45 protein-coding genes and 1 pseudogene (2 of these 46 running past the window's edge) are annotated in these 57,671 nt (G+C 66.7%); 18 read left to right on the forward strand and 28 right to left on the reverse strand.

The genetic code is table 11. From position 1 onward, the window contains the following. From AC3WJI_RS02825 to dapA, 5 genes are all read right to left on the reverse strand, one after another. Positions 1 to 239, reverse strand: the 5' portion of a protein-coding gene (locus AC3WJI_RS02825; RefSeq protein WP_492755722.1) for a M13 family metallopeptidase. The gene continues 1,855 nt to the left of window position 1, outside the view; only the first 239 of its 2,094 coding nucleotides appear in the window; it begins with the start codon at positions 237 to 239; its stop codon lies beyond the left edge, outside the window. Positions 240 to 282: 43 nt separating this feature from the next. Further along, on the reverse strand, positions 283 to 855 hold the full coding sequence (locus AC3WJI_RS02830; RefSeq protein WP_492755723.1) for a DUF2062 domain-containing protein: 573 nt from the start codon (positions 853 to 855) through the stop codon (positions 283 to 285). Beyond that, positions 848 to 1,330, reverse strand: coding sequence for an SsrA-binding protein SmpB (gene smpB / locus AC3WJI_RS02835; protein WP_492755724.1), 483 nt, complete (start codon positions 1,328 to 1,330; stop codon positions 848 to 850). Before smpB ends, AC3WJI_RS02830 begins: the two co-directional genes overlap by 8 nt. Positions 1,331 to 1,452: 122 nt before the next feature. After that, positions 1,453 to 3,780 carry a TonB-dependent receptor gene (locus tag AC3WJI_RS02840; protein ID WP_492755725.1) on the reverse strand — a complete coding sequence of 776 codons (2,328 nt, stop codon included), beginning with the start codon at positions 3,778 to 3,780 and terminating at the stop codon, positions 1,453 to 1,455. A 190-nt stretch (positions 3,781 to 3,970) separates the two neighbouring features. After that, entirely contained in the window at positions 3,971 to 4,852 is an 882-nt protein-coding gene (gene dapA / locus AC3WJI_RS02845; protein ID WP_492755726.1) for a 4-hydroxy-tetrahydrodipicolinate synthase, read from the reverse strand. Between the two features lie 71 nt (positions 4,853 to 4,923). Between dapA and AC3WJI_RS02850 the strand changes: the two genes are divergently transcribed. From AC3WJI_RS02850 to AC3WJI_RS02875, 6 genes are all read left to right on the forward strand, one after another. Further along, positions 4,924 to 6,930 (forward strand): lytic transglycosylase domain-containing protein, encoded by a 2,007-nt coding sequence (locus AC3WJI_RS02850; RefSeq protein WP_492755727.1) that lies wholly within the window; start codon positions 4,924 to 4,926, stop codon positions 6,928 to 6,930. 135 nt (positions 6,931 to 7,065) lie between these two features. Then, positions 7,066 to 7,545 (forward strand): transcription elongation factor GreB, encoded by a 480-nt coding sequence (gene greB / locus AC3WJI_RS02855; RefSeq protein ID WP_492755728.1) that lies wholly within the window; start codon positions 7,066 to 7,068, stop codon positions 7,543 to 7,545. 141 nt (positions 7,546 to 7,686) lie between these two features. Then, positions 7,687 to 7,947 carry an acylphosphatase gene (locus AC3WJI_RS02860; protein WP_492755778.1) on the forward strand — a complete coding sequence of 87 codons (261 nt, stop codon included), beginning with the start codon at positions 7,687 to 7,689 and terminating at the stop codon, positions 7,945 to 7,947. 51 nt (positions 7,948 to 7,998) lie between these two features. Further along, positions 7,999 to 8,232 (forward strand): hypothetical protein, encoded by a 234-nt coding sequence (locus tag AC3WJI_RS02865; RefSeq protein ID WP_492755729.1) that lies wholly within the window; start codon positions 7,999 to 8,001, stop codon positions 8,230 to 8,232. A gap of 106 nt (positions 8,233 to 8,338) precedes the next feature. Further along, the gene (locus AC3WJI_RS02870; RefSeq protein WP_492755730.1) at positions 8,339 to 8,725 is read left to right on the forward strand and encodes a DoxX family protein; all 387 of its coding nucleotides are present in this window, start codon (positions 8,339 to 8,341) and stop codon (positions 8,723 to 8,725) included. Between the two features lie 51 nt (positions 8,726 to 8,776). After that, positions 8,777 to 9,352 (forward strand): Uma2 family endonuclease, encoded by a 576-nt coding sequence (locus AC3WJI_RS02875; protein ID WP_492755731.1) that lies wholly within the window; start codon positions 8,777 to 8,779, stop codon positions 9,350 to 9,352. Here the strand turns inward: AC3WJI_RS02875 and AC3WJI_RS02880 are convergent. Next, positions 9,349 to 9,792: a ribose-phosphate pyrophosphokinase gene (locus AC3WJI_RS02880; RefSeq protein WP_492755732.1), complete on the reverse strand. Its 444-nt coding sequence runs from the start codon at positions 9,790 to 9,792 to the stop codon at positions 9,349 to 9,351. The two genes, AC3WJI_RS02875 and AC3WJI_RS02880, sit on opposite strands and share 4 nt — an antisense overlap. A gap of 25 nt (positions 9,793 to 9,817) precedes the next feature. Then, positions 9,818 to 11,497: an energy-dependent translational throttle protein EttA gene (gene ettA, locus AC3WJI_RS02885; protein ID WP_492755733.1), complete on the reverse strand. Its 1,680-nt coding sequence runs from the start codon at positions 11,495 to 11,497 to the stop codon at positions 9,818 to 9,820. 148 nt (positions 11,498 to 11,645) lie between these two features. Here ettA and AC3WJI_RS02890 point away from each other — a divergent pair, with 148 nt between their 5' ends. The 3 genes from AC3WJI_RS02890 (at position 11,646) to AC3WJI_RS02900 (ending at position 14,886) form a co-directional block, all read left to right on the forward strand. After that, positions 11,646 to 13,019 carry a M20/M25/M40 family metallo-hydrolase gene (locus tag AC3WJI_RS02890; protein ID WP_492755734.1) on the forward strand — a complete coding sequence of 458 codons (1,374 nt, stop codon included), beginning with the start codon at positions 11,646 to 11,648 and terminating at the stop codon, positions 13,017 to 13,019. 169 nt (positions 13,020 to 13,188) lie between these two features. Next, the gene (locus tag AC3WJI_RS02895; protein ID WP_492755735.1) at positions 13,189 to 13,428 is read left to right on the forward strand and encodes a hypothetical protein; all 240 of its coding nucleotides are present in this window, start codon (positions 13,189 to 13,191) and stop codon (positions 13,426 to 13,428) included. 126 nt (positions 13,429 to 13,554) lie between these two features. Then, complete coding sequence (locus AC3WJI_RS02900) at positions 13,555 to 14,886, forward strand: dicarboxylate/amino acid:cation symporter (RefSeq protein WP_492755736.1); 1,332 nt, start codon at positions 13,555 to 13,557, stop codon at positions 14,884 to 14,886. Here AC3WJI_RS02900 and AC3WJI_RS02905 read toward each other — a convergent pair. After that, the gene (locus AC3WJI_RS02905) at positions 14,880 to 15,488 is read right to left on the reverse strand and encodes an NAD(P)-dependent oxidoreductase (RefSeq protein ID WP_492755737.1); all 609 of its coding nucleotides are present in this window, start codon (positions 15,486 to 15,488) and stop codon (positions 14,880 to 14,882) included. The genes AC3WJI_RS02900 and AC3WJI_RS02905 overlap by 7 nt on opposite strands. A gap of 54 nt (positions 15,489 to 15,542) precedes the next feature. Here AC3WJI_RS02905 and AC3WJI_RS02910 point away from each other — a divergent pair, with 54 nt between their 5' ends. Next, the gene (locus AC3WJI_RS02910) at positions 15,543 to 15,959 is read left to right on the forward strand and encodes a winged helix-turn-helix transcriptional regulator (protein WP_492755738.1); all 417 of its coding nucleotides are present in this window, start codon (positions 15,543 to 15,545) and stop codon (positions 15,957 to 15,959) included. A gap of 4 nt (positions 15,960 to 15,963) precedes the next feature. Here the strand turns inward: AC3WJI_RS02910 and AC3WJI_RS02915 are convergent, their stop codons facing one another. The 4 genes from AC3WJI_RS02915 to AC3WJI_RS02930 form a co-directional block, all read right to left on the reverse strand. Next, complete coding sequence (locus AC3WJI_RS02915) at positions 15,964 to 17,781, reverse strand: DUF885 domain-containing protein (protein WP_492755739.1); 1,818 nt, start codon at positions 17,779 to 17,781, stop codon at positions 15,964 to 15,966. Positions 17,782 to 17,937: 156 nt separating this feature from the next. Beyond that, on the reverse strand, positions 17,938 to 21,294 hold the full coding sequence (locus AC3WJI_RS02920; RefSeq protein ID WP_492755740.1) for an amidohydrolase family protein: 3,357 nt from the start codon (positions 21,292 to 21,294) through the stop codon (positions 17,938 to 17,940). Between the two features lie 172 nt (positions 21,295 to 21,466). After that, positions 21,467 to 22,480 (reverse strand): copper resistance protein B, encoded by a 1,014-nt coding sequence (locus AC3WJI_RS02925; protein ID WP_492755741.1) that lies wholly within the window; start codon positions 22,478 to 22,480, stop codon positions 21,467 to 21,469. Continuing rightward, positions 22,477 to 24,186: a copper resistance system multicopper oxidase gene (locus AC3WJI_RS02930; RefSeq protein ID WP_492755742.1), complete on the reverse strand. Its 1,710-nt coding sequence runs from the start codon at positions 24,184 to 24,186 to the stop codon at positions 22,477 to 22,479. The genes AC3WJI_RS02925 and AC3WJI_RS02930 overlap by 4 nt, the downstream gene beginning before the upstream one ends. Before the next feature lie 146 nt (positions 24,187 to 24,332). Here AC3WJI_RS02930 and cueR point away from each other — a divergent pair. After that, positions 24,333 to 24,710: pseudogene (cueR, locus tag AC3WJI_RS02935) on the forward strand (Cu(I)-responsive transcriptional regulator); the annotation flags it as partial. A gap of 67 nt (positions 24,711 to 24,777) precedes the next feature. On the opposite strand, the gene AC3WJI_RS02940 reads toward cueR, so the two are convergent. Continuing rightward, on the reverse strand, positions 24,778 to 27,657 hold the full coding sequence (locus tag AC3WJI_RS02940; RefSeq protein ID WP_492755743.1) for a TonB-dependent receptor domain-containing protein: 2,880 nt from the start codon (positions 27,655 to 27,657) through the stop codon (positions 24,778 to 24,780). Positions 27,658 to 27,992: 335 nt separating this feature from the next. Here AC3WJI_RS02940 and AC3WJI_RS02945 point away from each other — a divergent pair, with 335 nt between their 5' ends. Then, complete coding sequence (locus AC3WJI_RS02945) at positions 27,993 to 30,800, forward strand: TonB-dependent receptor (RefSeq protein ID WP_492755744.1); 2,808 nt, start codon at positions 27,993 to 27,995, stop codon at positions 30,798 to 30,800. Positions 30,801 to 30,868: 68 nt separating this feature from the next. On the opposite strand, the gene AC3WJI_RS02950 is transcribed toward AC3WJI_RS02945, so the two are convergent. From AC3WJI_RS02950 to AC3WJI_RS02970, 5 genes are all read right to left on the reverse strand, one after another. Continuing rightward, positions 30,869 to 32,380 carry a glycoside hydrolase family 27 protein gene (locus tag AC3WJI_RS02950; RefSeq protein ID WP_492755745.1) on the reverse strand — a complete coding sequence of 504 codons (1,512 nt, stop codon included), beginning with the start codon at positions 32,378 to 32,380 and terminating at the stop codon, positions 30,869 to 30,871. A 48-nt stretch (positions 32,381 to 32,428) separates the two neighbouring features. Next, entirely contained in the window at positions 32,429 to 33,844 is a 1,416-nt protein-coding gene (locus AC3WJI_RS02955) for an amino acid permease (RefSeq protein WP_492755746.1), read from the reverse strand. Positions 33,845 to 33,869: 25 nt separating this feature from the next. Next, positions 33,870 to 34,520: a GntR family transcriptional regulator gene (locus AC3WJI_RS02960; RefSeq protein ID WP_492755747.1), complete on the reverse strand. Its 651-nt coding sequence runs from the start codon at positions 34,518 to 34,520 to the stop codon at positions 33,870 to 33,872. A gap of 61 nt (positions 34,521 to 34,581) precedes the next feature. Next, a complete protein-coding gene (locus AC3WJI_RS02965) occupies positions 34,582 to 35,580 on the reverse strand; it encodes a 4-hydroxyproline epimerase (RefSeq protein WP_492755748.1) in 999 nt (332 codons plus the stop codon). A gap of 8 nt (positions 35,581 to 35,588) precedes the next feature. Further along, entirely contained in the window at positions 35,589 to 36,503 is a 915-nt protein-coding gene (locus AC3WJI_RS02970) for a dihydrodipicolinate synthase family protein (RefSeq protein WP_492755749.1), read from the reverse strand. A 71-nt stretch (positions 36,504 to 36,574) separates the two neighbouring features. On the opposite strand from AC3WJI_RS02970, the gene AC3WJI_RS02975 reads away from it, so the two are divergent. Genes AC3WJI_RS02975 through AC3WJI_RS02985 form a run of 3 tightly spaced genes read left to right on the forward strand, consistent with a single transcriptional unit; the run spans position 36,575 to position 39,851 of the window. Beyond that, positions 36,575 to 37,804: an NAD(P)/FAD-dependent oxidoreductase gene (locus AC3WJI_RS02975; RefSeq protein WP_492755750.1), complete on the forward strand. Its 1,230-nt coding sequence runs from the start codon at positions 36,575 to 36,577 to the stop codon at positions 37,802 to 37,804. After that, positions 37,801 to 38,979, forward strand: a complete 1,179-nt coding sequence (locus tag AC3WJI_RS02980) for a M24 family metallopeptidase (protein ID WP_492755751.1) — start codon at positions 37,801 to 37,803, stop codon at positions 38,977 to 38,979. Before AC3WJI_RS02975 ends, AC3WJI_RS02980 begins: the two co-directional genes overlap by 4 nt. Further along, positions 38,976 to 39,851, forward strand: a complete 876-nt coding sequence (locus tag AC3WJI_RS02985; protein ID WP_492755752.1) for a glycoside hydrolase — start codon at positions 38,976 to 38,978, stop codon at positions 39,849 to 39,851. Before AC3WJI_RS02980 ends, AC3WJI_RS02985 begins: the two co-directional genes overlap by 4 nt. Positions 39,852 to 39,890: 39 nt before the next feature. Here the strand turns inward: AC3WJI_RS02985 and AC3WJI_RS02990 are convergent, their stop codons facing one another. The 5 genes from AC3WJI_RS02990 to AC3WJI_RS03010 form a co-directional block, all read right to left on the reverse strand. Next, positions 39,891 to 41,438, reverse strand: a complete 1,548-nt coding sequence (locus tag AC3WJI_RS02990) for a family 43 glycosylhydrolase (RefSeq protein WP_492755753.1) — start codon at positions 41,436 to 41,438, stop codon at positions 39,891 to 39,893. Between the two features lie 2 nt (positions 41,439 to 41,440). After that, complete coding sequence (locus tag AC3WJI_RS02995) at positions 41,441 to 43,192, reverse strand: DUF885 domain-containing protein (protein ID WP_492755754.1); 1,752 nt, start codon at positions 43,190 to 43,192, stop codon at positions 41,441 to 41,443. Positions 43,193 to 43,194: 2 nt separating this feature from the next. Then, positions 43,195 to 44,190 (reverse strand): Ldh family oxidoreductase, encoded by a 996-nt coding sequence (locus AC3WJI_RS03000; RefSeq protein ID WP_492755779.1) that lies wholly within the window; start codon positions 44,188 to 44,190, stop codon positions 43,195 to 43,197. A gap of 23 nt (positions 44,191 to 44,213) precedes the next feature. Beyond that, positions 44,214 to 46,598: a beta-L-arabinofuranosidase domain-containing protein gene (locus AC3WJI_RS03005; protein WP_492755755.1), complete on the reverse strand. Its 2,385-nt coding sequence runs from the start codon at positions 46,596 to 46,598 to the stop codon at positions 44,214 to 44,216. Between the two features lie 112 nt (positions 46,599 to 46,710). After that, positions 46,711 to 47,457: a FadR/GntR family transcriptional regulator gene (locus AC3WJI_RS03010; protein WP_492755756.1), complete on the reverse strand. Its 747-nt coding sequence runs from the start codon at positions 47,455 to 47,457 to the stop codon at positions 46,711 to 46,713. 148 nt (positions 47,458 to 47,605) lie between these two features. Here AC3WJI_RS03010 and AC3WJI_RS03015 point away from each other — a divergent pair, with 148 nt between their 5' ends. The 3 genes from AC3WJI_RS03015 to AC3WJI_RS03025 are packed head-to-tail and all read left to right on the forward strand — an operon-like array spanning position 47,606 to position 53,474. Beyond that, positions 47,606 to 50,341 (forward strand): DUF5695 domain-containing protein, encoded by a 2,736-nt coding sequence (locus tag AC3WJI_RS03015; RefSeq protein ID WP_492755757.1) that lies wholly within the window; start codon positions 47,606 to 47,608, stop codon positions 50,339 to 50,341. Beyond that, positions 50,341 to 52,134: an Svx/AvrXca family virulence/avirulence protein gene (locus tag AC3WJI_RS03020; protein ID WP_492755758.1), complete on the forward strand. Its 1,794-nt coding sequence runs from the start codon at positions 50,341 to 50,343 to the stop codon at positions 52,132 to 52,134. The genes AC3WJI_RS03015 and AC3WJI_RS03020 overlap by 1 nt, the downstream gene beginning before the upstream one ends. After that, positions 52,131 to 53,474 carry a peptide MFS transporter gene (locus tag AC3WJI_RS03025; protein WP_492755759.1) on the forward strand — a complete coding sequence of 448 codons (1,344 nt, stop codon included), beginning with the start codon at positions 52,131 to 52,133 and terminating at the stop codon, positions 53,472 to 53,474. Before AC3WJI_RS03020 ends, AC3WJI_RS03025 begins: the two co-directional genes overlap by 4 nt. Here the strand turns inward: AC3WJI_RS03025 and AC3WJI_RS03030 are convergent. The 5 genes from AC3WJI_RS03030 to AC3WJI_RS03050 form a co-directional block, all read right to left on the reverse strand. Beyond that, positions 53,458 to 54,273 carry a formate/nitrite transporter family protein gene (locus AC3WJI_RS03030; protein ID WP_492755760.1) on the reverse strand — a complete coding sequence of 272 codons (816 nt, stop codon included), beginning with the start codon at positions 54,271 to 54,273 and terminating at the stop codon, positions 53,458 to 53,460. The genes AC3WJI_RS03025 and AC3WJI_RS03030 overlap by 17 nt on opposite strands. 63 nt (positions 54,274 to 54,336) lie before the next feature. Next, positions 54,337 to 54,549 carry a hypothetical protein gene (locus AC3WJI_RS03035; RefSeq protein ID WP_492755761.1) on the reverse strand — a complete coding sequence of 71 codons (213 nt, stop codon included), beginning with the start codon at positions 54,547 to 54,549 and terminating at the stop codon, positions 54,337 to 54,339. A gap of 72 nt (positions 54,550 to 54,621) precedes the next feature. Further along, positions 54,622 to 56,298: a GMC family oxidoreductase gene (locus tag AC3WJI_RS03040; protein ID WP_492755762.1), complete on the reverse strand. Its 1,677-nt coding sequence runs from the start codon at positions 56,296 to 56,298 to the stop codon at positions 54,622 to 54,624. A gap of 24 nt (positions 56,299 to 56,322) precedes the next feature. Further along, a complete protein-coding gene (locus tag AC3WJI_RS03045; RefSeq protein WP_492755763.1) occupies positions 56,323 to 57,162 on the reverse strand; it encodes a sugar phosphate isomerase/epimerase family protein in 840 nt (279 codons plus the stop codon). Further along, positions 57,159 to 57,671 carry the 3' portion of a gluconate 2-dehydrogenase subunit 3 family protein gene (locus AC3WJI_RS03050; protein WP_492755780.1) on the reverse strand. The gene runs 18 nt beyond the window's last position, so 513 of the gene's 531 nt are visible here — the last part of the coding sequence; its start codon lies off the right edge, out of view; the stop codon is at positions 57,159 to 57,161. The genes AC3WJI_RS03045 and AC3WJI_RS03050 overlap by 4 nt, the downstream gene beginning before the upstream one ends.

Here is a 57,671-nt window from a genome sequence, read left to right on the forward strand (position 1 = left end):
GCGAAGCCATAGAAATCGTCGCCGGGCGCGATCGACTTGTCCATCCCGGCCTCGTCGAAGCCGTAATTGCCGAGCTGCGGACGCGCCGCTGTCGCCGGAGCGACCGGGCCGACGGCGGCCTGCGAGACGGTCGCGGTCTGCGCGGCAGCTGCCTCAGGCGGCAGGGTTTCGCCGCGCGTGCAACCGGCGAGCAAGGCGGGCGCTGCGAGGAAGGTAGTGGCGAGAAGCGGAAGACGCATGGGGCGACCCTTCGAAAGAGAAAGGCGCTGTCTTAAGCGCCTATTATGCCACGTCAATCTGCCGCTCAGCGCGCTCGGTTGAGCGCTTGCGCCACTTGCGCGAGATCCAAAGCCGCCACGCCAATGCTGTGACGACATAGCCGAGGATACCGCCGATCACCGCGCAGATCGCCATGCCAACCGCGGTCGGCAGGCCGACGTCCGCCGCGAGCCAGTGCAGCCAGCCACTATCGGCCACTGCGGTCTTCGCCTCGACGGGCGAAGTCCCTGTCAGACCCAGCACCCAGCCGCCGATCTTGTAATAGAGGATCAGCAGGAACGGCGTGGTCAGCGGATTGGTGAAGAAGGTGGTCAGCGCCGCCGCGGGGACGTTGGCGCGCAGCGGCAGCGCGAGCACCGCCGAGGCCGGAATCTGCCCCATCGGGATCAGGATGCCGGTGAACATGCCGAGCGCGACTCCGCGCGGCACCGAGCGCCGCGTCATCCGCCACAGCGACGAATGGAGGATGCGGTGCGCGATCGGGCGCAGCCAGCGGTTCGATTCGAAGCTCTCGCGGGTCGGCAGGTTGCGATCCACCCAGGCGCGGAACCGTCCGCCCACGCCGCGCTCAGCCACGGTCGCGGAGGATCCGGCCCTGCTCACGCTTCCAGTCGCGTTCCTTGATCGACTCGCGCTTGTCATGCGTCTTCTTGCCCTTCGCCAGCGCCAGCTCGACCTTCGCGCGCCCGCGTCCGTTGAAATAGATCGAGAGCGGGACAAGCGTCATGCCCTCACGCGCCACCGCGCCGTGGAGCTTGTTTATTTCACGCTCGTGAAGGAGCAATTTACGCGGCCGCTTGGGCTCGTGATTGTAGCGGTTGCCGTGGCTGAATTCGGGGATGTTGGCGTTGACCAGCCACACCCCGTCGTCCTTCACTTCGGCATAGGATTCGGCGATCGAGCCCTCGCCGAAGCGCAGCGACTTCACTTCGGTGCCGGTGAGCGCCAGCCCGGCCTCGTAGACCGTCTCGATGAAATATTCGAAGCGCGCGCGCCGGTTCTCGGCGACGGTCTTCACTTTCTCGAAGGTAGCAGGACGTGGGCGAGCCATAAGAGGGGCGCATGTAGGGGGGCGAGGCTGCGAAGGGAAGCGCCCTGTGCCGCCAGAAACGCAAGAAGCCCGGCAGCAAGCTGCCGGGCCTCCTGTTTTCGATCAGGCGATCGGTTTGCGGATCAGCGCATCCGTGCGCTGAACGAGATGCCGACGACGCGCGGGTCGTTGAACACCGCCGCCATATAGTTCTCGATCACGCCCTTGAGGTTCTTCTCATTGGTGATGTTGCGTGCGAACGCCGCAATCTCCCAATCGCCGCCATTACCTTCGTAGCCGATCTTCAGACCGCCTTCGAAATTGCCGTTCGAAGTGAACTCCTTGGTGTCATACAGCACGAAGCTGGTGAAACCCTGGAGATTCCAGTCGGTCGAAACGAAGAACTTGCCGTCGTTCTGGACCGGGATGTCGTAGCGCGCGGCGACATTGAGATTGTACTCGGGCGCGTTCGGCAGGCGGTTGCCATCGATCCGGGCGAAGGTGCCGCGGCCGGCGATCACCACGGTCGGATCCTTGACGGTGCAGACCACCACGCCACCAAGCACGCAGACCTGCGCGAGCGCAGCCTGATCGTCGATCTCGGTGTGGAGCCAGCTGCCGCCGAGCGAAAGCGCGAAATTCTCGACCGGGTGCAGGTCGAGCTCGGCCTCGACGCCGTACGCCTTGGCCTTGTCGGCGTTGAGCAACACGCCGTTGCCGTTCACGTCATTGGCGTTCAGCTGGATGTCGTCGACGGTGTAGTAGAAGCCGCTCAGGTTGAAGCGGACGCGGTTGTCGAGCAACGCACCCTTCACGCCGGCTTCCCACGACAGGATCGTCTCCGAGTCCGCCGTGGTGAAGTCCGAGTTGAACACCGCCGAGCGGCCCTGGATCGTCGGCCCGCGGAAGCCGCTGGCCACGCGCGCATAGACGCTCACATCCTGGCTGAGCTTGTAGAGCGCGCTGACATCCCAGCTCGCCTTGGTGTCTTCGAGCGTGACGTCGCGGCGGAACGCTGGGTTGTAGGTGACCACGCCGGTGGGGCTGTCCGCGGTCTTGAGCAGACGCGTGCGCTTGCTGTCGTTGGTCACACGCGCACCGCCGCTCAACGTGAAGCCGTCGGTCAGCTCATAGCTGACCTGGCCGAAGCCCGCCCAGCTGGTGTTGGTGTTGCGCAGCCGCACCCAATTGTTGGGATTGTTGTTGTTGCCGTTGTTCGGATCGGCCGGGTTGTACGGCGTCGTGAGGAAGAAGCGGCGCTGGTAGAAATCGGTGATGTCACGCGAGTCGAAATAATAGCCGCCGAACTGCCAGTTGAACCGGCCGGTGCCCGGGCTGGCGATGCGCAGCTCTTGGCTGAACTGGTCGAGATCACGAACGTTGCCCTGCGATTCGCCGTAGAAGGCGGTGCCGGCGAACAGGGGTGCAGCGCCGCCATCCGTGTCGCCGCGGCTATAGCCCTTGGTCGTCTCCCATGCCGAGATCGAGGTGAGCACCGCGCCGCCCAGATCGTAGCTGGCGCGCAGCGACGTGCCGTAGGTGTCGTACGCCTGCGGGTTGTTCATCGCCTCGTCATAGGCAACGCGGTCGCGCGGCTCGTTCTCGACGCTGTTCGATCCCTTGATCAGCGCGCCGCGGTGAAACAGGGTCGACGTGCCCTTGTACCAGCGGCCATGTCCCGAAAGGTCGAAAGTCAGCCGGTCGGTCGGAGTGAAGCGGAGCTGGAGACGGAGGTTGCGGTCATCGAACCCGCCCATCGTGTTGAAGCCGCCGCGGGTGCCGTCGAAGCTAGGGCCGGTGTAGACGTTGTCGACCCAATCGTCGCGGTGCTGGTAGAGGCCCGAGACGCGGAACGAGAGGACGTCGCTGATAATCGGGCCGCCGAAGCCGGCGTCGATGTTGCTGCTGCCCAGTTCGCCGACCGAAAGCGCGGCGCGGCCCTGGAAGGTGTCGCTCGGGCGGATCGTGTCGAACTTGACGATGCCGGCGGTGGTGTTGCGGCCGAACAGCGAGCCCTGCGGCCCGCGCAGCACTTCGACATGGTCGAGGTCATAGACGGGGTTCGACTTGAGGACGACATGCTCGAGCACGACGTCGTCCTGGATGATCGACACCGGCTGCGAGGCGCCGAGGTAGAAGTCGATATTGCCGAGGCCGCGGATGTAATAGCGCGGGAAGATGCGGCCGGTCGTGGTCTCGGCGTAGAGACCGGGGACGCGGCCGGCGAGCGCGAGCGTGTCGTCGCCTGCAGCCTGGAAGTCGCGGAGCGAATCGCCCTGCACCACCGCGACCGAGACCGGCACGTCGACCAGACGCTCCTCGCGGCGCTGCGCGGTGACGACGATGTCGCCGGCGTCAGCCTCCGGAGCGGTGGCGGTGGCAGTGTCCTGCGCAAAGGCAGTGCCGGCATAGAGCAAGGCGGCGATGGCCGCGCTCGAACGAAGGGCGCGGCGGGTAAAAGCGGATTTCATCGGTTCCCCAATCTTTTCTTGGTTCGCGAGACGCACGCAGCCGTCACCCGGCGCTGATGCACCGGATGGCCTGCGGTTTCACGAAAGGGCTATGTTCCCTGAGCGCGCCGCTAGGCCCCGATTGTGATCGGATTGTGACAGATTCCCACCGTTCGCCGCACTGCAAGATGCAGCTTTTGCAAGTGGTGGATCAGATCAGGCCGGCATGCGCCAAGGCGGCATCGACAGCGGCCCGGCTCGCCTCGGAGGCTTCGGTCATCGGCAGGCGGAGCTCGCCGGGGAAACCCGCACGCACCTTGCCGAGCGCGTATTTGACCGGACCCGGCGACGCATCGGTGAACATCGCGATGTGTAGCGGATAGAGACGGTCGTGGAGCTCGAGCGCGCGGGCAGTGTCGCCCGCAGCCCAGGCAGCCTGGAAATCGGCGCAGAGCCGGGGCGCGACGTTGGCGGTGACCGAGATGCACCCCGTCCCGCCCATCGCGTTGAATGCCAATGCGGTCTCGTCATTGCCGGAGAGCTGGACGAAACCGGCACCGCAGCCGGCGCGCTGTTCGGAGACGCGGCCAAGCTGGCCGGTGGCGTCCTTGACCCCCAGGAAACGGTCCGGGAACGCCGTAGCGATCCGCGCCATCGTTACGGGCTGGATGTCGGTAACGGTGCGGCCGGGGACGTTGTAGAGGATGATCGGCAGGTCGGTCGCCTGCGCCACCGCCTCGAAATGTCGGAAGATGCCTTCCTGGCTGGGGCGGTTGTAATAAGGCGGGACCATCAGCGCGGCGTCGGCGCCCGACGCCTTCGCGGCGTGGACGTTGGCGATCGCCACCTGGGTGTCATTCGAACCAGCGCCGGCGAGGACGGGCACCCTGCCCTTCGCCTGATCGGCGCAGATGCGGACGATCTCGAAATGCTCGTCCTTGGTCAACGTCGCGGCCTCGCCGGTGGTGCCGCAGGGCACCAGCCCCAGCGAACCTTCAGCAATCTGCCATTCAACAAGCTCGCGGTAATCTTTCTCCGCAAAGCTGCCGTCACGAAATGGCGTTACGAGAGCGGGAATCGAGCCGGAGAACATGGCGTGAAAATCTTCCTGAAATCCCGCAATCGGGACTGGCAGATAGGCGGCGAGTCCGTATGATGTCCAGCATGCTCGGTTCGGTTATCAAGAGCGCTGTATTGCTCGCTGGGGTGTCGGGGGTCGCGGCTTCGTCGCAGCTTTCGCAGGATCAATTCGGGGCGATGGCGCGGGCGCTGCAGAGCGCGGTCTCGCCGATCCAGCCGGCTTATGGCCAGGGCGACCCGGTGTCATATGCGCTGGTCGAGTGGAAACGGCTGCAGCAGTCCGACAATTGGCCGTTCTCCGATTATGCCAATTTCATGCTCGCGCATCCCGGCTGGCCGGGCGAGACCAGCCGCCGCGCCGCCGCCGAGACGGTGCTCGACAGCGGCACCTATGCGCCGGGGCTGGTGACGGCCTTCTTCACGCGCTTTCCGCCGCTGACCCCCGCCGGGCATTTGCGCTTTGCCGAGGCGCTGGCGGCATCGGGGCGGCGCGGCGATGCCGACGCAGAGGCGCGCAAGGCGTGGCGCGCGGGGACGCTGCGCGCGGCCGACGAGAGCAAGTTGATGGCGTCGTTCCTGTCGGCGCTGGCGCCGGCGGATCATGATGCGCGGATGGACATGCTGCTGTGGAAGGGCGCGGTCAGCACCGCGCAGCGCCAGCTCGCCTTCGTCTCGCCGGCCAAGCGCCCGATCTTCGAGGCGCGGATCGCGTTCCGTACCAAGGCCGCCGACGCGGCGCTCAAGGGCGTGACGGCAATGGACCTCGGCCGCAGCGATCCCGGCTATATCGCCGACCGCGCACGCTGGCTGCGCGACACCGGGCAGAGCCCGGCGATGCGCTCCTATCTCGCCCAGCGGCCGCGGCTCACCGCCTATCCGGGCGATGCCGAGGCATGGTACGAAGTGCTGCTGATGGCCGCGCGCGGCGCCTCGGCCGACGGGCAGCACAGCCTCGCCTACCAGATCGCCAGCCAGGTCGACGATGCCTTCCCGTCGACCACGGTGATCGCCGACCTGCCGCTTGGCGAGCGCGACGATTATACCAGCCTGACCTGGCTCGCGGGGACGACCGCCTATTACAACCTCGCCCGCCCGCGCGACGCGGTGGGGATGTTCGAGCGCTATTCGCGCGGATCAAAGACGCCGACGACGCAGTCGAAGGGGCTGTACTGGGCCGGTCGTGCCGCCGAGACCGCGGGCGACCAAATTGCCGCCGAGGGCTATTTCGCGCGTGCCGCGGGCTTTGCCGACCTTTATTACGGCCAGCTCGCCGCCGAACATCTCGGCCGGCCGCTCAAGGGACCGCCGCCGCTCGACACGCGTCTGGCCGATGCGGCGGCGCGCGACGGCTTCTATCGCCGCGAAACGGTGCGCGCGGCGCAGTTGCTGGGCACGATGGGCGACCGCGTCTCGCAGGGGATGTTCATCCGTCAGATCGCGCGGGATGCGACCACCGACAACGACCATGTCCTCGCCGCCGAGCTCAGCCGGACGATCGGGCGGCCCGATCTGGGCGTGATGGTCGGGCGCAGCGCGCTCGAGAATGGCCTGTCCGATTATACCGCGGCGGGCTTCCCCTCGGTGAAGGTGCCCGAATCGCAGCGCGATTATTGGACGATCGTCCACGCGATCGCCCGCCAGGAGAGCCAGTTCGACCGCGCCGCCGTGAGCCATGCTGGTGCACGCGGGCTGATGCAGCTCATGCCGGGTACCGCCGCCGAGACCGCGGGCAAATTGGGGCTGAGCTATGATCGGGAATCGCTGACCACCGACACCGATTACAACATCAAGCTCGGCTCGAGCTATTTCCAGCGCGTGTTCGGGCTCTATGGCAGCTATCCGCTGGCGGTGGCGGCGTACAATGCCGGGCCGGGCAATGTGAACAAGTGGATCCGCGCCTATGGCGATCCGCGGCTGCCGGGCGGCGACATGGTCAAATGGGTCGAGCAGATCCCGATCTTCGAGACCAAGAACTATGTCCAGCGCGTGCTGGAGAACGCCGTGGTCTATGATTTGCTCAACCCGCAATATGCCCGGTCGCGCGGGCCGGCGAACATGAGCTGGTATCTGGGGAAGAACCGGCCGGGTTGAGATCTCTTGAGCTCCGCTCCCGCTTGCGGGAGGGGTCAGGGGAGGGCTCAGGACAATGCGCGAGCGATCAGCGCCCTCACCCGTCGCACCCTCCCCTAGCCCCTCCCGCAAGCGGGAGGGGAATGTTAGGGACGCATGATGGACCGTCCCAACTACATTACCCCTGCCGGCTATGCCGCGCTCCGCACCGAATATGACTCCCTGTTCGCGACCGAGCGGCCGGCCCTGGTCGAGACGATTGCCTGGGCGGCGGGGAATGGCGACCGTTCGGAGAATGGCGACTATATCTACGGCCGCAAGCGGCTGCGCGAGATCGACCGGCGGCTGGGCTGGCTGTCGAAGCGGATGAGGGCGGCAAAGGTCGTCGATCCGGCGAAGCAGGAGGAGCGCGGCAAGGTGTTCTTCGGCGCGACCGTTACGATCGCCGACGAGGATGACAATCACCGCACGCTCACTCTGGTCGGCGACGACGAGGCCGACGCCGGCAAGGGGCTGGTCGGCTGGAACGCCCCGCTCGCCCGGGCACTGCGCGGGGCCGCGATCGGCGACCTGCGCCGCGTCACCTTGCCCGGCGGCGAGCGGGAATATGAAGTGATTGCCGTAACCTACCCCTGATCCGCGGCCCTGAATCGTGCCGAGGATGCGGCGAACCGAATCGCCGCGCGGCTTCGCTTTTGCTGCGCTGTGCTAGACTGCCGGCGGGGAGCCCGCATTCGGGTCCGGGTCGAGTATGAGTCTATGATAACACAGCGGATTATGGTGTCGGGCCGCGTCCAGGGCGTCGGCTATCGCGATTGGGTGGTGCGCACGGCGCAGCGGACCGGGCTCACCGGCTGGGTGCGCAATATCAAGGACGGGCGGGTCGAGATCCTGGTTTCGGGCGACGACGAGACGGTCGCCAAGCTGATCGAGGGCTGCCATCAGGGCACCCCGCTCGCGCGCGTCGACCATGTGGAGGCCTATGCCGCCGAGGGCGAGAAGCAGACCAAGGGTTTCACCAAACGCTTCACCGCCTGACGCGGAACAGCCGCCTTCCCCCGGCATTGTCCGGGGCAGAGGAGACGGCAGATGGAAAATCCCCGCACCGAGACTGCGCGCGCTGATGACGATCGCGAGCTCATCGAAGATAACCCGGGAAGCGGCGAGCCGACGAGCAGCGGCGGCAATTTGGCGCGCGACGTCGCGAGCCAAGCCGAGGAAGCGCTGATCACTGACCCGGAGGACCGCGCCCGAGTCCGCAAGGACGACGACATCGCGCACGGTACCGAAGTGCGGCCCGACCGCGCTCGCGCGGCCGATTAAGCGCGAAACACACGGTTTCCGCCGCGCCGGTTGATTCGGGGGCGCGGGCATGGAAGGTTCCACTTGTGAAACGGCGCAGAGGATGCGCCTCGAACAGGAGGAACCTATGCCCATCCCCACCAGCTGGTCCGGCCCGTTGTTGAGCGTGCTGCGCATCGCAGCCGCGCTCACGTTCCTGCATCACGGCACGTCCAAATTCTTCGGGCTGCCGCCCTTCCCGATGCCGGCACCGCTTCCACCGATCCTGCTTGCCGCCGGGGCGATCGAATTGGTCGGCGGTGCGCTGCTGCTGATCGGACTGTTCACCCGACCGGTGGCATTCATCGCCTCGGGCATGTGCGCGGTCGGATATTTCATGATGCACGCGCCCAAGGGCTTCTTCCCCTCGGCCAATGGCGGCGAGGCGATCCTGCTCTACGCCTTCATCTTCCTGTACCTTGCGGCTGCAGGCGCGGGTCCGTGGAGCGTAGACGCCGCGCGCAATCGCGGCTGAGGTCAAAGGGGGGCTGGTGCATGCAAACAGCAACTGTGGTAGGTTCAAATCATGACCGAGCACCGCCCCCTCGACACCACGCCGCTGCCGGTGAAGCTGCGCGTCGAGGATTATCTGCTGCTCGACGAGTCAGGTGCGTTCGAAGGATATGCCAAGACCGAGCTTATCGACGGGAGCATCGTTGGAGTGAACGCACAGCATCGGCCGCACGGCATCCTCAAGATGGAGTTGTACGACCGGTTACGCGATATACTCAAAGCGCTTGAATCGCCGCTGCGTCCGGTGATCGAGTTCGGCTTGCAACTATCGGGAGCCGACCTCGCCGAGCCTGACTTGATGCTCACGACCGAGCCCAGCGGCGAGGGCTTCGTGCCATTGCCGTCGGTAGCGTTGCTGATCGAAGTTTCGGACACAAGCCTCGCCTTCGACCTTGGCGCCAAGACCGCGCTCTACGCTCGTCACTGTATTCCCGAATATTGGGTTGCCGATGTGAACGCGCGCGTGATCGTTCAGATGTGGCGGCCCGTGGCCGATGCCTATGCCGAGCGGCGCGAGATTGCGTTTGGAGAGCGGATCGTCGCGGCGACTGTCGCCGGGCTGACGATCGAGACCGCGGAAATCGGCTAGCCGCGCTCGCGCGCCTGCCAATAATCGAATGCCAGTGCCTGTAGCCGGGCGACCAACGCGGCCGCATCCGGGCCGCTCCATTCGCCGTCATAGCCATAGGCCTCGCGCGCGCCGACCCACCAGCCTTGTCCCGGCAGCCGGTCGGTTTCGCGGACCACCAGAACCGCGAGGTTGGGCTCGCCCGTCGCCGCGCCGGCGGTGTCTATCGCGTCGAGCGTCTTGCACACCGCGCGCATCTTGGGGCGCGTGAAGCGGTGGCCCAGGCCGCCGAGCAGTTCGGAATAGCTGACCGCACGCCGCTCGCGCGCGGCTGCGACCAGCAGTGCGCGCACGCGTGTCACGTCGGCGAGCGATCCGGCGCTTGTTTCGGCAGGCACCAGTCCTTCGTCGACGAGCCAGCGGCCCAGCGTGTCGCCGAAGCCGGGCGCCTTGCGCGCCATCAGAGCGCAGGCACCCGGAGCATCTTCAGCGAGTCAGCTTCTTGTACGACAAAGCGGTCGGGCGGTCGGCGGCGTCGCCCAGGCGGCGGCGCTTGTCTTCCTCATAGGCCTCGAAATTGCCTTCGAACCATTCGACATGGCTGTTGCCCTCGAAGGCGAGGATGTGCGTGGCAAGACGATCGAGGAAGAAGCGATCGTGGCTGATCACCACGGCGCAGCCCGCGAAATTCTCGATCGCTTCCTCCAGCGCGCCCAGGGTCTCGACGTCGAGATCGTTGGTCGGCTCGTCGAGCAGCAGGACGTTGCCGCCGCGCTTGAGCATCTTGGCGATGTTGACGCGGTTGCGCTCGCCGCCCGAGAGCTTGCCGACATTCTTCTGCTGGTCGGCGCCCTTGAAGTTGAACGCGCCGACATAGGCGCGCGTCGAGGCGTCGTGGCCGTTGACCTTCATGTAATCGAGCCCGTCGGAGATTTCCTCCCAGACGTTCTTCTTGTCGTCGAGATGGTCGCGGCTCTGGTCGACATAACCCAGGCGCACGGTCGAGCCCATTTCGATCGTGCCGCTGTCGGGCGTTTCCTGGCCGGTGATCATCTTGAACAGGGTCGACTTGCCGGCGCCATTCGGGCCGATCACTCCGACGATGCCGCCGGCGGGCAAGTTGAACGACAGGTTCTCGAAGAGGAGCTTGTCGCCATAGGCCTTGGAGATGTTCTCGACCTCGATGACCTTGCCGCCGAGACGCTCGGGCACCTGGATGACGATCTGCGCGCCGGTCGGGCGGCGATCCTTCTGCTGCTCGACGAGCTGTTCGAACTTGGCGATACGCGCCTTGGACTTGGTCTGGCGCGCCTTGGCGCCCTGACGGATCCATTCGAGTTCGTTCTTGATCGCGGTCTGGCGGCTCGATTCCTCGCGGTCTTCCTGCTCGAGGCGCTTGGCCTTCTTCTCGAGATAGGTCGAGTAATTGCCCTCGTACGGGAAATACTTGCCGCGATCGATTTCGAGGATCCACCCGACGACGTTGTCGAGGAAGTAGCGATCGTGGGTGATCATCAGGACCGCGCCCGCATATTCCTTGAGATGATGCTCGAGCCACTGGACGCTCTCCGCATCGAGATGGTTGGTCGGCTCGTCGAGCAGCAGGATCGAGGGCTTCTGGATCAGCAGGCGGGTGAGCGCGATACGGCGCTTCTCACCGCCCGAGAGGTTCTCGACCGGCCAGTCCGACGGCGGGCAGCGCAGCGCTTCCATCGCGACTTCGAGCTGGTTGTCGAGCGTCCAGCCGTCGACCGCGTCGATCTTGGCCTGGAGATCGCCCATCTCCTCCATCAGCGCGTCGAAATCGGTGTCGTCCTTGGGATCGCCCATCTCCGCCGAGATCGCGTTGAAGCGATCGACCAGATCGGCAGTGGCGCGGGCGCCCTCCTTGACGTTTTCGAGCACGTTCTTGGTCGGATCGAGCTGGGGCTCCTGCTCGAGATAGCCGACGGTGATGTTCTCGCCGGGCCATGCCTCGCCGGTGAAGTCCTTGTCGACGCCGGCCATGATCTTCATCAGCGTCGACTTGCCGGCACCGTTGGGGCCGACGATGCCGATCTTGGCGCCCTGATAGAATTGCAGGTTGATGTTCGACAGCACCGGCTTGGGCGCGCCGGGGAAGGTCTTGGTCATGTCCTTCATGACGAAGGCGTATTGGGCGGCCACGATAGGGTCTCCGATGGAAGTCTGGGATGCGGGAAAGGTTGGCGGCGATGTAGCGATCGGAGCGCCAATTGGCAACGCAGCCGAAATTCGAACAAAGCAGAAACGACGAGGCCTTGGCAAACGTTACGGGCCTAGCTAGCACGCAAGCATGACCAAGCGCCTCCTGCTTGCGGCCGCCGCCGCGCTCGCCCTTCCCCTTCCCGCCATTGCCCAGACCCATGACGTCGTCGCGTTGCGCGATGCGGCGCTGAAGGACGATGTAGCCTGGGACATTACCGAGGGGCTGACCACCGAGGTCGGTCAGCGGCTCGCCGCGACCGAGGCCGAGGCGCGCGCCCGCGCCTGGGCAGTGAAGAAGCTGACCGCGCTCGGCTTCCACAACGTGCATATCGAGACCTACAAGATGCCGGTCTGGGTGCGCGGCGCGGAGACCGCCGAGGTCGTGGGCGCGGCGGCGCAGAAGCTGACGATCGCCGCGCTCGGCAATTCGGGATCGACCGGGCCGCGCGGGGTCGAGGCGGAAGTCGTCTATTTCCCGACACTCGCCGATCTCGAAGCCGCGCCGGCCGCGGCGGTGAAGGGCAAGATCGTGTTCATCAGCCACGCGATGACGCCGACCCAGGACGGCTCGCAATATGGCGTGTTCGGCGGCGCGCGGCGCCAGGGCCCGGCGATTGCCGCGAGCAAGGGCGCCGCGGCGGTGCTGATCCGCTCGATCGGCACTGACCACCATCGCAACCCGCACACCGGCGTCACCAGCTGGCCCGAGGGGACCAAGCCGATTGCCGCGGCGGCGCTGTCGCTGCCCGACGCCGAGCAGCTCGAGCGGCTGCTCAAGCGCGGGCCGGTGCGGCTCAAGCTGCTCGTCACGCCGCAATTCAAGGGCGAGGCCGAATCGGGCAATGTCATTGCCGACGTACCGGGCAGCGACCCGCAGGCGGGTATCGTCTTGGTCGGCGGCCATCTCGACAGCTGGGATCTCGGCACCGGCGCGATCGATGACGCCTCGGGCGTCGCGATCACCACCGCCGCCGCCAAGCGGATCCTGGACGCGGGCCAGCCGCGCCGAACGATCCGCGTCGTGTGGTTCGGCGCCGAGGAAGTCGGTGGCTTCGGCGGCGAGGCCTATGCCAAGGCGCATGCTGTCGAGCGCCACGTTTTCGCGTCCGAGTCCGATTTCGGCGCCGATCGCGTGTGGAAGTTCGAGACCAACCTGCCCGCTTCAGCTACGCCGATCGCCGACCGGCTGGCCTCCGCGCTCGCCCCGCTCGGCATCTCGCGCGGGAAAGGCAGCGCCGGCGGCGGCACCGATGTCGGCCCCGTGCTGCGCACCGGCGCCGCGGGCATCGATCTCGACCAATCGGGACTACGCTATTTCGACTATCACCACACGCCCGACGACACGCTCGACAAGGTCGATCCCGAGCAGCTTCGCCAGAATGTGGCAGCATGGACTGCCCTACTCGCCATCGTGGCGAACGCACCCGAGGATATCGGCAAGGTAACGCCCGCCGCGCACTGACCGTCGCATCGGCAAGGCGCTTCGGCGTCCGAATTGGGGCAAAAAAATGGCAGAAATTTTGCGTTTTGTCGCATTTGCGATTGACGCAGGCGCAACGACCGCTATTTCAGCGGTTCGCGTCGGGCATTGGGCCGGGTGCGAAACGTTTAATGTTCCACAGGAGCACCCCATGAAGAAGATCCTCATTGTTGCTGCGACCGCCGGCCTGATGTCGCTCGCGGCTTGCAACGGCGGCACCACCAACACCACTGCCGAGAACGTCGCGGAGAGCCACGAGGCGAACGCTGCGATCTACGAGGAAGCAGCCGACAACACCACGAACGCAGTCGCCGAGAACGTTCTCGAGAACGCTGCCGACGTCGAAGAGAACAAGGCCGACGCCGCGCACGACAACGCGACCGCGCATTGATCTCTTTTCCGGTCCGCACGGCCGGAACGGAATTCAGGAAGGGCGTCCCTGCGGGGGCGCCCTTTTTGCTTGCAACGCGTTGATCCCGACCGGCATCGAACCGGCGCGGCGGCGGAAAGGACGAGGATGGGACCGGTCGTAGGCGCGGACGGGCAGAAGCGGCCGTTCTGGCGGCTGCTCTATTTCTGGGTGCTGATCGGAATCCTCGCCGGCGTCGCTGTCGGCGCGATCTGGCCGGCGTTCGGCGCGGGTCTCCAGCCGCTCGGCGAAGCCTTCATCAACCTCGTCAAGATGATCATCCCGCCGGTCATCTTCCTTACCGTGGTCACCGGAATCGCCGGATCGCACCAGCTCGCCGCGCTCGGCCGCGTGGTAATCAAGGCCTTCGCCTATTTCCTGTTCTTCTCGACCCTGGCGCTGATCGTCGGGCTGATCGTCGCGCACGTTGTCCAGCCCGGCGCCGGCATGCATGTCGATCCGCGGACGCTCAACGCCGCCGCGGTCCACGGCTTCGAGGAGAAGGCGCACGAGACGACGGTTACCGGGTTCCTGCTCTCGGTGATCCCGACCACCCTGGTCTCGGCATTCACCAGCGGCTCGATCCTCCAGATCCTGTTCGTCGCGGTGCTGTTCGGCGTGTCGCTGACGCTGGTCGGCGACGCGGCCCGGCCGGTGACCGACATGCTCGAGCGAGTCGCGCTGGTGATCTTCCGGCTGGTGACGATCGTGATGTGGGCGGCGCCGGTCGGCGCGTTCGGCGCGATGGCATTCACGATCGGAAAATATGGGCTCGGCAGCCTGCTGAGCCTCGGTGCGCTGGTCGGCACCTTCTACCTGACTTCGCTGATCTTCGTGCTGGGCGTGCTCGGCGTGGTCAGCGCGCTCACCGGCTTTTCGATCCTCAAGCTGATCCGCTATCTCAAGGCCGAGTTGCTACTCGTGCTCGGCACTTCGTCGTCGGAAGCCGCCCTCCCCGCCCTGATCCAGAAGATGCAGCGCGCCGGGTGCGACAAGGAAGTCGTCGGTGTGGTGGTGCCCACCGGCTATTCGTTCAACCTCGACGGCACCAACATCTACATGACCCTCGCCGCCTTGTTCATCGCGCAGGCGACCGGCGTGCAGCTGACGCTGGGCGAGCAGATCGCCTTGCTCGGCGTGGCGATGCTGAGCTCGAAGGGCGCGGCGGGCGTAACCGGATCCGGGTTCATCACGTTGGCGGCGACGCTGGCGATCGTGCCCAAGGTGCCGATCGCCGGCATGGCGCTGATCCTCGGCGTCGACCGCTTCATGAGCGAGTGCCGCAGCCTGACCAATTTCATGGGCAATGCCGTCGCGACGATCGTGGTGGCCCGCTGGGAGGGCGCGCTGGATCGCGAGCAGCTGGCGAGCGCGCTGAACGGCGTGCCCGAGGCGGCAGCTCCCGACCCAACGCCGGAAGCTGCCGACCGCGCTCAATAAGCTGCGGTGAAGCGCTCCCGGCTGTGGCTGTGCTGTTCGAGCGCATCGACCATCGCGATCGCATAATCGGCGAAGCTGATCCGGCTCTCGCCGGCCCCGTCACTGATCAGCTGGTCGCCGCCGAGGCGGAACTCGCCAGTGCGCGGTCCTTCGAAGATCAGCGCGGCGGGGGAGAAGTAAGTCCAGTCGATGTCGCGTTCACCGCGCAGCGCGTCGAGGAAGGCGATGCCGCCTGCAGCCATGTCCTTCCACTCGGCCGGAAAGTCGGGAGAGTCGAAGAGCCGCTTGCCCGGCGCCACTTCGAGGCTTGCCGCGCCACCGGTGACCAACAGCCTGCCGACCCCGGCATGCTTGAGGGCAGAGAGCAGAGTGTCGGCGGCGATGTCAAAATGGAGCGCGCTGATCACGGCATCGCTGCCGCGGATCTGGTCCGCCAGAGCGTGGCTGTCCGAGGCGTCGCCGGCGATCGCGGTCACGCCTTCCGTTGCCGCAATGCGCCCAGGGTTGCGCGCAATGGCCAGCACATGATGCCCGCGCGCGGCGAGCTCCTTGGTGATTTCCGAACCGGCGCGCCCGCTCGCTCCCAGAACCGCAACTCTCATGATCGATCTCCACTTGGTTTCCAACGGTGACCAAGTCGGTTATGGCGACCGACCATGCAAGACGGCACTTCGATCTCACTTGGTCACCTGGAGGGTACCACCTTCGCGCGCGGCAACGCCTATGCGCGCGACTGTCCGACCCGGAAGCTCCTCGACCGGATCGGCGACAAATGGAGCGTGCTGATCCTGTTGCTGCTCGGCGACGGGGCGATGCGCTTCAGCTTGCTCAAGCGGCGGATCGACGGGGTGTCGCAGAAGATGTTGAGCCAGACGCTGCGATCGCTCGAGCGCGACGGGTTGGTGGGGCGCGAAGTGGTCGCGACAGTGCCGATCACGGTGACCTATCGCATCACCCCGCTCGGCCGCGAGCTGCTCGGCGCGATGCGGCTGATGATCGACTGGGCCGAGACCCGCATGCCCGCGGTCGAGGCGGCGCAGCGGCGCTTCGATGATCGGCTTACAGACGCATAGCCTCTCAGGCCTTCAGGAAGCGCTGGTCGACCACACGTTCGAGCACGGTGAGCGGCATCGCGCCTTCGAGCAGAACGTCGTGGAAGGCGCGCGGATCGAACTTCGCGCCCTGCGCCGCCTTCACCTTGTCCCGCAGGCGCACCCACATGGTGTGGCCGATCTTGTAGCTGCACGCCTGGCCCGGCCAGACGGTGTAGCGGTCGATCTCCCCCTGGCTGCGGCCGCGCGCGATGCCGGTGGTCGCGATGAAATAGTCCGTCGCCTTCTCGCGCGACCAGCGCTTGTGGTGGAGCCCCGAGTCCACCACGAGCCGCGTCGCGCGAAACAGCAGCGACTGGAGATAGCCGACCTGGCCGAGCGGATCGCCCTGGTACATCCCCATCTCGTCGGCGAGCTGCTCCGAATAGAGCGCCCAGCCCTCGGTATAGGCGTTGAAGTCGGCGCGGCGGCGGATCAGCGGGATGTTGGGCGACTCGAGCGCGAGCGTCACTTGGAGGTGGTGGCCCGGGACCGCCTCGTGATGGGTCAACGTCGCGAGGCCGAACTTCGGCCGGTCGAACGTGTCGCGCAGGTTGATGAAGTAGATCGCCGGCCGCGAACCGTCGAGCGAGGCGTTCTGGTAATAGCCGCCCGGCGCGCCGGCGCGGATCGCCGCGGGCACCTGGCGGACTTCGACCGGTGCCTTGGGCAGCGAACCGAATTGCTCGCCAAGCCGCGCCTGCATCGCCCGCACCTGCGCGCGCAGCGCCTCGAGCAGCGCCTCGCGGCCCGGATCGGTGTTGGGGAAGAGCTGGTCGGGGCGCTTGTTGAGCGCGACTAGCCGCTCGCCCACCGTGCCCTGCCTTATGCCCTGCGCCTTGAGGATCGTGTCGATCCGCGCGCTGATCTCGGCGACCTGATCGAGCCCGAGCTGGTGGATCTCGGCGCCGCTGAGGCTGGTGGTGGTCGCGGCCTGCGCGGCGGCGCTGTAATATGCGTCGCCGTCTGGGAGGCGCCACACGCCGGCGTCGTGGACGGCCTTGGCGCGCAGTTCGGTGACCAATGCGCGCTGGCGGTCGATCGCCGGGAAGATGCGTTCGGCGACGATCTTTTCGGCCCTGGCGGCGCGATCGGCGGGCAGCTTCGCCGCGGCGAGCTTGGCGGTGAGCGAGGTGACCATCACCGTCTCGGACGCGGGCTGGTCGCGCATTGCGGCGATCTGCTTGAGCGTGGTGTCGAGGATGTAGTCGGGCGCGAACACGCCGCGCGCGGCATCGTCGCGCTGGCGGTTGATGTCGTTGTCGATCGCCTTCGGAAAGGCTTCGAGCCGCGCCAGATAAGCATCGGCATCCACGGCGTTTTCGACGCGGTGCTGCGAATCGAGGAAGTCGGGGACGTCGCGATAGGCACCGCCGAGCTGGCTCAGAATGTATGGTGCGAAGCCGTCGCTGTTCGATCCGTAATGGAAGCGCGCGGTGGCGGCGATGTTGCGCTCCAGCTGATGGGCGACGACCTCCTGGTCAAGCTTCGCGGAGGCCGAGAGCGTGGCGGCAGGGATCGCGCGAAGCTCGGCAAGCTCTCGCTTCGCCCGCGCCGTCGCTTTCGCCACGCCGGCCGCCGAATTGTCGCTGAGCTTTGCGCGCAGCCCGGCGCGAGTGCCGGTATCGAGCCCGAGCTGAGTGGCTGCCTCCGGGGAGTCAGCAAGCCGATCGTAGAAGAAGCGGTCGAGCAGGGTCGAAAGCCGCTTGTCGGCGCTCGCCTGGCTGCGCGGCGCGGCAATCGCGGGAAGCGCGGCGGCCAGCGAGACCGCGCTTGCGCCGCCTAGGAATTCACGACGGTCCACTTTGTGTTCCTTCCTCTCTCTGCGGGAGAGTAGCGGAGCTTGGTGAGTGTGTTTGCGCTATCGAGAGCGCCATCCCCTCACCCAGCTCCGACTTGGGCCCGCTGAAGAAGCGGACCCAAGTCCGCACAACCCTCTCCCGACGGGAGAGGGAGTTCCTTACCGCCCCGCTTTTTCCCACCAGTACGCGCCGCGCTTGGCAGTGCCCGTCGCGACTTCGTCGAGCGTCGCCGCGTCGTAGAGCCGGCCGCCCTGCATCACGCGCGAGACCTTGTCGCTGTTGCGGATGTCGACGGTCGGGTCCTTGTCGAGCACAACGAGGTCGGCGAGCTTGCCCACTTCGAGTGAGCCGATGTCTCGCGCCATGCCGAGCGACTGCGCCGGAACGATCGTCCCCGCGCGCAGCGCCTCGACCGGCGTCATCCCGCCGCGGACGAACGACCAGAGCTCCCAATGCGCGCCGATTCCCGCCTGCTGGCCGTGCGCACCGATCGAGACGAGAACGCCGCGCTTGGCGAGCTTGTGCGCCTCGCGGGCATTGTCGTCGTCGACGAAATTGTCCTCGGGCGCCTTGATGCGGCGGGCGTTGTCGGCGAGCAGGACGGTCGGCGGCGTGTGCGCGCGGAGCAGCGGGTGCGCATAGACGTCGGTCGCCTGCCGCCAATAGGGATCGCCGGCGAGCCCGCCATAGGTCACCACCAGGGTCGGCGTGTAGTTGGTCCTGGTCTCCGAGAAGAATTGCAGCACGTCGTCGTAGAAGGTCTCGAGCGGGATATTGTGCTCGAGCGTCGAATTGCCGTCGGCGATCAGGTTCATGTCCATCCCGAACAGCGACCCGCCCTCGGCGACGACCTGCATGTTCTCGCGCCGTGCCGCCTCGACCACCTGCTGGCGCTGCTCGCGGCGCGGCTGGTTGTAGTTCTTGACGCTGTGCCCGCCCTGCGCCTTGAGCCGCCGGACATGCGCAAGCGCATCGTCGAGGCTGTCGATCTGCGCGTAGACGTCGGCGGCCTTGGCGCCGTAGACGATCTCGCCGGTGGAGAAGATGCGCGGGGCGAGGATCAGCCCGGCGCGCTGCATCTCCGAGGCGGCGAAGATTTCGCTCGAGCGGTTCGACGGATCATGGATCGTCGTGGTGCCGAGCGCGAGGTTCTGCTGCATCGACCAGTTTTCCTGCGGGATCAGCTCGTCGCTGCCCGCGGGGCCGTGGGCGTGGGCGTCGATCAGGCCGGGGATGATCGTTTTGCCGGCGGCGTCGACCACCGTCGCGCCCGCCGGCACCGGCGTGGAGGCGCGCGGGCCGACCGCGACGATGCGGTCGCCCCGGATCACCACGACGCCGTCGTCGATGATCCCGCCCGACGCATCGGCCATCGTCACGAGGCGCGCGCCGGTAATCGCCACGGTGCCGCTCGGCTTGGCCGCCACGACTTCGCGCGCCAGCGACACGCCGCTGGTCGGGGGCACGAACTTGGGCGCGTCCTCGGCGCGCGGCGCGCTGGGGAAGAGCGAAGCAGTGTCGACGGTATAGACCGTCGGGCCGAGGCTCCAGTGGAGCCGCTGGCCGTCGTTCGACCAGTTGATATAGTCGGCGCCGCCCTCGCTCACCTTGGTGACCGGCATTGCCTTGGAATCGCTCGCCAGCGCTACGGACTGGTTGCCCGGCATCAGCGGCGCGACAAAGGCGGCGTAATTCTGGCGGAAGGCGACGAATTCGCCGCTGGGCGAGACGATATAGTCGGTGACCAGCTCACCGCTGGCGTGAACGCGCTTGTCCTGTCCGCTGAGATCGGTGCTGACCAGCTCGCGCATGCCCTTCTCGCCCTCGCCGATCATGAAGATGCGGTCATTGGCGGCGCCGAACTGCGGCGCGGCCATACCCTTGGCGACGCGCACGACATCGCCCCCGGAGGCGGCAACGCGGTACACGCCGGGATCCTGCGCCCAATTGGGGCTGGTCAGATTGCCGGGCGAGACGCGCTCGAACACGATCGTCTTGCCGTCGGGCGAGAAGCGAGGACGGGCGTAGTGACCCGGCTGGCTGGTGACGTCGCGCGGGCTGCCGCCGCTCGCCGCGACGGTGCGAATATGACCGAGCCCCTTATCGGTCCAGCCGACGAACACCACCGAGCGGCCGTCGCGCGACCAGCTCGGGAACAGTTCGAAGCCGTCGCCGCCGTTGGTCAGCCGCTTCGGCGCGCCGCCGCCCATCGGCTTGACCCACAGCTTGCCGAGGCTTTCGAACACCACGCGGTCGCCGGCGGGCGAGACCGCGGCGAAGCGCGGCATCGCGGTGGTGAAGCGATCGGGCGCGACCGCGATCTGCGGATGCGGCGCGTCGATCACGCCGCGGGTGTCGTTGATCGCGAAGGGAATCTCGCGCGCGTTCGCGCCATCGGCATCGATGCGGCGGATCTTGCCCTTGGCCCAGAATAGCAGCGATTTGCCGTCCGGGGTCCATGCCATGTTCGGGTAGACCCCGGTGACCGCCCAGGTCTCCTGCACGTCCTGGTCGAGATCGTCGTAAATCTTGCGCTCCTCGCCCGAGACGAGGTCCTTGACGTAGAGCTTCGAGCGGGTCGCCTCGCGGCGGACGAAGGCAATCTTCTTGCCATCGGGCGACGGCGTCGGGCGCACCGCACCGCCCGCCCCGGTCACTGCCTTGCTGACTTCGCCGGTGTCGAGATCGTAGCGCTCGATGTCGAACAGATCGGTGTTCGAATCCTGGGCATATTCGAAGATCGGCCCCGGCGTGACGTTGCGCGTGTAGAAGATCGACTTGCCGTCATGCGCGTAGATCGGCTCGCCGAGCTCCTTCTGATGCGTCTCGTTGGGGCGCTTGACCAGCATCACCCCGCCGCCGCCCGAGACGTGATAGAGCCAGACCTCGCCGGTGCCGAGCGAGCGGCCGGTGGTGAAATGCTTCTTGGCGGCGATGTAGCGGCCGTCGGGGCTCCAGCTCGGCTGGTTGAGCAGGCGGAAGTCTTCCTTGGTGACCTGGCGCTTGTCGCTGCCGTCGCGGTTCATCACCCAGATATTGTCGCCGCCGCCGCGGTCCGAGGTGAAGGCGATGCGCCGGCCGTCGGGCGAGAAGCGCGGCTGGACTTCCCAGGCGAGCCCCTCGGCGATCCGCGTCGGCGTGCCGCCGGCGATCGGCATCGTGTAGATGTCGCCGAGCAGGGCGAAGGCGATCGTGCCGCCGTCGGGGCTGACGTCGAGATCCATCCAGCTGCCTTCGGAGACGCGGATCGGAATCTGGCGGATGGTCGCGCCGGCGGGGGCGTTGACGTCCCATTTGGCGGGCTTGTCGTTTTTCGGAGCCGCGACCGGGGTGGGCGCTTGCGCAGGCACCGGCGGCTGGGCCGGCTGCGACTGCTGCTCGGGCGGGCGGACGATCTGGTCCTCGGGCGCCTGGGTCTCCTGTACCGGCTTTTCCTGCGGCGGGGCGACCTGTGCCGCGGCCTGATGCGTGGCCAGTGCAACCAGCGAGACGAGCGCGATCGCAGTGATTTTCATGATTCCCCCTTGATTTGAGGCGCCTGTTATCGGCGGCCAGGCGAGGCGGCGCAATCGCGAACGTGGACGCGGCGTCGATCCCCGTAGCGCGTGCTCCCGCGGACGCAGGAGCCCCGGATAGCGGAGTACGGCGTCACCCTGGGCGCCTGTTTCGCAGGAGCACCGGCAGGTTTCAGAACCAGCTGCGGATGCCCGCGACGAAGCGCAGGCCCCCCGCCCCCTCGTCCCGCCGGCGCGCATCGCCGAACTTTCGGTCCCATGACAAGCCCACATAGGGCGCGAATTCGCGGACACGCTCGTAGCGAAGCCGCAGCCCGAGTTCGGCCTCCGACAGGCCGGCGCTGGCGCCGGGCATATCCTGCGCGGCGAAATTGAGCTCGGCGCGCGGCTGGAGAACGAAATCCTGGGTGATGCGCTGGTCGTAATGACCCTCGACGCGCCCTGTCAGGTCACCCTGGGTCGACAGGAACAGCGTAGCTTCGAGCTCGAGCCAATAGGGCGCGACGCCCTCGACCCCCAGGGCCGCCCAGGTCCTGCGGGGCCCGGCGCCGAGATCCTGTCGGACGCCGGCGCGCAGGTTCCAATAGGGGTCGTGCGCGCGGCCGTAGAGCGCCTGGATTTCGGCATGGTCCACGCCGCCGGCAAAGGCGCCAGCGCCCTCGCTCTTGAACAGGAAGCGATCGCGGTCGCCGCCGATGCTTGCCTCGCCGTCCCAGCGATAGCCGTCGTCCGCCTGGTATTCGAGGATGTCGAACAGGACCTTCGAATAGACCATCGCGCCATGTTCGTGGCGCATCGCCGCTTCGGCCGCGGCCATCGCGCCGGGGTTCCAGTAGCGGTCGGCGGCGCGGTCGCGCGGTGGAACCGGCGGGGGGGCGTTGCCGGCAGGCAGATCGGTGCCTGCCGGGCCCGAAACCGCGGGCATGTGGTGACCGGCATGCGGGTCCGCTGGAGCGGCCGCAGGCGTTTCCATTGCCGGCATGTTGCCCATGTCATGGCCGGCATGGGGATCGGCCGGCGCGGCTTGCGGACGCGGTGCCGGCTCGCGTGGCGCGCGCTGGGGCTTCGGCTTGGGCTTGGCGGCGGGTTTGGCGGGCATCGCCATTCCCGGCATGTGCATCGAATGGTCCTGCGCCGCTGCGGGAAGCGCGAGCGCCAACGCGGCGAGGCCCAGCAAGGTCTTCATGCCGTCGCGCCTTCGAGCGGCCGCACGCTTACCACCTGCATCATCCCGGCGTGCATGTGGTACAGCATATGGCAGTGGAACGCCCAGTCGCCGGGCACGGCGGTCACGTCCCAGCTGACCTTGCCGCCGGGTGCGACGTTCACGGTGTGCTTACGCGGCGAATGGTCGCCATGGCCGGTGACCAGCTCGAAGAAATGGCCGTGCAGGTGGATCGGGTGCGCCATCATCGTGTCGTTGACCAGCGTGACCCGCACGCGCTCGCCGGCGGTGAAGGCGATGGGGTCCTTGACCTCGCTCAATTTCTCGCCGTCGAACGACCACATATAGCGTTCCATGTTGCCGGTGAGGTGGATCTCGAGCGCACGTGACGGCGCGCGGACGTCGGGATTGCGCTCGAGCGCGACGAGGTCGCGATAGGTCAGTACGCGGTGGCCGGCGTCGGCCAGCCCCAGCGTCTCGCCGGTGCGGTCGACGGGCATCGGCGCGATCGTCTGGACGCCGGGGCCCAGCTTTACCTGCGGCGCATTGGCGGGGTCGCGCATCTTCATCGACATGCCGTGCATGTCCATCGCGCCGTGGTCCATTCCCGCCATGTCCATGCCCATGTCGCGCATGGTCGCGAGAGGGCGTTTGCGGAGTGGCGGGATCGCCGCCGTCATGCCCGGCCGCGGCGCCAGGGTCGCGCGCGCCATGCCCGAACGATCGGCGGATTCGGCGACGAAGGCATAGGCGCGGTCGTCGGCGGGCGTGACGATCACGTCATAGGTCTCGGCGATCGTGATCTGGAGCTCATCGACTTCGACCGGCCGGACGTTCTGGCCGTCGGCCTGGACGACCTGCATCGCCAGCCCAGGAATGCGGACGTTGAAGATCGTCATCGCCGAGGCGTTGACGATGCGCAGCCGGATGCGCTCGCCCGGCTGGAACAAGCCGGTCCAATTGTCGGCGGGGCCGTGGCCGTTGACGAGATAGGTGTAGGTCGACCCGGTGACGTCAGCGATATCGGCGGGGTCCATCCGCATGCCCCCCCATTGCAGCCGATCCCTGAGCGGCTGGTCCTTGCCCGCGAGCAGCCCGCCGAGCGTCTGGCGCTGGCGGTTGAAATACCCCGCTTGCTGCTTGAGCTTGCGGAAGATTGCATGTGGGTGAAGCGGACTGTGATCGGACAGCACGAGTACGTGCTCGCGATCGTAGGCGACCGGATCGGCATCGGCGGGGTCGATCACGATCGGGCCGTAATGCCCCATTTGCTCCTGCAGCCCCGAATGGCTGTGGTACCAATAGGTGCCCGACTGGACGATTGGGAAGTCGTAGGTGAAGCGCGACCGCGCAGGGATGCCGGGAAAGGAGATACCTGGCACGCCGTCCATCTGGAACGGCAGGATCAGCCCGTGCCAATGCACCGAGGTCGGCTCGTCGAGATCGTTGACGACGTGGATCCGGGCGTGCTGGCCTTCGCGCAGGCGGATCAGCGGCGCGGGTACCGTGCCGTTGATGCCGATCGTGTGGCTCTCGCGGCTGTCGACGGTGAGCATCTGGTGCGCGACACGCAGGGTGATCTCGTCGCCCGCCACCGTCGGCAAGGTGCTCGCGATGCCCGGCGACACGCTCTGCGCCCACGCCGGCATCCAGCGCGCGAGCGCGGCGGCGCCACCGGCGATTGCGGCGCCGCGCAGCAAGTTTCGCCGGTCGATCTTGGCAGTCATCGCTGCGCGTCCCTCCGAGTAACAACGTCGTCGCGGCGCCGTTTTGCACGCGAACCGCGATCCGCTATGGGGTCTGACATGATGTCAGAGTCAACGGCCGTCGCTCTTATTGGACTTCATGCAGCGTCGCGGTGCGTACGGACGAAATGAATATCGGCGACGCTTCCAAGGCGAGCGGCATCTCGCAGCGCATGATCCGTCATTACGAGAAGCTCGGGCTGATCCCGCCGCCGCCGCGGCGCGCCAGCGGCTATCGCGATTATGCCGATGCCGACGTCCACCGGCTGGCCTTCATCGCGAGCGCGCGCGACCTCGGTTTCCCGATCGAGGACATTCGCGAATTGCTGTCGCTCTGGACCGACCGCAACCGCGCCAGCGCCGATGTGAAGGCGCTCGCGCTCGCCCGTGCGGAAGAGCTTGGCCGCAAGGCGCGCGCGCTCGACGAAATGCGGCGGACGCTCGTCGACCTCGCCTCGAGCTGCCAGGGTAACGATCGCGCCGATTGCCCGATTCTCGACCGGCTCGAGGGGCGGCCTGAATCGAACGGACCGGCGCGCATCACGCACCGGCCCGTCCATAGCGCAGGGCGGCTTAGAACTCGGCGTTCATCCCGATGAAGAAGGTCCGGCCCGCCACGTCATAGGTGCCGGGATAGGTGTTGCCGTTGCCGAAGCTGTAAAGCAGCCCCTGCGCGATCGCCGGCGGGTCCTTGTCGAGCAAATTGTTCACGCCGAGGCGGAAGCTGACATTCTGCTGGACCTTGGCGGTCAGCGCGAGGTCGAAGTAGCTGTAGGCCGGCAGGCTGGCGTTGATGACATAGGCCGGTCCGGTAAGGAACGGATCGTCGGTGTTGTTGGTCAGCTTGGTACCGCCGATATAGCGCCAATTGAGCGACACCGAAGCAATGTGGCTCGTGTCCGACCAGCTGAGCCGCGCCTGGTGCCGCCATTCGGGGCTAGGCTGGCCGCAGGTCGGGCCGAACAGGCCGACGCAGTCGTAACTGCCGAGGCCGGGCAGCGGCTCGTTGCGGAGTTCCTTCAGCCAGGTGCCGACGAACGACATGCTGAACCCGCCGATTCCCGTATCGAAGGCGTAGTCGGCGCCCACGTCGATGCCCGAGGTCTTGAGCGATCCGGTGTTGAGCGTGGTCGAGACGACATAGCCCTGCTCGCCGAAGAGCACGCCGTTGCGCGGATCGCGGTGGAACAGCGAGCAGAAGAACGGGTCGCCCGTCTCGATGCACTGGCTGATCGTCAGCGAGGCGGGGATCGACGAGATATAGTCGCGCACCTTGATGTCGAAATAATCGACCGACAGCGAGAAACGCCGCAGGAAGCGCGGCGCTAATACAACGCCGGCGGTGTAAGTGTCGGCCTGTTCGGGGCGCAGCGCCGGATTGCCCCCGCCCTGCGCCACGCAGACTTCGCTCGGGCATTCGATGATATGGCCATATTGCGCCGCCGAGACACCGGTCGCCGCGCACTGCGCCGCGGTCGCGGTCGGGGTCGCGCCGGCGCACGGATCCTGGGCCGAGATGTTGCCGAGGCCCTGCGCCGCGAACAGCTCCGAAATGTTGGCGCCGCGGATCGCGCGATTGTAGCCGGCGCGGAAGCGGATGTCGCGGATCGGCGCCCAAGCGAGCTCGCCCTTATAGGTCGAGACGCCGCCGGCCGGCGTGCTGTACTTCGAGTAGCGATAGCCTCCGGTCACCGAGAGTTCCTGCGCGAACGGCCGATCGGTGACGATCGGTACGCGGATCTCGGTGAACAGGTCGGTGACGTTGAACGCGCCGCGGCTCTCGAGCGTGCCCTTTTGCTGGGCGAGCGCATCGGCGTGGAAGACCAGGCTCTCGCGGCGATGCTCGACCCCGAACACCGCGGCAATGCCCTGGTCGGACCACGGGCTCTTGACGCCGTAGCTGGTCAGGTCGGCAGTGACGGTGCCGCTGAGCACAGTCTCCTTGTCCATCCCCCGAGTGAAGGTCGGCGAATAGATATAGTCGAGTGATTCCGCCGACAGCCCGGCATATTGGAAGACGTTGAGCGGCACGCACGCCTTGTCGGTGCCGTCCACTACCGACTTGCAGGTCGGCACGCCGCCGACATTGACGACCTGGAGCCCGCGATTGGCGCGGACCGGATCGATGTCGTTCTGGTAATTTTCGTTGAACAACACGCGCGAGAACAGGCCGTTGACGTCGTAGCTGATTCCCTGCGCGATCTCGCCGCGGATCCCGCCGGTGACGCGGAAATCGGTGTGGCGCAGATCGTCGCGGCGCGGGCGCGCGGGCGCCGCGACCGGGCGATAGCCGATGAACAGGTCCTGCGACGCCGCGGTGCCGTACGCCCCGCCGCACAAGAGCTGGCCCTGCTGCGCGCCGAGCAGCGGATTGTCGCAATTGACCGTGAACGTCGTGCCCTGGAACAGCGCCGAGGGGGCGACCTGCGAATTGGTGCGGTCGTCCATGAACATGAAGCTGGCGTAGATTTCCGCCGCGGGCGCTGCCTCGAAGCGCGCGAAGGCGCCGGCGGTGTAGCGCTTGTCGTTGCGCTGGAAGTAGACGAGCGGCGCGTAATTGTAGCGGAAGCTGCTGTTGTATGGCACCCAGGTCTTGGTGCCATCGCGGGTGTTGTTGAACGCGGTGCCGGCATTGGGACCGGTCAACGGCTGGAACAGCCCGAACTCGTTGTTCGACGAGCCGCCACAGACGAAGCCGGTATTGGTGGCGTTGGGATCGAGCGCGCAGGCCGAGACGTCGCGGTCGGCCTGGCGGATCGGCTGGACCTCGCGATAGCCGAAATAGGCCATGACGTTGCCGCGGCCGTCGGCGAAGCTCTTGCCCACTGCGATATTGGCGTCGAAGCGCTGGCCGTCGATCGGCGAGGACAGCGCGTTCTGATATCCGCTGGCAGTGACCAAGCTGCGGCGCGCGGCATCGTCATTATGGTGGTTCGAAAAGCCGTATTGGACGTCGGCGACGACGCCGTTCAGATCCTTGCGCAGGATAAAATTGACCACGCCCGAGATCGCGTCCGAGCCATAGACCGCCGACGCGCCGCCGGTGACTACGTCGACGCGCTCGACGAGGAACGAGGGCACGAAGTTCACGTCATTGGCCTGGATCGGCAGCAGGCGCTGGCCATTGAGCAGGATCAAATTCCGGTTGCTGCCGAGGTTGCGCAGGTTGAGCCGCGCGGTGCCGTCCGAGCCATTGGATACGTTCTCATTGGCATCGGGAGTGATCTGCGGGAGCCGGTTGAGCACGTTCTCGATGTTGGTCGCGCCCTGAAGGCGGATCTCGGCGGAATCGACCGCGGTGATCGGGCTGTTGCTGACGAGCCCGGGCTGCTGGATCCGCGTGCCGGTCACCGTCACCTCGGTGTCGCCGCTCTCTTGGGACGCCCCGTCGGCGGTGGTCGGCACGGTCTGCGCGGCGGCTGAGGAGGCGGCAGCGACGAGTGCAGCTGCCATTGCACTTCCCACGAGTAACCCACGGTGATTCCGCATCTTTACGTCCCCTCTTTTATATACCTCATATCGTGTACGGTATACAATGTCAGCGAACGAGACGTTTTGCAATGGGATTGTAATCGAGGCGAACAGCAGGGCGCGACCGGAGCCTCGGCGCTGGACCCATCTGAATCACGCGCTTCCATGGACGCACATTCACGGCATCAACCACGTCGATTCATCCGGGCCTCCGGAGCGCCAAGGCTGAATGTTGCAACCGCTTGACAGTGCCGATCTCTGTCATATGGTATACGTTATATAGTATAGCTGACAGGTCGACATTGGGGAGATTGGGGATGGGACGAGCAGGTAATCGATATTTCGGCCTGGCGCGGGCGCTGGCGCTGGCCACGGTTTCCTTGGGAGCGCTGACCGCGACACCAGCGGCCGCGCAGGACGCACCCACATCCAGTCCAGCGCAGGATGAAGAGACCGTCGATTCGACGGACCGCCCCAGCGACGTCGTCGTCGTCGGCATCCGCGGCAGCATCGATTCCGCCAACGGCAAGAAGCGCAACGCCAAGCAGATCGTCGATTCGGTGGTGTCGGAGGATGTCGGCAAGCTGCCCGACAACAACGTGCCCGAGGCGCTTTCGCGCGTTACCGGCGTGCAGATCGACCGCGTCCACGGCGAAGGCTCGAGCGTCACGATCCGCGGGCTATCCGACGTCCAGACCACGATCAACGGCAACGAAGCCGGAGTCGCCGGCCAGCGCGCGCTCAACCTCGCGGACATTCCCGCCGAGCTGCTCAAGTCAGTCGACGTCTACAAGACGCGCAGCGCCGACCAGGCCGAGGGCGGCATCGCCGGCACGGTCAATGTCGAATTGCGCCGCCCGCTCGACCTGAAGAAGGGGCTGACCCTTGCGGGCAGCTTCCGCGAGACCTTCTCGGACATCGGCGACACCAAGAGCCCCTATGCGAGCCTGTTGCTGGCCGAGCGCTTCGACACGGGCATCGGCGAAATGGGCTTCCTGCTCAACGGCTCGCTGACCAACAACAAATATGAGGAGAATTTCGTCGCGGCGGAATCCCCCGGGCAGATCGGCTTCTTCACCGGCAGCCCGTCCAACAACAGCGTCCCCGCCGCGCTCCGCGATACGCTCATCCCCTATGCAGTGACCTATGGTGTCGAATCCGGCTCGACCAAGCGGCCCTCGCTGAACGTGTCGTGGCAGTGGCGCGCGAGCCCGAAGCTCGATTTCGTGCTCGAGGGGTCGTATCTCGGTGCGCGCCAGACCGCGGCGAGCGATTATCTCAAGCTGCAGACCAATACCGACCAGGGCAGTTATTCGAACCTCGTCGTCAACGACGATGGCACGATCCGCTCGATCACGCTCAACAATCCGAACGGCGTCGGCGGTGGCCCGCTGTCGATCTACCAGAAGACGCGCACCGACACCTACACCACCAATTTCGCGACGCGCTGGAACAGCGACAACGTTCATATCAATTTCGCGACGCAGTATAATTGGTCGGACTCGACCTATTATTTCGTTCAGCAGCAATCGCGGATAGCCGGGGCGACGTCGGTCGACGTCGATTTCAACTCGAGCAATGTCCCCGGCGGCGGACCCTACATCACCTTCCCGAACAATTCGCTCAACACCCTGGCCGACTATCGCCTGTACCAGGTCCATGATCAGAATGGCGGCAACAACGACACGCTCTTCGCCAGCAATCTCGATTTCACGATCGATACCGGCAAGGGCCTGCTGCGATCGGTCCAGTTCGGGACGCGCTTCACCAAGCGCACGATGGGCTATATCTATGGCTATCGCGACGCGTTCTACTTCAACACCGCGACCGCGCCGTCGATGCAGGCGGTAGCCGATGCGACGGGCAACAGCTTCGTGACCTCAACGCCGGAGATCCGCAACGGCGAGGTGCCGAGCTGGTACCATTTCGACAATGCGCAATATTACGACAATTTCACCGCGGTGCGCGATTACGTCATGGACAATGGCGCCGACCTGCTCGGCAATGACTGGAACCCGGAGCAGCCCGGCAACAACGATCCGGGCTCATCCTATCGCGAGACCGAGCGCACCTTTGCCGCTTATGGCATCTTGAATTACGGGCTGGATGCGCCCTTCCCGATCGATGGCACGATCGGGCTGCGCTACGTCAACACCTGGGGCACCGCGCAGAGCACGCAGAATTACTTCAACGTGGTCAACGGTGTGGTCGACACTGGCACCGTGCTGCACCGCCTGACCTCGTCCAAGGGCAATTATGTCGACTTGCTTCCGAGCGCGACGGTCAATCTCCATTTCACTTCGAAGCTGCAGCTGCGGCTATCCTACACGCACAATGTCCAGCGGCCGAGCTTCTACGACCTGCGCACCTTCAAGGAGCTGCGCGATGCGATCATCAACCCGACCAACCCGGTCTATGCCGGCAATCCGGACCTGAGGCCGATCCAGGAGAATAATTTCGACGCCTCGCTCGAACATTATTTCACCGGCGGCATGGTGTCGCTCGGCGCGTTCCTCAAGAACCAGAACGGCTTCATCTATTATACCCTGCCCAAGATCGGCGATGTCGGGTCATACGAATATATCCCCGAGCTCGGCGGCAGCTACCGCGTCGGCAAGCCGCGCAATGCCGGGCCGGGCAAGATCTTCGGGGTCGAGGTCCAGGGCAATACGTTGTTCGGCTTCCTGCCGGGCTTCGCGCGCAATTTCGGCGTCAATGCCAACTTCACTTATATCCCGGTGTCGCGCCTCGAGCTCTATCGCGACGACAATACGCCCGACGTCCCCGGCATCTTCGATGCGCCGTACACGTCGAAATATACCGGCAACGTCGCATTGTTCTACGATACGCCGACCTTCAGCGCACGCGTCGCCTACAATATCCGATCGAAGTTCAAGACCGCGATCGACTACGTCAATCCCGGCTATTCGGTCTATATGAAAGCCACCTCGCGCCTCGACGCCGCGGTCAACGTGACCCCGGCCAAGTTCGTCACGCTCAGCCTCGAGGCGACCAACATCCTGCGCAACAATGCCAACACCTATTTCGGCGCGTACAACGCGCTGCCGGTCGGCGTGCGCGAGCAGGCGCGGACCGTGCAGGCGAGCGCCCGCTTTCGCTTCTAAGGGGCGCTTGATTATCCGCGGAGGGGCGGGTCGCGCAGGCGATCCGCCCCTTCTGTATGGCGAGGGCGCTACCGCCCCTCGACGCGCAACATCACTGCGCCGTGCGCCGGCACGTCGAACCCCAGCGCATCGGCCGCGATCGACTGCCCCCGCCACAGATCGCGGGCCGCGGTGATCGTCGCGAACCCCGCGTCCGCCGCGCGCGCCTCGATCCTCGCACCCGCATCGCCGCGGTTGAACAGCGCCAGCGCGACCGCACCGTCGGCGAGCGGCTTTGACCAGATCTCCGCTGCGCCCTCCTTGCGCACTGCCCTGCCCTGCTCGCCCTTGGCATCCTGATCGACTGCGATCACTTCGCGATTTTCGAGTAAGCGCAGCATCGCCGGCGGGGTCTGGCGCAGGTCATGCCCCATCAGCAAAGGCGCCGCCGACATCGCCCACAGGGTCATGTGCGTGGTATATTCGTCGAGCGACATGCCGCCATTGCCGACTTCGAGCATGTCGGGATCGTTGAAGCCGTTGGGGCCGGCATGTTCGGGCTTGCCGTTTTTGTCGAAGCCGATCCGTGCCATCGTCGCATAATCGTCGGTGATGTCGCCGGTAGTGCGCCAGAGATGGCCGCCGACGGTGCGGCCCCAGGCGCCGACGTCGAACCGGCCATATTCGCATAGCGAGAATAGGAACGGCCGCCCGGTCGCCGCCAGCGCCGCGCCCATCTCGGCATAGCTGCGCTTCACGGTATCGGCGTCGGCGTAGAAATATTCGCCCGAGCACAGATCGTACTTCAGATAGTCGATCCCCCAATCGGCGAAGGTCTGCGCGTCCTGGCGGACATGGCCGTAGCTGCCCTCGAACCCGGCGCAGGTCCGCGGGCCCTGCGAGCTGTAGATGCCGAGCTTGAGCCCCTTTGCATGGACGTAGTCGGCGAGTGCCTTCATGTCGGGGAAATTGGCATTGGGCCGGATGCGGCCGTTGGGGCCGCGGGTGCCCTGCCAGCCGTCGTCGATATTGACATAGGTGTAGCCGGCGTCGCGCAGCCCGGTCGAGACCATCGCATCGGCGATCGCGCGGATCGTCTTGTCGTCGATCTTGTCGGCGAACTTGTTCCAGCTGCTCCACCCCATCGGGGGAGTCGGCGCCAGGGGCAGCTGTGCGACCGGCGCCCAAGCGGGCAATGGCTGGAAGCGGAAGGCGCGCGCCTCGGCGTCGCGCACCGTGCCGCGCCGACCGTCGGCGTCGATCTTCGACTCCCACATCTGCCCTTCGAGCTGCACGCCCTTGGAGGTGCGCCGCACGACCCAGGTGCGCGTGGGGTGGTCGCGATCGTTGAGGTTGCGCACCTCGAACAGGAGCACGTCCTTCTCCAGCCGCGCGTCCTGCATCTTGACCGGGCCGTACCACTGCGTCGTCACCGCGCCGGTGATGCGGCCGCCGTCGCTGGCGACCTGGAGCATCGTGACGCCGGGATTGGGCCCGGCATGATCGAACAGCCAGACGCCGTCGAAGCGGGTCTGGGCGCGTGCCGCACCGGCCGGCGTCAGCGATGTGGCGAGGGCAAGCGTGGTCAGCAGGTGTCGCACGGGGCTACTCCTTTGGGCAGAACGGAAACGGGAACCCGAGAATGCTGGTCAGGCGGGCAGCACCTGGCGCTTCACTTCGCTGTTGCGCCAGCCATAGGCAAAATAGACTGCGAGCCCGATCGCGTTCCAGACCAGGAAGCGCAGGATCGTCGCCGAGGGCAGGCTGAACAGCAGATAGAGGCAGCCGAGGATCGCCAGCGTCCCGACCAGGTACGGCGCCGGGCAGCGGAACAGCCGCGGTGCGTCGGGGGCGCGGCGGCGCAGCACCATCAGGCACGCGCCGACCGCGACGAAGGCGAGCAAGGTCCCGGCATTGGCGAGCTCGGCGATCTCGTCGAGCCGAAAGAAGCCGGCGACCGCGGCGATGACGATCCCGGTGATCAGCGTGATCCGCGTCGGCGCGCCGGTGCGCGTGCTCACCTTGGCGAGGCTGCGCGGCAGCAGCCCGTCGCGCGCCATCACGAAGAAGATCCGGCTCTGCCCGTACATCATGACGAGGATGACCGACGGCAGCGCGACCACTGCGGCGAGCGCGATCAGGTGTCCCGCGACCGGCTGGCCCAAGGTGCGCAGCACCAGCGCCAGCGGCTCGGCCGAATTGGCGAGCTGCTGATAGGGCAAGGCGCCGACCGCGGCGACCGCGACGAGCATGTAGATCGCCGTGCAGACCAGCATCGATCCGACGATGCCGATGGTCAGGTCGCGGCCGGGGCGCTTGGCCTCCTCGGCCGAAGTGGCAACCGCATCGAAACCGTAAAAGGCGAAGAACACGATCGCCGCCGCGGCCATCACCCCGCGCTTCTCACCGCCGACCTCGCTCGAGCCGAAGCCATAGGGCATGAACGGCTCGAGATTGTGCCCGTCGAACGCAGGCAGCGCGAAGGCGACGAACACGCCCAAGGCGACGAGCTTGATGATGACGAGGACGATGTTGAGCGTCGCGCTCTCGCGCGTGCCCGCAACGAGCATCCCCATCACCCCGAGCGCGACCGCCACTGCGGGCAGGTTGATGAAACCGCCGCCATGCGGCCCGGCGAGCAGTTCGGGCGGCAGATGCACCCCCGCCGTTTGCAGCCAGCCGACCAGATAGCCCGACCAGCCGACCGCGACCGTGGAGCAGGCGAGCGAATATTCGAGGACGAGGCTCCAGCCGACGACCCAGGCGGCCGTTTCGCCGAGCGCGGCATAGCTGAAGGTATAGGCGCTGCCCGCAGCGGGGATCATCGTCGCGAGTTCGGCATAGGCCAGCGCGGCACAGGCGCAGACCGCGCCGGCGATCGCGAAGGCGAGGATCACCGCCGGCCCGGCGCGCTCGGCGCCGACCCCGGTGAGCGTGTAGATGCCGGTGCCGACGATCGCGCCGACGCCCAACGCGATCAGATGCGGCCAGCTGAGCGTCTTGGCGAGTGCATGGCCCTCCGCGTGCTTCGTGACGGTATCGAGCGACTTGCGCGGACCAAACATGCAGCTTCCCCCCTGTTTTTCTCGTCTAGGTCACGGAATCGAATTGCTGGCGCAGATCGTCGAGCGTTCCGCGCAGATGCCCGGTGAGCAACGCGGTCAGCTTGGCGCCGTCTCGCGCGAGCCAGGCGTCGAGCAGATCCTGATGCTCGTTATGCGCGCGCGATTCGCGACCCGCGGGCTGCAAGTGCGCGACGACATAGCGCTCGGCGAGGATCGACAGGCGCTCGACCAATTGGGTGGTCAGCAGCCGGCCGCCGGGACGCACCAGCGCGGTGTGGAAATCGCGGTTGCGCACCGCGACTTCGGCGAGATTGTCGGCCGCGGCGCCGTCGAGCTTCTCGAACGCCTCGATCGCCAGCGCGCGATCGGCCTCGGTCGCGCGCTCGGCTGCATAGACCGCGGCGGGCGGCTCGATCGCGAGGCGGAGGACATAGATTTCGTCGACTTGGCTCGCCGACATCGGCTGCACGAAATAACCACGATTGGCGTGGCTGGTCAGCAGCCCCTCATGCTCGAGCCGGGCCAGTGCCTCGCGCAGCGGGATCTTGCTGACGCCCAATTCGGTGGCGAGCGCGTCCTGCCGGATCGGCAAATTGTCGCGTAATTGTCCGGTGACGATCTGCTCGCGGACGATCTCGAAAACACGCTCGGCCAGCGTACGGACGACGATGCTCATGGCCGCTTCTCCTGGAAATGGGACCGCCGGTGTTCGATCGAACGGCGCGGAATCGGAAGCATTACTTGACCTGAAACCCTTTCCAGAATGAGTCGGCACGATCAATCCAGATCGTGTTGAAGCCTGTGGCGATCGCCGAGCCCTCGACCGAGGGAATGATCGCCGGCTGATCGCCGAGGTGCGTTTCGGCCTCGACCCGGCCGGTGAAGCGGCTGCCGATATAGCTTTCGTGGACGAAGCGATCGCCGACCGCGAGCTTGCCCTGCGCCGCTAGGTGCGCGAGGCGCGCCGAGGTGCCGGTGCCGCATGGGCTGCGGTCGATCGCCTTGTCGCCATAGAAGACCGCGTTGCGGCCGTCGGCGCCGTCGCCGCGTGGCTTGTCGGCCCAAAGGATGTGGCTGACGCCGCGGATCGTCGGGTCGAGCGGATGGACCGGCTCGAACTGGGAGCGCACCGCCTCGCGGATGCGGCCGCTGAGATCGACCAGCTGCGACGCGCCGAGATCGTCGAGCCCGGTGTAGTTCACCTGCGGCTCGATGATCGCATAATAATTGCCGCCGTACGCGACATCGATCGAGAGCGGGCCGATGCCCTCGACGTCGACATGAATCCCGGTCGCGGCGACATAGGCCGGCACATTGGTGATCCGCACCGACGTGACCTTGTCGCCCTCATGGGTATAGGCGACGTCGATGACGCCCGCGGGGACTTCGATCCGCAATTTGCCGGGCGCGGCCGGCTGGATCAGCCCGTGCTCCAGCCCGAACGTGACCATCCCGATCGTGCCGTGCCCGCACATCGGCAGACAGCCCGAGGTCTCGATGAACAGGATGCCGATATCGGCATCGGCCCGGGTCGGCGGGTAGAGAAACCCGCCCGACATCATGTCGTGCCCGCGCGGCTCGAAGCACAGGCCGGTGCGGATCCAGTCGAAGCGTGCGAGGAAGTCCTGCCGCCTCTCCGACATCGACGCGCCCTTGAGCAACGGCGCCCCGCCGGCGACGAGCCGGACCGGATTGCCGGCGGTGTGGCCGTCGATGCAGAAGAAGGTATGCCGCATCGCGTGCGTCAGGCAGCCTGGGCGACGGTCAGGGTCGGCCGCGTCGCCGCCGCCTTCTCGACCATGGCAATGACCTCGGCGCGGCGTGCGCCTTCGAGCGGGAGACGCGGCGGCAGCACGCGTTCGGAGCCGCGGCCCATCACTTGCTCGGCGAGCTTGATCGACTGGACGAGGTCGTGCTCGGCGTCGAGATGGAGCAGCGGCATGAACCAGCGATAGATTTCGAGCGCCTTGGCATAGTCGCCGCGCTCATAGGCCGCGACCAGCTCGACCGATTCCTTGGGGAAGGCGTTGGTAAGCCCCGAGACCCAGCCCTGCGCGCCGAGGAACAGACCCTCGAGCGCGACGTCGTCGAGCCCGGCGAACAGCACGTAGCGATCGCCAAAGTCGTTGCGGAAATCGGTGAAGCGGCGGGTGTCAGGCGCCGATTCCTTGACCGCGACGATGTTCTTGACCGGCTTGAGCGCCTCCAGCACCGCGTTGTCGATCACCGAACGATAGGCCGGCGGGTTGTTGTAGAGCATGATCGGCAGCCCGGTCTGGTCGGCGACGCCCTTGAAGTGCGCGACCATCTCGTGCGGCTTGGGGACATAGACCATCGGAGGAAGCAGCATCAGCCCGTCGGCACCGGCCTTTTCGGCGGCCTGGGCGTAGCGGACGGCCCGGCGGGTGTCATATTCGGACACGCCGGTGATAACCGGCACCCGGCCATTCACGACTTCGACGATCGCGTTCAGCACGCTGACCTTCTCGGCGAAATCGAGCGAATTGTTCTCGCCCACCGTCCCCAGCGCGATCACGCCGGTGACGCCGTCGCGGATCAGATCGTCTACTACGCGCTGGGTATCGGCCAGGTCGATCGAAAGATCCTCCCTCAGCTGAGTCGTCACTGCGGGAAAAACGCCCTTCCAACCGATCGTCATCTCGTACCCCGTTCTTGAAGTCGAATAACGTATACGATAATGGTTTTTGCGTTGCAATAGAGGATCATTGGTTGCGCCGAATTACGATCATCGGGGGTGGCATCGTCGGGCTGAGCTGTGCGGCGGCGCTGCTGCGCGCCGGGCACCAGGTCCGCTTGCTGGAGCAGGATGCGGCGCGCCAAGCGGCGTCGTGGGGGAATGCCGGGCATATCGCGACCGAGCAGGTGGCGCCGCTCGCGTCGGGCGCGAGCCTGCGCTCGGCCTGGGGCCGGCGTTTCGCCGCGGGCGGTGCGCTCGATCTGCCGGCACGCGAGGCGGGCGCGTGGCTGCCTTTCGCCCTGCGCTTCCTGGCCGCCGCCCGGCCGAACCGCTTTCGCGCCGGCAGCGACGCGCTGCGCTCGCTGCTCGCCGAGGCGCTCCCGGCCTGGCAGCGCGCGCCCTGGGCGGCCGGGCTGGTCAAGACCGAAGGCCATTTCCTGGTGTGGAGCGACGCCGCCAAGGCTGCAACCGGCAAGGCTGCGTGGAAGGCCGCGGATATCGGCACGGCCCGTGTCCAGCATGCCGCAGCCGAGGATATCGCGCGCATCCAGACGGTCACCCAGGCGTCGATCGCAGGCGCGTTGCATTTCGGAGGAACCGGGCAGGTCGGCGATCTCGACGCGCTCGCCACTGCGCTCGAGCAGGATGTCCTCCGGCTGGGCGGACAGATCCTGCGTGAAAAGGCCGCGTTGGTCGTCGAGCGTGGACAGGCGCAGGTGCCCGGCCATGCGTCGGACCTCGTGCTCGTCGCCGCCGGGATCGGCAGCAAGCCGCTGGTCGAGCGCGCCGGCCATCGCGCCCCGATCCTCGCCGAGCGCGGCTATCATATTCGCGCCGCGGCGGACGGCTGGCCCGCCGACCTGCCGCCGATCGTGTTCGAGGACCGCTCGACGATCGTCACGCGTTATGCCGACACCGTCCAGGCGGCGAGCTTCGTCGAGCTGGCGCGGCCCGATGCTCCGCCCGACCCGCGCAAATGGGAAAGGCTCGAACGGCATGTCGCGGAGCTCGGGCTGCCGATGCGCCCTCCCTTCACGCGCTGGATGGGCGCGCGCCCTACCCTGCCCGATTATCTCCCCGCGATCGGCCGCTCGCGCCGCGCGGGCAACCTGCTTTATGCCTTCGGGCACCAGCATCTCGGCCTGACGCTCGCGCCGATCACCGCCGAACTGGTGGTCGCGCTCGCGGCGGGCCCGCAACCCGATATCGATCTCACGCCGTTCGACCTCGAACGTTTCGGCGGAAAAGGAGGACGCGCATGACCATCGGCGGCTCGACGATCGCGGCGGAGCTCGCCGCGCTGGAACCCTGGCAGACTCCCGCACCGCGGATCGACCGCACGGAACGCGACGCACGGCTCGACGCCGCCCGCGCGCGGCTGGCGGCGATCGGTGCGGATGCGCTGCTGGTCAATGCCGGGCCGAGCCTGCGCTATTTCACCGGCGTGTCCTGGTCGCCGACGGAGCGGCTGGTGGCGATGCTGCTCCCGGTGAACGGCAAGCCGTGGATACTCTGCCCGGCGTTCGAGCGGGGCTCGCTCGAAGCCGAGTTGGCGATCGACGCCGAATTGCTGCTGTGGGAGGAGGACGAGGATCCGCTGGCGCTGATCGGCGACAGCCTCACGCCCGGCGCGACGCTCGCGCTCGACCCGCTGCTGCCGTTTCATTGGTCCGAGCCGCTGCGCGCGACATTCCGCCCGGTCTCCGCCGCGCAGGTGATCGACGGGCTGCGCATGGTCAAATCCGCGACCGAACTGGCGCTGATGCAGCAGGCCAAGGCGATGACGCTCGAAGTCCATCGTCGCGCCGCACGCATCCTCGCGCCGGGCGTTCGCGCGAGCACGGTCAAGCGCTTCATCGACGATGCGCACCGCGCGCTGGGCGCCGCGGGCTCGATCTTCTGCGCGGTCCAGTTCGGTAACGCGACGGCCTACCCGCACGGCCTGCCCGGCGATCAGGCGCTTGAGGAGGGCCAGTTGGTGCTGATCGATACCGGCTGCACGATCGACGGGTATCATTCGGATATCACGCGCACCTATGCTTTCGGGAAGGTCGACGACGACATCCGTGCGACCTGGGACCTGGAAAAGGAAGCGCAGGCCGCCGCCTTCGCCGCCTGCCGCCCGGGCGAAACCTGCGAGAGTGTCGATTATGCGGCGCGCGCGGTGCTCGAGAAAGCGGGGCTCGGCCCAGACTATCGCCTGCCCGGTTTGCCCCACCGCACCGGGCACGGCATCGGGCTCGCGATCCATGAGCCGGCCTATCTCGTCCGCGGCGACCGCACGCCGCTCGCGCCGGGCATGTGCTTCTCGAACGAGCCGATGATCGTCGTGCCCGAGCGCTACGGCATCCGGCTCGAGGACCATATGGTCGTCACCGAGACGGGCGCGGCCTGGTTCACGCAACCGCAGCACTCGCTCGATCGGCCCTTCGCATGAGGCGCGCGCTGTTTCCACTCGCCGCGGCCACCGCGCTCGCCGCCTGTGCGGGCAAGCCGGCACCGGCCGGCCCGCCGCCGGCGGCGCTCAATCTCGACGCCTTCTACGTCAAGTCGACCGATGCCGACGGCATCCCGATCTCGTCCTCGGCGGCGGTGCCCGATGCGGCGCTGCAGGTGGCGCGGCGGATGATGGTGGCGATGCTCGCGCGCAGACCCGATCTGGCGCGGGAACTGGTGCGCGCCGGCCAGCGCGTGATGGTCATGGGCGTGAACGAGCAGACGCTCGACGTGCCCGAGCAGCGCGACTGGAAGAAGCCCACGATCGACGATCCGCGGCTCACCCGCTGCGAGCGCAAGCTCTATGCGGAGCGGATCGGCACGCTGAGCGACTATGACTATTGGGCCCGGCGTGCGCGCGGAATGGGCGGGCTGCTGACCAGCGCCGCGACCGAGAATTTGCTTGCCATCCCGGGCACCAAATATTTCGGCGAGACGATCCTCGTCCACGAATTCTCGCACGCGATCCTCGACGCGGTGCAGGCGGTCGACCCTGCGCTCTACGCCAGGGTCGAGGCGGCCTATGCCGCGGCGCAGGCCAAGGGGCTGTGGACCGGCGAGTATGGATCGACGACGATCCAGGAATATTGGGCCGAGGGCACGCAATTCTGGTTCAATTCGAACAAGCTCGCGGTGGTGGACGGGGTGCGGATCCTGTCGCACCGCGACCTGATACGACATGATCCGGCGCTCGCGGCGGTGCTCCGCGCGGTCTATGGCGAGCGGCACCGGCTGCCGGGGGACCCGTTCTACAAGCACCCCGCGCGGGTGCCGCCGGGGCCGATCCCGAAGAGCACGGCGGAGGTTTGCTGACTTTGCGGAAAAGCCCCTCCCCTGAAGGGGAGAGGCTTTTTAGTTGGGACCGCAGGTTGGCGGCGCGACCTTAGGCCCAGCAGCCGGCACCCGCGCGGTCGGCGCCAGCACTTCCCATTCCTGCACCCCGACTCCGGCGACGCTTCCGCCGGCGCTCGAAGCATCGAACACCGCGCGGAGGCACCGCGTCGTAACCGGCGCGAAGCGGACCTGCTGTAACGCTCCGGCTGCGGCGCCGTAAGTACCCCTCACCGGCTTCCACGCGCCGTCCCAAACTTCCAAATGCCACGCCGCGGGCGGCGCGACGCCGATCCCCGACCCCGCCGGCTGGTCGGCGAAGAACTGGATCCGCGATCCTTCGATCGTCACCGGCTTCTGCCAGCGATACTCGATCCACGGACGCGCCGGATTTTTGCCGTTCCACGTTCCCCACATCTCGGGTGGCAATGGATTGGCGCGGACCTTGCCGTCGTTGAGCGCGGCGATCCAATATTGCACCGGCACCACATTCGACGACAGCGCCCAGGCCGACCCCGCGATATTGCGCGTCGGCGCGGGCGCCGGCTGCGGCGCGCGGGTCGGCACCACCGGCCGGATCGCCGCGGGTGAGACGCTGTCGTCCCAATGCACTTCGTCGACCGCGACGCTGCGGCGGAAATGTCCGCCTCCGGCCGCATCGGCGGTGTGATAGGCGATATACCATTTGCCGCTGAATTCGACGATTCCGGCATGCGACGTGGTCGACGAGACCGGGCGCAGCGCCACGCCGCGATAGGTCCACGGCCCCAGCGGCGACGTCGCGGTGCCCCAAGCCTGGCAGGCATAATAGACCGCCGGGGTACAGTCGCTGTCAGGCCCCGCCTTGTTGCCGGCATAGAGCAGGTAATAAACGCCCTTGCGCTTGAACAGCCACGGCGCCTCGAAGAAGCCGGTCAGCCCCTCGACCTTCTCCTCGCGCCCCTTGGGCGTGACCATGTCGCGCTCGAGCTCGATCGCGCGCAACTGCCCGAAGGTGCCCCAATAGAGATAGACCCGCTGGTCCTCGTCGACGAAGACGGTCGGGTCGATATTCTGGATCGTGTTGGGCTCGGGCAGCTTCTGCGAGATGATCGGCCCGGCGGGGTGGGCGTCCTTCCAGGGCCCGCGCACAGTGTCCGCCACCGCGACGCCGATCGCGAAGCGGTCCTTGGCATGGCTGTTCCGCTCGAGCACCGGCGCGTAGAGATAGAAGCGCCCGTCGACCCCTTTGACGATCTGCCCGGCATAAGCGCGCGCGGGCTCGGCCCAGGCGAAGACGTTCTCGGGTCGAAGGAAGCCGGGGGTGTGCTGCCATGTGCGTGACGCCGGATCCCGGCTGGCGAGCAACTGCCATTCGGGCATGATGAAGTCGTTGACCTCGGGCTCCGCCTCGTCGCGCCCGGTCAGGATGTAGAGCGTGTCGCCATCGACCAAAGGCGCCGGATCGGTGGTGTAGAAGCGGCCGTCGGCGAGGATCGGATTGCCCTTGCCGGTGACCGTCATGGTCTGCGCGCAGGCAGCGCAGGGCAGCAGCGCCAGCGCCGCTGCGAAGCCAGGCAATCTAAGCATCGTCATTCCTCGTCGGGATAAGGGCCCTTGCCGCCCTCGGCGATGAGCTGGTCGATGCGGCGGTCGATCTCGGGGATCGGCACCGATCCGAGCGCGAGCACCGCATCGTGGAAGGCGCGCAGGTTGAACTTGGCGCCGAGCGCCTTCTCGGCGCGGGCACGGGCGCGCAGGATCGCGAGTTCGCCGGTATAATAGCTCAGCGCCTGCCCCGGCCACGCGATGTAGCGGTCGACTTCGGTCTCGATCTCGTGATCGGCGAGCGCGGTATTGTCGTGGAGGAATTGCTGCGCCTGCTCGCGGGTCCAGCCCTTGGTGTGGATACCGGTATCGACCACCAGCCGCGCCGCGCGCCACATCTGGTAAGAGAGCATGCCGAACACTTCGTAGGGCGTCTGGTACATCCCCATTTCCTCGCCCAGCGCCTCGCAATACAGCGCCCAGCCCTCGCCATAGACCGAGAGATAGGTGTCGCGGCGGAAGGCCGGCAGGTCCTTGTTCTCGGCGGCGAGCGGCATCTGGAAGGCGTGGCCGGGGGCGCTTTCGTGGAGGGTCAGCGCGGGCAGCGAGTAAAGCGGGCGCGCCGGCAGGTTATAGGTGTTGATCAGGTACACCCCCGGCCCACCGCGACCGCCGGTGTAGAAGGGCGCGATGTCGTCGGGCACGGGAATGATCGCAAAGCGGCTGCGCGGCAGCCGGCCGAAATATTTGGAGGCCTTGCCGTCGAAGGTCTTGGCGATCCACGCGCCGCGGTCGAGCAGCGCCTGGGGGGTCTTGGCGTAGAATTGCGGATCGGTGCGGAGGAACTTGAGGAAGGCGGGAAGGTCGCCCTTGAACCCCACCTGCCGCATCACGTCGTGCATCCGCGCGCGGATCTTGGCGACTTCGGCGAGGCCGATCGCATGGACCTGCTCGGGAGTCTGGTCGAGCGTGGTATATTCGGTGACCTTGGATTGGTAATAGGCCCGGCCGTCGGGAAGGTCGTTGGCGGCGAGCGCAGTGCGGGCGCCGGGGATATATTCCTCGCGCAGGAAACGCAGCAACTTGGCGTGGGCCGGCACCACCGCGTCGTGGATCGCCGCCTCACCCTCGGCACGCAGCCTGGCCTGGGTCGCCGCGGGCATGCCGGCGGGGAATTTGGCGAAGGGCGCGTAAAAGGGCGAATCCGCCGGAGACTTCGCCTGCGCGACCTTCGCGACGCCGGCGTCGCGGCCCTGGAGCGTGATCCGCGACGGGGTGAAGCCGCGCTTCAGGCCCGCGCGCATGTTGACGATCTGCTGGTCGAAATAGCGCGGGATATCCCGCAGGATCGCGAGGTAGCGGCGATAATCGTCCTCGCGGACGAAATCGTCGCGCGCCGATCCGGCGAGGTCGCCCCAGAAGCTGCTGTCGGCGTTGAGCGGCTTCTCATAGTCGCGGAACTTCTGCTCGTTGAGCAGCGCCTCGATCTGGCCTTTGTACACCGCGTAGTTGACCCGTTCGGCAGGCGAGAGCCTGGCCGGGTCGATCCGGGCGAGCGCAGCGCTGGTCGCGGTCCAGCGCGCGAGCCGCTCGGCCTGCGCGGCGGGACCGATATCGGGCAGGCCGAGCTTCTGGTCCTTGGGGCTGTCCTCGTTGGGCGCCTGCTGGCGCTGCCGCCAGGCATATTCCTCGGTGTAGAGCTTGCGAAACTGCGCGTCGGGGCCCGGAGCCGGCGCCGCAGCCGTCAACGTCGCCGCTCCCGCCAGCAAAATCGCCGCCTTGCGCCATGCCTGCATGCTCAACCTCCGATCGCCATGATGTCCGCATAGAGTGCGGCGGGTATCGTCACACCCTCGGCAAGGCTGCGCACGCGTGCGGCGTAGCGCCGCTGCGACGGCAGCCGCGCGCCCTGCCCCTCGATCGCCTCGAACAACGCTTCGGCGCGCGCGAGATGGTCCTGCACCGCGTCGCCGAGAAACCCCGCCGGGTCGATCGCGAGGATCAACTCGCCGCCGATCGGCGAGCCGCCGCGGCCATGGTCGGCGGCGATCGACTCGGCGCTGGTCATGTCGGCGATCAGGGGCCCGGCGAGCAATTCGACCATCGCCGCGAGCGCCGAGCCCTTGTGCCCGCCAAAGGTCCGCATCGCGCCGTTCAGCACTGCCTCGGCGTCGGTGGTGGGGTTGCCTTGGGTGTCATAGCCCCAATCCTGTGGGACCGCCCTGCCCTCGCGCCGGTGCAGCTCGATCTCGCCGCGCGCGACCGCGCTCGTCGCGAAGTCGAACACGAAAGGTTCGCGTCCCGGGCGCGGCCAGCCGAACGCGATCGGGTTCGTGCCGAACACCGGCTTGGTCCCACCCGCCGGGGCGACCCAGGCGTGACTGGGGGTGAACGCTAGTGCGACCAGCCCCTGCCCCGCCAACGCTTCGACCTCAGGCCAGAGCGCAGCGAAATGGACGACGTTGTTGAGCGCCAGCGCGGCAATACCGTTGGCGCGGGCTTTCTGGACCAGCAACGGCATGCCACGCTCGAAGGCAAGCTGGGCGAACCCACCGCCGCCATCGACCCGCACCAGGCCGGTCTTGGGTTCGGAAACCTGCGGCACCGCATCGGGCACCACCACCCCGGCGCGGATGCTGCGATCCGCGACGAGCAGCCGGTAGATGCCGTGGCTCGCGCAGCCATCGCGCTCGCCCGCGACCATCGTCTCGGCGACTGCATCGGCATGCTCGCCGGCCAGCCCCGCCGCGCGCAATTTGGCGCGGGCGAGTTCGCGCAGTTCGTCGAGCGTCATCGCGACGCCGGCCGCTGCCTCGCTCAAACTCCGGCGCCCGGCTTGGCGGTGAACAGCCGCACCCCGAAGATCGGACCGGCGGTGCTGCGATCGTGCGGCACGATCCGCACCTGCACCGATTTCTTGCCTTTGGTCAGCGCGACCGGCAGCGGATATTCGACGTCGAAGAACTTGCCTGGCCGGTCGTCGTTGAGTGTCTGGGTGGCGACCTTCACATTGTCTACCAGGATGTCGAAGTCGCGCTTCCGCTCGCCGCCCCAATAGGTCGCCTGGAGGATCAGCGGGCCGTCCTTGGTCTTGAGGCCGAACTCGATGAACCCGCCCGAGCGCGCATCGCGCCCCTGCCGGCCGCGATAGGTTACGGGATAGGAGATGTCCGAAGTCAGGTTGTGGTCGCGCTCGGGCTGCATCTCGCCCAGGAACATCACGTCGACCGAGCGCGCGGCGATGTCCTTCAACCGTGCCTGCTCGGCAAGGAAGGCCTTCTCCTCGGCCGCCCAGGCGCTTTCCGAGAAGCGCTTGAAATAGGTCGCGCTACGGCGGTTGTACTGGCGATAGAAGGGCACGAATTGCAGGTCGGCGGGGCGGACCACGCCGCGCGTGTCGAAGATGCCCTTGGCAGCGTCGCGCGGCATGAACGCCGCGAGCAAGTTCGCGCCGACCAGGGCAGGATCGGCCTGCTCCCATTTGGTCTCCTTGGGGCCGAGATCGGCGGCGAGCACCATCGGGCCGCTGAGCACGGCGACCGTGTTCTCGTCGCCCGGCGCGGATTCGATGCGGAGATCGAGCGGCAGGCTGATCGCGACCTTGTCGCCGGCCTTCCAGCGCCGGTCGACCACGGCATAGCCGCGTTCGAATACCGGCTGCACCGGCTGGCCGTTGACGGTGACCGCCGCCTTGCCCGCCGCCCAGCCCGGCACGCGCAGTGCGACCGGGAAGCGGCCGGCCTTGACCTTGTTGAAGGTCAACGTGCTCTCGGGCGCGAACGGGTAATTGGTGTCGAGCGTCAGCGCGGCGTTGCGCTTGGCCCAGGCGGCATCGGCGGGGATGTAGAGATTGACGATCAGCCCGCCGGAATCGTCTTCCCAGAAGATCGACTCGCCGTGCTTGGAATGGACCTCCATGCCGCTGCCGACGCAGCACCAGAACGCGTCGTCGTCGACGGTCGAATAGCCGCGCTCGCTGCCGGTCATCAGCGGGGTCATATAGGTGAAGCCCCCAGTCGCCGGGTCCTGCGCCGACATCACGTGGTTGAGATGCGCGCGCTCATAATAGTCGAACAAGGCGCCGTCGGGCTGCCAGGCGTAGAGATGGCGGGTGAGCTTGAGCATGTTGTAGGTGTTGCAGTGCTCGCAGGTCTGCTCGGTGATGTGGTCGGCGACCGTGTCCGGCGTGAAGAAATATTCGCGGTCAGCATTGCCGCCGATGACGAAGCTGTGATGCCCGGTGACGCGCTCCCAGAAGAAGGTCGCGGCGGTGCGGCGCTTCTCGTCATGCGTGATGTCGTAGATCCGCGCGAGCCCGATCAATTTGGGCACCTGGGTGTTGGCGTGGAAATTGGCGAGCTTGTCCTCGCGGTTGCTCAGCGGATCGAGTACGCGATTGTCGTAGAGCGTCTCGGCCATCTTGAGCCAGCGCGGATTGCCGGTGCGCTGGTGCAGCTCGGCATAGCTCTCGTTGAGCCCGCCATATTCGCAGCCGAGCACTTCCTGGACCTGCGCGGGGGTGAGCGCCGCGAAGACGCGCTCGAAATAGCCGCCTAGCCCCTCGACCACCGCCAGCGCCTGCTTGTTGCCCCAGGCGCCATGGACGTCGAGCAGCCCGGCGAACAATTTGTGCACGGTGTAAAGCGGCGACCAGGAGCCGTTGAGATCGAACCCGCCGGACTTGATCTCGCCCTTCATCACTTCACCGAAGATCTCCTCGCCGTCGACGACGGTGCCGTCCTTCCGCTTGCGGCCCAGCGCGCCGACATAGCCGGTGCCGCGCTTGGCCTGCGCCTCGGCGAGCTCGGCGACGATATAATCGGCGCGGGTGCGCAGCTCGGCATCGCCGGTCTGCTGCCACATCAGGGTGATCGCGGTGAGGTAATGGCCGAGCGTATGGCCGGCGATCGTGTCGCTTTCCCACCCGCCATAGATTTCCGCCTTGGGCTCGAGCCCGGCATATTTGCGGAAATTGTGCAGCAGCCGATCGGGGCTGAGGCGATGGAGATAGGTACGATTGACTTCGACCGCAGTGGCATAGTCCGATGGGCGCAGCCGCACCGCGGCGAGCGGCAGCGGCTTGACGCTTTTGGGTGCGAACGCCCCTGCCGTGGCGGCACGCGCGATCCCCGCCTGCGCCGTCACTGCCAATGCGGCGGCTCCGAACATCAACTCACGGCGGGAAGCGCGCATCGTCTGCATCATGATCTCCTGAATACCGTATACGATTAAGCAAGCGGATAAGGAGCGTCAATCCCGCCGGTTTGGATTTCTAGCATACTATCCTCCCCCTGGCGGGGGAGGATTAGGCAGTTCAATCGTCGAGCAGCGAGACCTCGGTATCCGCCAGCGCCAGCCGGACCAACTCGGTCATCGCAGCGCGCGCCGCCGCGACATCGCTTGCCGCGATCGCATCGAACAATGCACGGTGATCCGGGATCGGGTCGCGCGGCAATGCGCGCTTGCGCTGCTTGTAGATCGTCGTCCAGGCGATCGCCGCGAGGATCGAACTCGCCAGCGCGATCATCGCATCGTTCTGCGTCGCCTCCATCATGACCATGTGGAAGCGCTGGTCGGCGAAGCGCCCCTTCTCGGTCGCCAGCCCGTGCAGCGCCATCGCGTCGAGCGCCTCGCGCATCCCCGCCAGTTGCAGCTCGCTCCGCCGCTGCGCAGCAAATGCTGCAGCATTGGGCTCGACCACCATGCGCAATTCGAACAGGTCGGCAACGAACTTCGGACTCGGCGCCGCCTCGAACTGCCAGGCGAGCAGATCGGGATCGAGCAGGCTCCATTGCCGCCGCGGCGCCACCCGCGTCCCCGCCTTGGGCCGGCTGTCGACCAGCCCCTTCGCCGCCAGCATCCGGAATGCCTCGCGCAGCGCGGGGCGCGAGATGCCGATCTGCTCGGCATAATCGAGCTCGCTCGGGAAGACATGGCCCTCGGGCAGCTCGCCCGACAGAATCATCACCGCGAGTTGCTGCGCGAGCGAGCCTTTGAGCCGCTGCGCGCTGACGCTCTGCAGCAACGAGCCCTTCCTGATATGGGTGCTATAGTTCGGCACGCCGCCCCCTCTCCGCCGACAACGCTATCGTATGCGAACGCAAATACAATCCGTCATACATTATACCGTATAATTTTGTTGAGCTAATGCGTTCGCGTGATATGCCTTTGTCATTGGGGCCGGTGATCGGCACGTCATCGGAGACATCATGCGTAACGTCCGCCTGCTCGGTCCTGCCCTGTTGCTCGCAAGCGCCGCGTCGGTCTGCGCTCCCGCGCTGTTCGCGCAGGAACAGCCAAAGCCGGCCTACCCGCCGATCCACACCACTGCGTACAAGGTCGGCGGCTTCGAAGTCGGGCTGCGCAGCGACACCCAGACGCTCGCGCGCCTCTCGCCCGCCGCCGAGCCCACGTTCAGCTTCGTCCCCACCGCGCGCGAGCCCGAGCGTGCCGGCGACGGCTACAATCATATCGGCGACCTTAATCTGCGCGTGCGCGCGCCCGGCGGCGAATGGCGCGACTTCGCCTCGGCGCATGCGCGCAAGCCGATCCGGCTGCTGCCCGCCGGCGGCAGGGTACTCGCCGCTGCCGATATCACCAAGTCGATGGGCGCCGACGCGCCGTTCAGGGTCGAGCGCCGCTGGGCCGACGAGGCCGGATTGCTGGCCCTGCGCTTCCGCATCACCAATACCGCGCGGCAGCCACTCGAGATCGGCGCGCTCGGCATGCCGATGGTGTTCGACAACATCATCACCGATCGCAATCTCGACCAGGCGCATGCCGAGGCGAGCTTCGTCGATCCCTATATCGGCCGCGACGCCGGCTATCTGCAGGTTACTCGGCTCAACGGCCAGGGCTCTGCGCTGCTCATCCTTCCCGAGAAAGGCAGCCCGCTCGAAGCCTATACCCCGCTCAAGAACCCGCGCGAGGCCAGGGACTCGATCTTCACCGACAGGAGCCAGCGCGGCCAGACATCGGAAGGTTTCTACGACTGGACCGTCCATAGCCTCGGCTATGCGGCGCGCGAGTGGAAGGATGCCGGCGAGCAATGGAACGCCCCCACCAGCCGCACGCTCGCGCCCGGGCAGACGATCGAAGTCGGCGTGCGGATGACGCAGGCGCCGAATATCCGCGCGATCGAGGACGTGCTGGTCGCCAGCAAGCGCCCGGTCGCGGTCGGCATCCCGGGCTATGTCGTCCCGAAGGACCAAGGCGCGACGTTGTTCGTCAAGGCCCCGAGCGCGATCCGGAAGATCGAGAGTTGGCCGGCGGGTGCGGTCGAAGCGACGCCGGCGGGCGATCAGAAGGGCTGGGCGCGGCTCAACGTCCGCGGCCGGCAATGGGGCCAGGCGCGGCTGACGCTGACCTATGCCGACGGGCAGGTCCAGACGGTCAGCTATTTCGTCACCAAGCCGCTCGAGCAGGCGATGGCCGATCTCGGGCGCTTCTCGACCACCCAGCAATGGTTCGAGGGCAAGGGCGATCCGTTCGGCCGCTCGCCGGCGATCCTGACCTATGACAACGAGACCAAACGAATCGTCGACCAGGACCCGCGCGTCTGGGTCTCGGGGATGAGCGACGAGGGCGGCGGCGGCTCCTGGGTCGCGGCGATGATGAAGCAGCTCGACAATCCCGATCCGGCCGAAGTCGCCCGGCTCGAGCGCCTCGTCACCGAGACGGTGGTCGGCAACCTCCAGGTCGCCGGCGGGCCTCATGAGGGGGCGGTCAAGAAGAGCCTGTTCTATTACGATCCGGTCAAGTTCCCCAATCTTTACCGGGACCCCGACAAATGGAAGTCGTGGACCTCGTGGAAGGAGAAAGACGCCAACGATCTCGGCCGCGCATACAATTATCCGCACGTCGCGATCGGCCATTGGGTGCTCTATCGCACCGCGCGCAACCATCCGGGGCTGGTCAAGGCGCATGACTGGCGCTGGTATCTCGACAAGGCCTACGTCACCACCGTCGCGATGATGCGCGACGCACCTTATTATGCCGAGTTCGGGCTGATGGAGGGCGATGTCTTCGTCGACATCCTCAAGGACCTCAAGCGCGAGGGGCTGACCGCCGAGGCGACCGAGATGGAGCGGCTGATGAAGCAGCGCGCCGATCATTGGCGGACGCTCAAATTCCCGTTCGGATCGGAAATGCCGTGGGATTCGACCGGCCAGCCCGAAGTCTATGCATGGATGCGCTATTTCGGCTACCAGCCCCAGGCCGACATCACCCGCGAAGTGATCCTTGGCTACGACCCGACGATCCCGAGCTGGGGCTATAACGGCAATGCCCGGCGCTATTGGGATTTCCTCTACGGCGGCAAATATTCGCGGATCGAGCGCCAGATTCATCATTACGGGTCGGCGCTCAACGCCGTTCCCCTGTTCGACGCCTATCGCCAGAACCCCAAGGACCTGCATCTGCTGCGCGTTGCCTATGGCGGGATGATGGGTGGGATCACCAATATCGACCAGACCGGCTTCTCGTCCGCGGCGTTCCACGCCTGGCCCGACATGATGAAATGGGACCCGATCAGCGGCGATTACGGCATGGGCTTCTACGGCCACGCGCTGACCGCGGCCACCTATCTGGTCAACGATCCCACCTTCGGCTGGCTCGGCTTCGGCGGCGACGTGACGATGGGCAAGGATGGGGTGCAGGTTCAGCCCAAGGACGGCGCACGCGCGCGCCTGTTCGTCGCGCCGGCGGGGGCTTGGATCACGCTCGACGCGGGCAAGATCGCCAATGTCGTCTACACTCCGGTCAACGGCGCGATCACGCTGATGCTCGATCCGGCGACCGCGACGACGCCGAACGCGCGCTTGCGGATCGAGACGACCGTCGCAGGCGCCAAGCCGCTGGTCCCGTCGACCGGCAAGCTGGAACGCGACGGCTACACCATCCCGCTCGGCACTGCGCCGACCTTCGTCAAGCTCAGCCCGCGCTGATGCGGTGCCTCGCCCTGGGGCTGGCGCTCGTCCTCGGCAGCGGCAATGCTCATGCGGCGTGCGTTACGGGCACATGGTCGCCGGTCGCCACCAATCCCGCCGACCCCAACGCCAGGCTGCCGCTGCGCTACGAGACGCCCCACTTCGCCTTTCATTGGAAAGACGATCTCGTTGCCTTGGACGTCGCCAAGGCCGCCGGCGCGCATCTCGAGGCGGTCTGGTCCTATTTCATCGGCACGCTCGATTTTCCCGAGCCCGATTGCGCCGTGGCGGCGAAGCGCAAGGCCAACATCTTCATCGACGCGACCTATGGCCTCACCGGCGGGGTCGACGATGCCGGCAATATCGGCATGTGGATCGGGCCGGGCGGGCTCAAGGACCGCTTCGGCCTCGCGCACGAACTGACCCATTCGCTCCAGGGCGGCACCGGATCGTTCCGAGACACGCCCTATGGTGGCTGGCTGTGGGAGAGCCATGCCAATTGGATGGCGACCCAGCTTCCCGAATTCCGCGGCAACACGCATTGCTCGATACTGTCGGTCAACTATCCGCACCTCTATTACGGCTCGACCCGGGTGCGTTACTGCAACTGGCAGTTCCTAGAATATCTCAAGGACCGCTTCGGCTATGCCGCGGTGAACGACATCTGGCGCAAGGCCCCGAAGCAGGGGAGCGCCGGCGCCACGCAGGCCGACCCGCTCGAAGTGCTGATGCGCAACCAGGGGTGGAGCGTGTCGCAGCTCAACGATGCGTTCGGCGACTGGGCGCTGCACAACGCCAATTGGGACTATACCAACCCCGACGGATCGGATCAGGGCGCGATCTACCGCCGCGAATATGGCGGGTACGAGCCGCAAGGCGGCGACCGACTGCTGCGCACCACCGTGCTCGACCCGATCGACTCGGCCAAGCGCCGCTTCGCGGTCCCCGCCGCCTGGGCGCCGCAGCGCTGGGGCTATAATATCGTCGCACTCCGTCCCGATGCCGGCGCGGCCAAGGTAACCGTGACCTTCCGCGGGGTCGTCCAGCGCGCGGCTGCCGCTCCGCTGGCCGGGCTCGCCGACGAGCCCGATACGCTCCCCGCCGCCGCTTCGGACTGGCGCTGGGGACTGGTCGCGGTCGATGCTGCGGGCAAAAGCCGGTATTCGCTGCTCCAGCGCGGCGCCGACGGCGCGGCGACCCTCGCGCTGCGGCCCGGTGACCGGAGCCTGTACCTGGTCGTCGTCGCCACGCCCGCGCACTTCCAGCACATCCGCTGGGACCAGCCCTATCATTCGATCTACCGCTACCCGTGGATGGTCCAGCTGGCCGGCGCGATGCCGATCGGGCCTGCACCGATCGCGGGCGGGCGTCGCCATCCCAATGGCGGCGGCTGGGTGGCGGCGGAGGCGCAGGTCGACGCGAGCGCCTATGTCGGGCCTTATGCCCGGGTCCTGTCGGGCAGCGTGCGCGATCATGCCCGGGTCGAGGACCATGCCTTGATCGATGGCGGACACGTGAGCGGGAATGCGCGCATCGCGGCGCTGTCGGTGATCCGCGGCGATACGATCGTCAAGGACGATGCGCGCGTCGCCACGACCTTCCTCGGCATCGGCGAACTCGAAAAGCACATCACGCTCTCGGGCACCGCGCAGCTGATCGGCGATGTCGAGCAGCGCGGCGCGTCGTTCGCGCACGGCGGCTTTTCGGGCTTTGTCGACCAGGCGACCGTCAGCGACCCGAAGCATGGTGCTGCCCTGAGCCACCCCCCGGCCGAAGTCACCGCAACCCCGAACTATGTGTGGCGCAAATGACCGAATCAGCGACGCGTCACCCCAAGGGCCTTGCCTTCCTCGCCGCCACCGAACTGGCCGAGCGCTTTTCCTATTACGGAATGACGGGGCTGCTCGCGCTGTACCTCGTGAGGCAATTGCTGCTGCCCGATCATGCCGCGCAGGTCCTCGGTCTCGCGCAATTGCGTGCGCTGTTCGGGTTTCGCGGCCCGATCACCGACCAGGCCTTCGCCTCGCTGATCTTCGGCTGGTATAGCGGCCTCGTCTATTTCACGCCGATCCTCGGCGGGTTGCTCGCCGATCGCTGGCTCGGGCCGAGGCGCACCGTGATCCTCGGCGCGCTGCTGATGAGCGCGGGGCATCTGGCGATGTCATTCGACGCGAGCTTTCTCGCCGCGCTGGTGATGTTGATCCTCGGCTCGGGCTGCCTCAAGGGCAATATCGCGGCACAGGTCGGCGCGCTCTATCCGCCCGAGGCGGAGTCGCTGCGCGCCCGCGGCTTCACGCTCTACGCCACGGGAATCAATATCGGCGCGGTGCTCGGCCCGCTGGGCGCGGGGAGCGTTGCCGCGCTCTATGGCTGGCATGCGGGCTTCGCGCTCGCCGCCGCGGTGATGCTGGTGGCGTTCGGCATCTACCTCGCCGGGCAACGCCATTTCGTCGACGCCACTCCCAGGCATGTCGCCCGTACCGCCCTCCCCCCGCTGACCGCCGAGGAGCGGCGCCGGACCTGGGCGCTGATCGGGCTCATCGCGCTGACCATCCCCGCCAACATCGCCTATCCGATGATCTGGAACATCGGCATCGTCTGGATCGACCAGCATGTCCACCTGGTCTCGCCCTTCGGTGCGGTCCCGGCGAGCTGGTTCAATTCGGTCGAGAGCTTTTCGAGCATCGCGATCGCCGCGCCGCTGGTGGCGTTCTGGGCGTGGCAGGCCCGGCGCGGGCGCGAGCCCGGAAGCATCGCCAAGATCGCGATCGGATCGGCGATCGTTGGCGCCGCGGCCTTGCTGTTCGCGCTCGGCTGCCTCGTCGCCACCGACGGCCGGGTGTCGGTGCTCTGGGCACTCGCCGGCTTCATCGGGATGGGCTTGGCGTTCATGTGGTTTTGGCCGATCCTGCTCGCATTGATCTCGCAGACCGCGCCCGCCAAGGTCAACGCGACGCTGATGGGTGGCGCCTATCTCTCGCTGTTCGCCGGCTCGACGATCATGGGCTGGGTTGGCAGCTTCTACGACAAGATGGACAACGCCGCCTTCTGGACGCTCGACGCCGCGATCGCGTTCGCCGGCGCGCTGCTGACCCTCGTGCTGCGCAAGCCGCTGCATCGCGTGCTCGAGCCGCCTAGATCTCGTCCTTGACCTGGACGTGCGCGAGCAGGGCGAACAGCCCGGTTCCGCCGATGATGTTGCCGACCAATGCAGGCGCGAGGAATCCGAGGACCACCCAGCCGATCCTCGCCTCGCCGTGCCAGAGCAGCACGAACGCCTCCGCCGCGCCGGCGACGACATGGGCGAAGCCGCACAAGGCGATGGCATAGGTGATCGCGAACACGATCCAGAACCCGCTTCCCTCGGTCGCCGAGCGGATCCAGGCGATCGACGCGATCAGGAAGCCCGCCGGTATCGCCTGCATCAGCGTGTCGAGCGCGCCGCGCTCAAGCAGCTTGGCCGAAACCTCGACCATCCCGCGCAGCATTTCCGGGGATTGCACCCGCCCATGAACCGCGAGCGCGGCGACCGCCGCCGCGCCGACGATGTTGCCGGCGAAGACGACCGTCCATAAGCGCGCGACGCGCATCGCCGCGTCCAGGCTCGGCGTGCGCGCGAACGGGAGCACGGCAACGGTGGTGTGTTCGGTGAAGAGCTGGAGCCGGCCGAGGATGACGACGAGGAAGCCGATCGGATAACCGAGCGACGTCAGTGCCTCGCGCCATTCGCTATCCGGCAGATAATGATGAATCGCGCCGCTCGCGCTCACCGACGCCATGATCGCGATCCCCGCCGCGAGCGCCGACCAGAACAGCGACGAGGCCGGCCGACTGAGCTCGTCCTCGCCTTGCTCCGACACCGCGGCATGGATCACACGGGCCGACGGTGCGCTTCGCTCCTCCGCCTCGCGCTGTTCGGCATCCTGCTGCGCTGGCTCGTCGGCTGCCATTCGACCTCCTGTAAGAGGCCTCAACGCACCGGGATCGCGATGCGCTCCGCGCCGCTGGACGCGTCAGCGCCGGACGCGCGGCCCCTGCGACGGCACGATCGGGCGCCCCTCGTCGCGCGCGCGCCACAACGCACGATCCGCTGCGTCGATCGCGGTCAGCAGTTCGCCGAAGCACGGCGCCTGGTCGACCGGCCAGGCGCGGTCGAAACCCGCGCCCAGCCGTTCCAGATCGCGCGCCGTGAGGAGCCCGATCGCAATGACCCGTTCGTCCGCCATGCTCTTCCCTAATCTACGTTAGGTTCAACTCGTAACGTACCGAGAAGTGCCGAACATTTTTTCCAGGTCCGATCAGGCCTTGCGCAATTGCTTGACCGCGTGATCGGCTGCGCGCGCGGTCAATGCCATGAAGGTCAGCGACGGATTGACGCACGATACCGACGCCATCTGCGCGCCGTCCGTGACGTAGAGGTTCGCCGCATCGTGCGCCTGGCTCCAGCCGTTGAGCACCGACTTGGTCGGATCCGCGCCCATGCGTGCGCCGCCCATCTCGTGGATCGCGTCGCCTGGGACATGCTCGTCCTCCGAGCTGCGAACGTTGAGCAGACCCGCCCCCTTGAGCATCGCCTCGCCCTGGGTCCGCGCGTCGGCCATCATCTTGAGCTCGTTGTCGCGGAAGCGGACGTCGAAGCGCATCAGCGGAACGCCGAAGCGATCGACCTTGCTCGCGTGGAGCGACACATGATTGTCCCTGTACGGCAGGCACTCGCCGAACGCGCCCATGCCGAAGCTCCAAGGGGCGTATTTCCGCATGCCGTGCTTCATCGACGCGCCGAAGCCGACCGGCGGCGCCGGGTTGCGCCGCGCGCCGCCCTGATAGCCATAGCCGCGCTTGAACCCGACGCCTTCTTCGCCGCCGATGTTGCGGAAGCGGGGAATATAGACGGCGCCCGGGCGGCGGCCATATTCGATATAGTCGGTCATCCCGGGGATGTCGCCTTCGATGCCGACCCGGAAGATGTGGTCCATCACATATTTGCCGAGCGTGCCGCTATTGTCGAAATGGCTGCGCTCGCTGCCGGCTGCGCGCGAGTTCATCAGGATCTGAGTCGACGCCATGGCCGAGGCGCAGAGGAAGACGAGGTCGGCATTGACCACCTGCGCCTGACCGGTCTTGGCATCGACGAAGCGCACCCCGGTGACGCGCTTCTTGGCAGCATCATATTCCAAGTTGGTGACCACCGCGTCGGACTGGAGCGTCAGCCGTCCGGTCGCACGCGCCGCGGGCAAGGTGACCGCCTGGGTCGAGAAATAGGCGCCGAACGAGCAGCCATTGCCGCACTGGTTGCGGAACTGGCACTTGGTGCGGTTCTGCTCGGGCTTGTCGACGGTCATGTTCGACAGCCGGGTGTTGATCAGCTTGCGTCCCGGGAACTTGGCCTCGAGATTCTTCTTCACCCATTTCTCGGCGATGTTCATCGGGATCGGCGGCTGGAATTCGCTGTCCGGAAGATAGGGCAAATTCTCGCGCGAGCCCGAAATGCCGACATATTTCTCGACATAGGAATACCAGGGCGCGACGTCGTCATAGCCGATCGGCCAGACGCCATCGATTCCTTCGCGCTTGTTCGCTTCGAAATCCTCAGGCGACCAGCGGAAGCTCCAGCGCCCCCAGATCAGCGACTTGCCGCCGACCGCGCCCGGGCGGATCCAGTAGAATTTCTCACCCTCGTCGAACGCATACGGGTTCAGCCGGTCGTCATTGTAGAAGCCGCGGTTGCTCGGCGCCACATAGCCGTGGGTGGCGATGAAATAGTCGCTCTTGATCAGCGGCTCGGGCATGATGTTGCGCGCGGGCACGTCGAAGGCGGGCTTGCCGTCATAGGGATAGCCTTCGCCATGCTCGACCATCTTGCCGCGGTCGAGCATGAGGACGCGCAGCCCCTTTTCGGTCAGCTCCTTCGCCGCAAAGCCGCCGCTGACGCCCGACCCGATGACGATTGCGTCGAACCTGTTGGTCGCAGCCATGTTCTTTCCCTCTCGCTATTCGGATCAGTAACGCAGCTTGCGCAGCGTCTGGAAGCTGGTGGCGATGTCGGGAAGGTAAGGCGCGGGCGCCTCATCGTTCTCGACATAGAAATGGCGGACGCCGGCGCTGCCCCTGCGCTTGAACAGCCCGGCAAAGTCGATCGTCCCCTGCCCGACCGCGGTCATGCTGCGATCGGGCCGCATGTCCTTGACGTGATAGGCGTAGATCCGGCTGCCGAGACGGTCGATCAGCGCCGCCGGGCTCTCGCCGGCATGCGCCGCCCAGTACAGATCCAGCTCGATCTTGACGAGCGCCGGGTCGGTCGCCGCGAGGAAGCGGTCGTACAGGCTGGTGCCGCCGGGCTTGGTGGTGAACTCGAAATCGTGATTGTGATAGGCGAAGCCCAGCCCGGCCTTTTTGAGGTCCGCGGCGAAGCGATTGAAGTTGGGCAATGCCGCGGTCCAGCCCGCCTCGGTGCGGTGCTCGTCGGTCATGTAGGGCAGCACCACGGTGTCGGCGCCGAGCGTCTTGGCCATCGCCACCGACTTGTCGAAATGGCCGAGCAGCGCGTCATAGCCGATATGCACCGACGGCGCCTTGAGCCCGAGCCGGTCAGTGGTCTTGCGCAGCATGGCGTGGTCCATCGTATCGTACCCGCCGCCGCCATATTCGACTTCGCGATAGCCGATCCGCGCGATCTGCTCGAGCGTGGCGACGGGGTCCTTCTGGAAAATGTCGCGTACGGTGTAGAGCTGGATGCCGATCTTGCTGAGCTGCGCCGCGGATGCCGGCTTGAGATCGACGAGCGAGAGCGCGGCGACGCCGCCGGCGCCCGCGAGGAGAGTTCTGCGGCTGACCATCATGAGCTGTAGACCTTGTTGACCTGGGAATAGGGGAAGGCGCCGTTATATTCGCCCGGCACCGGCAGATATTCGCGCTCCTGGGTGATGCCGATCTCCGAGGTGTAATAGCCGGTGATCACGAGCTGGCGGAATGCCTCGAAAAAGTCTTTGCCCGAGGGGATCTGGTCGTTCATCGCGAGCGTGAGCAAAGCGTCCTGCTGCTCCGGCGTCGCCTTCGCGCCGGCGACCTTATAGTCCTGCTGGCTGCGCGCCTCCACCGCGGCGAGCCCGGCGAGGATCGGCACGCGATCCTCGGGCGACGACCAGTCGGCGAGCAATTTCTCGATATAGGCCGGCACGCCCGCGGCGATCGCGCCCGGCGTGTCCGTGGTCGGGATCACGCGCTCACTGAGCACCGTGACCAGTTCGCGCTGCGCAGGCGTGAACACCGCCACGCTCGGGGGACCCTCGCTGATCACGGGGATGCCCGGTGCCTGCCCGGCCTTGGCGGCGCGCGCGATCGGCGCGAA

This window comes from Sphingomonas sp. FW306-1B-B10E, from assembly GCF_058782005.1.

Excerpts from the sequence above, each read along its gene's own strand:
- smpB (WP_492755724.1), bottom strand. The coding sequence starts at position 1,330 with ATGGCTCGCCCACGTCCTGCTACCTTCGAGAAAGTGAAGACCGTCGCC.
- AC3WJI_RS02840 (WP_492755725.1), bottom strand. The coding sequence starts at position 3,780 with ATGAAATCCGCTTTTACCCGCCGCGCCCTTCGTTCGAGCGCGGCCATC.
- dapA (WP_492755726.1), bottom strand. The coding sequence starts at position 4,852 with ATGTTCTCCGGCTCGATTCCCGCTCTCGTAACGCCATTTCGTGACGGC.
- AC3WJI_RS02850 (WP_492755727.1), top strand. The coding sequence starts at position 4,924 with ATGCTCGGTTCGGTTATCAAGAGCGCTGTATTGCTCGCTGGGGTGTCG.
- greB (WP_492755728.1), top strand. The coding sequence starts at position 7,066 with ATGATGGACCGTCCCAACTACATTACCCCTGCCGGCTATGCCGCGCTC.
- AC3WJI_RS02860 (WP_492755778.1), top strand. The coding sequence starts at position 7,687 with ATGGTGTCGGGCCGCGTCCAGGGCGTCGGCTATCGCGATTGGGTGGTG.
- AC3WJI_RS02865 (WP_492755729.1), top strand. The coding sequence starts at position 7,999 with ATGGAAAATCCCCGCACCGAGACTGCGCGCGCTGATGACGATCGCGAG.
- AC3WJI_RS02870 (WP_492755730.1), top strand. The coding sequence starts at position 8,339 with ATGCCCATCCCCACCAGCTGGTCCGGCCCGTTGTTGAGCGTGCTGCGC.
- AC3WJI_RS02875 (WP_492755731.1), top strand. The coding sequence starts at position 8,777 with ATGACCGAGCACCGCCCCCTCGACACCACGCCGCTGCCGGTGAAGCTG.
- AC3WJI_RS02880 (WP_492755732.1), bottom strand. The coding sequence starts at position 9,792 with ATGGCGCGCAAGGCGCCCGGCTTCGGCGACACGCTGGGCCGCTGGCTC.
- AC3WJI_RS02890 (WP_492755734.1), top strand. The coding sequence starts at position 11,646 with ATGACCAAGCGCCTCCTGCTTGCGGCCGCCGCCGCGCTCGCCCTTCCC.
- AC3WJI_RS02895 (WP_492755735.1), top strand. The coding sequence starts at position 13,189 with ATGAAGAAGATCCTCATTGTTGCTGCGACCGCCGGCCTGATGTCGCTC.
- AC3WJI_RS02900 (WP_492755736.1), top strand. The coding sequence starts at position 13,555 with ATGGGACCGGTCGTAGGCGCGGACGGGCAGAAGCGGCCGTTCTGGCGG.
- AC3WJI_RS02905 (WP_492755737.1), bottom strand. The coding sequence starts at position 15,488 with ATGAGAGTTGCGGTTCTGGGAGCGAGCGGGCGCGCCGGTTCGGAAATC.
- AC3WJI_RS02910 (WP_492755738.1), top strand. The coding sequence starts at position 15,543 with ATGCAAGACGGCACTTCGATCTCACTTGGTCACCTGGAGGGTACCACC.
- AC3WJI_RS02920 (WP_492755740.1), bottom strand. The coding sequence starts at position 21,294 with ATGAAAATCACTGCGATCGCGCTCGTCTCGCTGGTTGCACTGGCCACG.
- AC3WJI_RS02925 (WP_492755741.1), bottom strand. The coding sequence starts at position 22,480 with ATGAAGACCTTGCTGGGCCTCGCCGCGTTGGCGCTCGCGCTTCCCGCA.
- AC3WJI_RS02930 (WP_492755742.1), bottom strand. The coding sequence starts at position 24,186 with ATGACTGCCAAGATCGACCGGCGAAACTTGCTGCGCGGCGCCGCAATC.
- AC3WJI_RS02940 (WP_492755743.1), bottom strand. The coding sequence starts at position 27,657 with ATGGCAGCTGCACTCGTCGCTGCCGCCTCCTCAGCCGCCGCGCAGACC.
- AC3WJI_RS02945 (WP_492755744.1), top strand. The coding sequence starts at position 27,993 with ATGGGACGAGCAGGTAATCGATATTTCGGCCTGGCGCGGGCGCTGGCG.
- AC3WJI_RS02955 (WP_492755746.1), bottom strand. The coding sequence starts at position 33,844 with ATGTTTGGTCCGCGCAAGTCGCTCGATACCGTCACGAAGCACGCGGAG.
- AC3WJI_RS02960 (WP_492755747.1), bottom strand. The coding sequence starts at position 34,520 with ATGAGCATCGTCGTCCGTACGCTGGCCGAGCGTGTTTTCGAGATCGTC.
- AC3WJI_RS02965 (WP_492755748.1), bottom strand. The coding sequence starts at position 35,580 with ATGCGGCATACCTTCTTCTGCATCGACGGCCACACCGCCGGCAATCCG.
- AC3WJI_RS02970 (WP_492755749.1), bottom strand. The coding sequence starts at position 36,503 with ATGACGATCGGTTGGAAGGGCGTTTTTCCCGCAGTGACGACTCAGCTG.
- AC3WJI_RS02980 (WP_492755751.1), top strand. The coding sequence starts at position 37,801 with ATGACCATCGGCGGCTCGACGATCGCGGCGGAGCTCGCCGCGCTGGAA.
- AC3WJI_RS02985 (WP_492755752.1), top strand. The coding sequence starts at position 38,976 with ATGAGGCGCGCGCTGTTTCCACTCGCCGCGGCCACCGCGCTCGCCGCC.
- AC3WJI_RS02990 (WP_492755753.1), bottom strand. The coding sequence starts at position 41,438 with ATGCTTAGATTGCCTGGCTTCGCAGCGGCGCTGGCGCTGCTGCCCTGC.
- AC3WJI_RS02995 (WP_492755754.1), bottom strand. The coding sequence starts at position 43,192 with ATGCAGGCATGGCGCAAGGCGGCGATTTTGCTGGCGGGAGCGGCGACG.
- AC3WJI_RS03000 (WP_492755779.1), bottom strand. The coding sequence starts at position 44,190 with ATGACGCTCGACGAACTGCGCGAACTCGCCCGCGCCAAATTGCGCGCG.
- AC3WJI_RS03005 (WP_492755755.1), bottom strand. The coding sequence starts at position 46,598 with ATGCAGACGATGCGCGCTTCCCGCCGTGAGTTGATGTTCGGAGCCGCC.
- AC3WJI_RS03015 (WP_492755757.1), top strand. The coding sequence starts at position 47,606 with ATGCGTAACGTCCGCCTGCTCGGTCCTGCCCTGTTGCTCGCAAGCGCC.
- AC3WJI_RS03020 (WP_492755758.1), top strand. The coding sequence starts at position 50,341 with ATGCGGTGCCTCGCCCTGGGGCTGGCGCTCGTCCTCGGCAGCGGCAAT.
- AC3WJI_RS03025 (WP_492755759.1), top strand. The coding sequence starts at position 52,131 with ATGACCGAATCAGCGACGCGTCACCCCAAGGGCCTTGCCTTCCTCGCC.
- AC3WJI_RS03030 (WP_492755760.1), bottom strand. The coding sequence starts at position 54,273 with ATGGCAGCCGACGAGCCAGCGCAGCAGGATGCCGAACAGCGCGAGGCG.
- AC3WJI_RS03035 (WP_492755761.1), bottom strand. The coding sequence starts at position 54,549 with ATGGCGGACGAACGGGTCATTGCGATCGGGCTCCTCACGGCGCGCGAT.
- AC3WJI_RS03040 (WP_492755762.1), bottom strand. The coding sequence starts at position 56,298 with ATGGCTGCGACCAACAGGTTCGACGCAATCGTCATCGGGTCGGGCGTC.
- AC3WJI_RS03045 (WP_492755763.1), bottom strand. The coding sequence starts at position 57,162 with ATGATGGTCAGCCGCAGAACTCTCCTCGCGGGCGCCGGCGGCGTCGCC.